Genomic DNA, 54179 nt, shown 5'->3' with positions numbered 1-54179 from the left:
ACCGTGCGGCTTCAGCGCGCAGACGACGCCAAGCGGAATGCCAAGCGCGAGCGACAGAACGGTCGCGATCAGGACCAGTTCAAGCGTGGCCGGAAGCCTGCTCAAGAGCAGGCTGACGACGGGCTGCTGGTAGCGAAAGCTCGTCCCGAGATTGCCGTGCAGGACCCGGCCGACGAACTCGACAAACTGGAGGACGAGCGGCCTATCCAGGCCGAGCGTGGCGCGAAGCGCATCTTTCTCGGCCTGCGTCGCGCCTTCGCGCACCATGGCGGCAACCGGATCGCCGACAAATCGAAACATGATGAAGGCGATGGCCGTCACAGCAACCATCACGAGGATGGCTTGGAGGAGCCTTACCGATAGAATTCTGATCATTTGACAATACCTTGCCGGAAACGCGGTCCGGCGCTTTCGCCTGAAGAGACCGCGCTGCTTTGCTCACCATGTCTTGAGGGTGATCCCAAGCGTCCGCCTGGGATCACATCGCAAGGGCGGCTGTCCGCCTCACTTCATCTGGGCGAACCAGGGGCGCACATATTCGTCAGGGAACTGAGGAATATCGACTTTGTCGCTCATCGCCCAAGCCACCGGTTGCTGGTGCAGCGGCAGGTAGAACGCCTGATCGTGTGTGATCTTGAAGGCATCCTTCAGCATCTGCACGCGCTTTGCTTCATCGAGTTCGGTCGAGGCGGCGCGAGCCAAGGCATCAATCTTGCCATCGGAAAGACCGTTCGGATTGCTGCCGCCGTAGTCGCCGTTGCTGGACGCAAGCAGGGACTGGAGGGCGCTAAAACCATCCATCGGCGGCAGCGATGCCCAACCGATCATGTAGATGTCGAAATCGCCCTTATCCATGCGCGGGAAGTAGGTGGTCTTGCTTTCGACGTTCACCTCGGCCTTAACGCCGATCTTGGCCCACATGGAGGCGATCGCCAGGCAGATCTGCTCGTCGGCGATATAGCGATCGTTGGAGCAGTTGAGCCCAACCTTGAAGCCGTCGGGATAGCCGGCCTGCGTCAATAGCGACTTCGCCTGCTTGACGTCATAGGCCAGCGGCTCGTCGATGGACTTGTCGTAGCCGGTCACTTCGGGGGCCACCAGCATGCCGGACGTGCGGGATTTCCCGCGCATCAGCCGCTTCTGGATCGTGTTCAGATCGACGGCATGCCACAGTGCCTGGCGGACCTGCACGTCCAGCAGCGGATTGGGCTTGCCGGGCATGGCATGGAGCTCCGGCCGGTAGTTGAAGCCGAGGAAGATTTCCCTGAGCGAAGGGTTCTGGACCACCTTCAGCCCCGGCGTATTGCCGATGCGGTCAATGTCCTGCAAAGGGATCGGCGCGATCATGTCCAGCTCGCCGGAAAGCAGCGCGGCAACCCGTGTGGCGTCAGAGGCGATCGGACGGTATTCGACGCCGGTCAGATTGTGCTGAGGCTTGTCCCACCAGCTTTCATTGACCGCGAAAACCGACTTTGCATCCGGCTCGTAGCTGACGAGCTTGAACGGGCCTGTGCCATTGGCGTGGTTGTTTGCGTAGGTCGTCACGCCCGTCGAGGTATTGCCGGGCTTGAGGGCGTCGTGTTCGGCCATCCACGGCTTGCTCATCATATAGACGGCGGCAAGGTCGTTGAGGAGCAGCGGATAGGGTCCGCGCAAAATGATGTCGACGGTATAATCGTCGACCTTTTCGGCGCCGACCACCGCCGGCAGATCCTCGCGGTTGCGCGAGCCCGGATCGATCTCGCGCAGGATCGTGGCGACCACGTCGTCGGCGTTGAATGCCTGGCCTTCGTGGAACTTGACGCCCTGCCGTAGCTTGAAGCGCCAGCGCGTCGGCTCGACCACTTCCCAGGAGGTGGCGAGTGCGGGCTCGAGCTGCAGCTCCTTGTTACGGCGCACCAGCGGATCGAAGACCATGTGCTGCATGCCCTGCGTAAAGCTGTCGACCTGCGCATTCGGATCGTACGAGACAACATCGCCGGCCGACGACCAGCGCAGGGTCTTTGCAAGCGACGGTGTCGTCAGCGGCATGATGATGGCGATCCCTGCCACAAGGGTCTTCAGATAATTATTCACATAATCCTCCCGTTTCACGTATAAATTGCAATGATTTCATACCAATGCAACTCTTCCCGATATTTAGTATACATATAATGTCTACATGATCAAGCGACATGGATTCCATTTCACGACGCAACGTGGCAGCACGCAGGTACCAGGAGCCAGAATGAGGGAACGACCCCGCCGCAACTACAGGCCTCCCTTCACGGCTGAAAGTCGTGCTTAGGATCAAGCGCTTGAAGGCGATGGCTAGCGCACCAGTTCAACGTGCACCCGAACCCGACCAAATAGTGGAAGAACGAGCGCCAGATGATGTTTCCATGCTGGAGCTGCAAGACAACTGACAGCCAACCGCAAATAAGTGGCAACTGAGAGCAACAATTCGACGAGCGTGCAGACAACCGCCGCTCTGCTATTGCGCCTCCGGCAAGCCGGCTCACTCGAGAGGTTCTTCATTATTGGTCAGCTCGGACCGGGTTTAGTGCCGGTGATCTGGGCGGCAGGAACTTGCCGTCACCCGCTCATTGCCCCATCCGGGTAATGTTATGGTTGAACGAGGCGTAGCGTTCTGTTTGGATTTCATTTCTGGGGCCACAAGAGGAGGACGCAATGCTTACCATATTGGCCCATCACGACGTCAAAGACGTCAAACACTGGCTTGCCTCGCCGCGCCGCAAAAAGATTTTCGAACCCATCGGCTGCACGAACATTCGCACGTTTGTCGATCCACAAGCGTCCAAACGAGTTGGCTTGGTCATGGACGTTGCTGACATAGGACGCGTGACGGAGTTTATGAAGACCAAGGCAGCGGCCGACGCGATGGAGTATGACGGCATGTTAACGGAGACGTTGGTGATCCTCACTCAATCATAGCGGTAGCATTGCGGGTCCCCATCATAGTCGTGAATCAAGCCTAAGATGGCATTCGGAAACGGGGGGGGACGGCATTATTCGTTAGGCACACTGTCTCGCACTACAAGGGTTGGCGGAACACGGACACGTTTTCTGCGATCCAGAAGCCGAACGGCGTGACACCTGCAGTGCCACTGCCTCGCCCTTCTGGTGGCGCAGTCGCACCTCTCTTCCATTGTTCGCGCAATAAATCCGTGGCCGAAAAGTCGTTCCGCGCGACTACCGAATTTTGCCGCCAGTTGCGCGCGTTCGTATCGCGAAGCGGTGGTTGTCCGCTTCCTCCTTTTTTCATCACGTCCATGCGGTCGATGAGAGCGGTTCTCTGCGCTCACCGCTGCGCCTTGCCCCCCGCGGTGCCGGAAGTTTCGTCGCCGCGAGCAGCTGCGCCAAGCTCATCAATATGTCGTCGTGGCCTCGATCGATCACCGCAATCTGCCTGCCAGCTGGCGTAACTTTCATAGAGGCGCGGCTCATTTGCCGTTTTAACTCCTGCATCTGGGTTTGCTGTGCGGGATCGGTCAAAGGCAACGAGAGGATGCCCGACTGGAACGCGACGCCGACGTCGAGCAGCAGTTGCTTGCGGGAGAGGTTCATGATCGGGATCGACGCGGCGCGGCCGCCGATGTCACCGATCAGCATCGGCGTGAGGCCGGCGGAGTGACTATCAGCATTGATAATTTTGCATCCGACCAGCGTGTCGCGCGGTAACGCCTGGGCAAGCAAATAGGCGATTGCCGAATTGTTCGAGACATCGCAGATGAAACGCGTGGTGCCATGACCGACCTCGCCATAGACCTTTGCCATCGCGGACTGGGCGAATGTGACGTGGGCCATCGGCGTGACGGTCGGCTTCAACGCATCGAGATGGAGGATCTTGACGCTGGTCATGTGATTGGCGCGGTGGACCTTGCCGACGACGATCGCTGCCGGGTCGGTCGTTCCGCCAGGGTCGATCGAGCAAATGAGGTAAGGGCCGGTTTCGGTCGTCATGCAACATCCCTTTCGAACGGTCGAGCGGTGAAGAGCTGCTCCAGATCAAGATGCCCGAAGGCGAGTTCCGGATCGAGCGCCGCGTCGCGATGCGAGGTGCCGTCGATGGTCGTGCCGAACGCGATATCGAGGACATCCTCTGAATAAAGACTGTCGCCCACGGTGCCCCACTTGCAAAGCATTTCCACGGGATAGCGCGCGCCCAACGTCACCCTCATTTCCTCAAGCTGGGCCTCGGTGAAGCGGTCGGATTGATCTGCCGGAACGACGAGTTTCGACCACTTGGAACCCGCAGCGGTCATGACGGAGTGAAAATAACTGCCGATGATCCCGGCTGAGCTGATGCCGATCAATTGCGCCTTCGGGCGGGCGGCAATCGACGGCAATACGGCCGAAATGACCGGATCTTGCAGGAACGCTGCTTCTTCAAAAATCAGCAGGTCGGCGGAGTATCCTCGAACGCTCGCGCCGGCGTCCTCGTTCGAGCCCGGCAACGAAATGATACGGCTGGAAGCGCCCACTTGTTTATCTGCGATCACCATCTGGAACTGGCTCAGACTACCGAGTTTGAGACCGGCAACCTGCGCCACCCCGACACATTTCATCAGCAATTCAGAGCTTTGCCGTAGGGTGGGTGCGATGATCAGCGAGGTGCTGCCGGGGTTCGTGAGTGCGAAGCAGGTCGCCTTCCTGGCGGTCACCAGAGACTTGCCCGATTGGCGGGCGGCGAGACATCCGACCCTCCTATCGTAGCAATCCAGCAGCGCTGCTTGCCACCAAGCAGGATCTAAACCGGTCGCGATTGCGAAATAGCTTGGCACCAGCATGTAAGCCGAAATCGCTTCGAGATCGAGGCGGGTCCGGCCACCGACGACCAGCTTCGATCGGATCGCTGCGATCTCCGCTTTTGAGTATCCCGGAAAGTTCTTTCTCGTAATCGCCTTACCATCCTGATCAATGCCAAGCGCCTCCGCTGCTCTTTCGCCCGCTGCAGCGCTGCGCTGGGCGCTGTCTAACGGATCTGGCGCGGGTTCTAGCATCGGTGGGGCATCGACCCTCGGCGCGGCGGCAACGCGTCCCTGCGCCTCCTGGGGGGGCTCCCGCGGATGAAAAAGGGGTGATCTCGGTGAACGCTCCCGCTGCTCACGAGGCGGCGCTGCCGGCTGCTTGGTCCTCGGCTTAACGCCGGAAACTTTGGACGCGAGATCGAGCAGCGAGCGCTCGAACGCCTTGAGATCCTGGTCGGCGGCATCAGGCTCGGGTGCCGGCTCGGGCGGAATGATCGGCGCAAAAGCAGGCTGGGACCCGGGCACGTCACCCGCAAGAGACTTGATCGCCGCGACGGCTTTCCCCACCTTGCCCTTGGGCAAGGTCTTCAGCGTCTTGCTTTCCAAGGCGTTGTCGATATCGAGCGCCCGCAGTTTCTTCAGTGTATAGACGCTGAGAGCGAGACCAGCCTTGTAAGCCCGCACCAGCTTCAGCATTTCGGCTTCGGTCGAATTCTCGGCGAGCTTGCGGATGCGTTCGCTCTCGTGCTTGCCGAGATCCTTAGTGAAGAGATCGCGCTCGTGCCAGGCACCGAGCTTGTCCAGGCGCTGCGTCTTCTGTAGCTCAGACAGCAACTTCCATGGGCGATCGTGCACGCGCACCTGCCGCTCGATCAGCTTGCGGCGCGCGGGCGCGCTCACGAAGGCGTTGCGTCGACCTTGATTTTTCCGGGGGGTGTATGGCGGGATCTCGTGTGCCTGCAGCGGCACGATCGGGTCGACCTTCTCACCCCTCAAAGCCCGGCTGACGCTGTCCGCCAGGAAGTCGATGTCGACGCCGCGCAGCGCCTCCAGCGAAAGCTTGGTGAGATCGAGGCCTCGCCGCGCCGCGTGGATCAGCCGAAACATGTCAGGCCCCGTCGAGCCTGCCACCAGCGCCTGCACAGCAGGTGTATCCGACTTGTGCAAATTCTCGAAAATCAGGAAATCCGGCCCATCAGTTATCAGATCGAGCCGATCCTCGCGCTGTTTTGCACTCAGTCGTGACCACGGCTTTTTGCCGATCTCGGAAAGGTCCTTGGCCTCGTACTGCCAGCTAAAGTGCCACGGGTTCTGAATCGAATTCATATTCGACCACCTTCTTGCGGGGCGGCTTGTCGGCCGGGATTAGCGAGCGACTGCGGCGGGGGATATCCGCATTTTTCTTCGTCACCGCTGTGTCGCCAGCGACCTTCTCTGTTTTCTTCGTCTGCCACCGGAGGTCAGCTTCGCGGGTCGGCTGCAAGCCTACCCCCTTGGCGATCGTATCGGACGGCGAATAACCCTCGGCGGTTAGCTGATCACCCTTGGCGTTGGTCGGTCCGCCCGGGGCCGGCGATTTTCGCATTGGAAGTCGGCGGAAGCTCAGTGCCTGGATCATCCGGCGAGTATATCCCGGAACGACATGGCGGGCGAGATGCGCTGCGAGCTTACGAGAGCGGGCTCGGGCCACCCTCGCGCAAAAACCTCGCGTAAGCCCGCGCTAGAATGACGCGCTGCTCCTCGGCGATGCCGGCATCGAGCGCAGCGAGAATGCCGGGGTACTCGGTGAGGAGATCACGCCACGGCACGGTTGCCTCGATGCACACGTCGACTGCTTCCGTAACCTGCTTGAACACCTCCGCGAACGCCCGCGCCAGTGTCATGAACTCCTGTTTCCGGGCAAGCATCGTCGCTGGCGCGATCTCCAGCAGCGCCGCGATTGCCTCATTCGCCTCCTGCGCCGCGCGGGCGCTGCAGGCAACGTCACGACGTAAGCGGAAATACAGGTCATCATGGGTGTTGTCGATCGCGAGCTTGGGGCGCCAGTCCCCTGCTGGTCGGAGCCTGGCAAACGCTTCGCGATCTTTTGGCATCTGATGTTTCCCCGAGTAGTCAGCCCTTGCCGGGTCTGCATGGCATCCGGCGGGCTCATTGGAATTGGACGAGGCGTGGAAGTATGGCTGAAACCAGCGGCGGCTGCCAGCGGCTCAAGGGCGCACTTTGCCGAATGCGTGCAGCCATCGAAACCTGGGGGGCATATCGGAGAGCCATGGGCTCCATCCATCCGGCAACGTCGGTCCGCAGAGCAACGCCGCGTCCGCCAGTCGCATTGCTTCCCGCAACATGCGGAACTGCGGCGCAAAGGAGGGATCGTCGATATTGACAAAGCATGGGAGAGTGCCATCCCCCCATTGCGGGGCGACGGTGGAGATGCTGCTGGCGAGCATGAACGGCCAGGTGCCGCGCGATGTAACCACGACAAAACGGTCCCCAGACCCGTCCGGTTGGCACAGCGGGACGGTTTCGTCAACAAGGGAGGCACGGATGACGTGGATGATCGCGTTCAACTCCACACTGAAGCGCTCCGCCGTCCGCTCGTCAGCGTCCACCAGCCATTCGCAAGCGCTGTTGTTCTCCGTCAGCATGTCGATGATCGGCCGCAAGCGGACGTAAGCCGCCTCGGTCGACGGCAAGTGGTAGACGGACGGGGCGACACCGATCTCGGGATCATGGTCGTCGCCGGCGGGGGGGCTGCGGCGGCCACGCGGCTGGCACGCCGGCATGGAAGGGGTGGCTAGTATCGGGATTGCCGGCAGATTGCGCAGGTTTTGCGGCGAGACGCAGCTGGACAATTTCCTCAAGATTAGGGTGCCAACGCAGGACTTCGGCATCGACAACGTGATGCGGCGCAATCCCGACGCTGCCCAGCATCGGTACGACCTCGGGCGGCAGCAGGCCCAAGCGCAGCAATGTCTCGAGGATTTTGAGTGGTATCGGCCGTTCGAGGTCGCCGATCGCCATGGCGGCCGCTGGATAGGGTTTAAGGACCTCTGCGGCGAGCTTGCTGGAGGTAGCTATCTTCATGGCTATTGTCCGAGAACATTGAGGTGCGCTCGGCAGGATACGCTTCACGGCGCCAGCGAGCCAGGAAGATCGCCGGCTTCCCTATTCGAACTGGCCGCGCGGATCGCTCCTCGCGTGCGGCATCAATCTATAGCTTTCCAAGCCCGCCATATCGAGGAAGTACCGAGACTTCCGCTTGGGCGCGCCGCGCAGCCACTCGGCAAGTTCTGACTGCGCCAGCTGCAGCCATTCCGGGAAATCGTCAATGCTTCTGAATTCGCCGTTGATGAGGCCAGCCAATGTGCGGATGTAAATGCTGCGGCCGACGCCGGGAAACTCGTAGATCTCGCTCCCCTTTTTCCCCGCCATGCGGATCTTCAGGAGCAGATCGCCGACCATCAGTATGTATTTGTCTTCGGGCGAGTCTTTCCCAAACCATTCGACAATTTCGCGCCTACGATCATTGTCGTCCACACCATGGTAAGCGCCGAGCCCCATGTTGCAGATCCTGCAACACGGCACGAGCCTGCACGGACCGAACCGCTGATGAATTTCTCTTTTGGTGACCAGCCGTCCATTGGCGAAGCGGTGAAGAACGTAGACGGGCGGCTGGTGATCGGAGCCGCCGTCGCTCGGCATGCCGCAATAGATGCAGCGAACGCCGGCAACCGGGTCGTACACACGCGCGAAGCGTTCCTCGGCCTGCTGTCGGCTGTATTTCTGGCCGATCGGTTTTGCCGCGGCGCTGCCTGCGATCCGATGTCCGAACAGATCAGATCCCCCGAAGCCTAGTCCCCGTCGCAAGCATCGCACAGCGGAAACTCACCGTCGTCATAGTGCTGGATCGGCGAGCCGCAATGGGCACACGTCGTGTTCAAATGGGATTGCCTGACGCCCACGGTTCCCCAGCTGTCGTCGCCTGCGCGTTGAGCGGCGCGACGCCTGCTGAGTTCAGCTTGCACTTCCTTGTCGGTGAAGCCCTGTCCCATGCCGCCCCCAGTCGAAAAACCGCAGGATGCCGGTCGGTCAGGTGTTTGTCGAACCGGATGTTCGAACAAGGTTAAACGTGTCCTGCTAGCAACTACTCGTTTTTAGCGTGCAGCCTTGGTTCCTTGGCTGAACGTTGTCATTGTCGTCTCCGACAATGGTCGATTCGGGGGGAAGTTTGTGGATCGGAGACACTGGCGAAAAAGCTACCCGTCTTTTCCGCGTTTTAAATGCCCGCGTTGTAGCCAAGGCCTTTTAACGTCGAACAAAGATAGCTTCATTCTCAAGCAGCCAGAGCACATACGTCGGGATATCGGCGAAGCCGGAATCGATATGGCGGCGGGAAGGTTTTCCGGGTTCCTGATGTGTAACTTCAAGTTTTGTGGTGAAGTAGTCGTCGTGGCCGGCGACTATCAAGAACATGTTCACTACCAATATGATGATCGGGTCGATGAAGAAGTGCCAGATGTCACTACTACCTATACGCCGGGTTTTTTCAGCCCCCCACCGTGCATTATTGCGTTACCCAAAAAGCTGACCGATAAGGTCGAAGAGCATTTGTCGGATGCGTTCGGCTTGCTATGGGTGGACGCAGCTGCCTGCGCAAATCGCCTCCGCATCGCGGTCGAGTACCTCCTCGATCAACTCGCGGTCCCGCGCAAGGGGAAGAGGAGGAACGGCAAGAACGGCGATCTGGATCTCTCTGAACGTATAGAGGCGCTCGATATCGTCCGACCTGGCCACAAAAGTGCGCTGAACGCCCTTCGCCACGTCGGCAATACAGGCAGTCATGAGGGGACAGCAGATTTTGAAGATGTGCTCGACTGCTTCGAGTTGCTCGAAGATGCGATGCTCGAACTAATCGAAGAGCGGAAGCAAAAGCTGGAAGAGACCGCGAAGCGCTTGTCTCAAAAGAGAGGCAAACCGCAGGCGTGAAACACCATTACATCCCGCAGTTCTATCTTCGTCCGTGGTTAGGAGCAGATTATAAGCTTCAGGAGTTTAGGCGCGGATACGGGGATCGTATCCAAACTGGTCGATATGGCACTTTGTCGACGGGTTACGCGGAAAATCTCTACACATTGCCCGGCGTGACGGAAGAGACGAAGCAGAATGTCGAGCGTTTCTTCATGAGCTTCGTGGACAACGCGGCCGTCAAGGCACGAGACATGATGCTGGAAGACCGGATACCCAAAGACCCTGAAATCCGTCACTCATGGGCGCGCTTCATTCTCTCACTAGTATTCCGCAATCCGGAAGAGCTGCGGAAATTCAAGGGGGACTTTAGCAAGCGTCTGCTGACCCCGGACACGGGCTTTCAAGCGCGATACGAAGCCTACCGGTCGGCGGACGATCCTGAGACGTTTGAAGAGTGGATCGTCCAGCGAGCTCCGTCGCATGCGGAGCGCGAATCTGTAATGGCAATGACCCGCTTGGTAGAAAACAAGAACGTTCTCAGGCTGCTGAGAACGATGCATTGGGTGGTGATGGATACCAGTCGTGTTACGCGAAAGCTAATGACCTCCGACCGTCCAGTGGTGATGACAAACGGCTTTGTTCAATATGCAGGTCATTACGGCATCCCCATCGGCCCGACCAGACTTTTCATAGCTTTCACGTCTGTCGCCTTCGCCGAAAAGTTCTGCGCCCTGCCCGAGGGGAAAATCGTGCGGGAAGTGAACGACGCAGTAATCGGACAGGCGCGGAAGTACGTTTATGGATTGGACAAAGCGAACCTCGCCGAGGTCCGCCGCCGGATGGGCAAGCGAGAAGCGCCGTCGTTCGTCTCCCCGCAATAAGTGCAGCCATTCAGTGCGTTTGGTCCGGTACTGAGCGAGGCGAGCCTTGTCAGCCACCTGGCAATCGTCAATTTCGTAGCTGTAGGACATGAGAACTCACGTTTATTTGCAGGGGAACTTGTCGGCGAAAGCCAGCCGCACGAGGAAATAAGCCGCCTTGCTGCGCAGCTCGGGCTTCTGGTCGACGAAGTTGGCGACGACCTCCGTCAGGGCGTTGCCGTTGATGTTCGGTACGCATGCCTTTGGGAGAGTTGCGTTGGTCAACCCACCTTCACCGTCGAAATCGACGGCGTCGTAAACAGCGGTGACGTAGCCATAGCATTGGCCAGCCGCGAGCGCCGTCGTGGGATCAATGCTCCAGCCAGACCGCACCGCGCTCAGATACGCGCGGCAGTTCTTCGTCAGCTCTTCCCCAATCCCATAGGCCGTGTTGGCATGTGCCGCCGTTGCCGCCAGCAAAACACCGGCGAGCATTACCCCAATCAGTCGCATGTAGTCCCCAAATCGTATCCCCGCGGCGATGTTTGCACGGGTTGTACGTAGCGTAAAGCGGTCGCCAGAAGGTCGAGCCAATCAGCGTAAACGCATGACGACCAACACTAACAGGCCGACAATAACCCACGCCACCGTCCGCAGCGACGCCAGCAGCTTGAGTGCTCTATCGTCTCCGCGCGAGAATTGCTGAGCGGGCACCGCGGCTTCGGCAGCCTGTTCCTCTTGCCTGACTGCAGGCGTGGCGTCTTCAGAGGGCGCCGGCTTTTGAAGCTCGCGACTTTGGTAAAGGTAGAGTTCTGCCTCCGACACCTTGCCGAGCCGCCACGGCTGGATCTCGCATCCGTCTGGTATCTCTACTTTATGTTCCTTGTCGGCGGTCAGCACCTTGATGCTGTCCGTGGAGATCGACGGTGACCACTCGGCGTAAAACCCTTCGACCCCGCCAACGCGGAACACGGCCTGGTCGATCGCGCTTATCTTCTCGGCGTAGCGCTCGAACCGCTCAGCTAGGACATAGAGATTGAAGACTACCCCGTCAGGCTAGGTGCGGTGGCGGAAGTCGATCTCGTAGCGATTTTTCACCGCACCCCAGGCCGTGCAGTGCTCCTCCACGTCCCCTTCCGGCAAAGGCGTGATCCATAACTCGAAGGTCGATATCTTTCTGTTCGTCCCCAACATGGCGTAGGACGGCTCGGGGAGCTCGTTCGATGCCCTCCGGCGTTCATCACCTGGAACGAGGTCAGCCAGGATCGAGTGCTTCTCGATCGCGGCCTTGTCGTCGCCCCCGCTGGAGCGGTAACCGCCGGCAAGGACCGAACGGGAAAGTCTCAAATTCCGGACTGTGAAGTAGAGATCGTAAGCCCAGGGTATCTGATCCAGACCGTTGCCGTTGCCGTCCGCATCGACCTCCCGCAACCCCCATCGGTATAGCGAACTGCGCTCAGGTTCATTGTTAAGAACGACCCGCCCATCAAAATAGAACCCCAACAAAGCCTCCCCGGTGTCTCAAAGCAGCGGATCGTTGCACGTTACTTATGCGCCGTAAACGGTGGGTGCCACACGGAAGGTCTTCGATCGGAGATAGCAAACGCCATGTCGTATTCGTAGGTCATGTGACTATTTGCAGGGGAACTTGTCGGCGAAGGCCTGGCGGACCAGGGAATAGCCCGTCCTGCTGATGCGAAGTTCCGGATTGCTGTCGAGAAAATTGGCGACGGCCACAACTAGCTCATAGGTGCCGGCGTCATCCGCAATGCATGCCTTCGGGAGATATTCCGTCACCACCGGGTGATCGCCCTCCGCCTGCAGCGCCTCGGCGATCCCCTTTATGTAGCCATAGCATCGCGCGCCCTCCTCGTTCAGCGGGCCGTGGGCCTTGTCGGCCGCAAGGAAGGCGTCGCAATCTTCCGTCAGGTAATAGCCGAATGTCAAAATCGTCTTTGCCTCAACCTGCGCCGGCAACATGAACGGCAGGATGGCAAGGACGACAGCGACCGCGATCATCGGGAAAGTCGGCAGGATCGTTCTCATGACTTCTCCTTGTCATCGGCTGCAGGGGAATGTGTCGATAAGGCGGTTTGACCCCCACCAGTCGCATCTGCGGACGATGGTGGCACGCACCGTGCGTAACGTAAAGCGGGGCGCGTTTTCTGGATTTGGGTTGGGATTTTCGGGGCCGCCGAGCTGCGAGTGGGGTCGGATTTTTGTGAGTATAAATACAACTTATGGAGGAGTGTAGTGTTTTGGATTTGGGTGGGATTTGGAGCGGGGAATACAGAGGAGTAGGGGGTGGCCTAGCCGTGTCCATGTATACCCTCGGCGGGCTGGTGGCGTGATATACTATTGATATTTAACGTTAAAATGTACAACACGACCCTTGACGAACGCCGCACATGCTACTAGATGACGAATGCAGAACAGCGCACCACAGCTGTTCTGCGTTACCACCCAAAGGAGAACCTACGAAATGAGCGAATACCGCGATCTAACCCCTCACGAACTCGAAGTCGTCCGTGCCTTCGCAGCTGAGTACGGCCGCGAATGGAAGGAGTATTTGATGGCAGCTTGGCTGTCCTATTCCTACAAGGGTCGCCACATGGGTGGTCAAGATAGTGGCACGCTGCGCTGCCTGCGCAACGAGCTGGGGCATGGCTGGCTCGACAAGTTCAAGCTGCCAAAACCCTGAGACCGAACAGCAAGCAGTGACACCACGCACTGCTTGCGATCCCACCCAAAGGAACGAATGAATGATAACGACCCTCCTATATCTGGGCGTCAGCTACATGCTGCCGCGAGAAATCCTCACCAAATCGAACCTCTATCGCGGGCTTGAAAACAGGCGCGGACGGCTGTTCGCACGATTAATCCTCGCGCCCTTTTTCCTGGCTTGCATGGTGCTCGCGGTCCCCATCCTCGTCGCTGTCTACATCGCCGGACTAATCAGGATGCTGCGTCATGGATAAGCACCCCTCACCTCTCCACTTCTGCGGCCGCGATTTCATGCTGTCGCGCTCGGAGCTGTCCGAAGACCTCGCCGAAGCGCTCGAAGATTGCGGCCGGTCTGGCGATGCCAGCGAAGCCGTCGCCTTTGTGCTCGCGATCTACGAGGTCACCGGCGAAATCGACGATTGCCGGGCCATGCTGGCGCCGTACGGCGCTTGGGACGATGCGGAGCTATCGAACCACCCGAAGAACCTAGAACGCCTTGTGTGGCTCGCTGGCTGCGATCTGCGCGAACAGGGCGAAATCTATTTCTCGGGCTATTGAGGGCGGAACCATGATCACTGCAAACGATCTCGTTAGCCGCGAAGTGCACCACTGCATTTCGCATCTCCTCTTCACTGTCGCCGGCGGTTCCGGCGGCAACGTTGAAAGCACGACTGAACTCGCCGACCTTGCCGAGCAGGCTTTCGAGCTGTGCTCCCCTCTCGAAGATTGGGAAGAGGCAGCAGATCAGGACGGATGGGCAATCGACGGGCACCTGTTTGTGAACCATCCCCTGCAGACGACAGCGGAAGCTAGCCCGCTCGACGCTTCCGGCTGGCAGGAGCTGTGCCAGGAGTTCGAGATCGAGCCCTACCAGCGCGAAATCTTCGAGCATTGGATCGTCAGCGACTGGCTGGCGGACAAGCTCGAAGCCAAGGGCGAGAAGGTCGACAAGGATTTCGCCGGGCTCACTGTTTGGGCGAGGACGACGACCGGACAGGCGATCTATTGCGATTGGGTCATCGAGCAGATCGCAACGGAAGTTAACAGCTTCTCGCTGATGGGGGTCGAATGACTAAGCTCGAACCTATCCTCGTCAGGCAGGCGGAGGCGGCGAAGCTCCTCGCCGTCTCAGAGCGAACGCTCGAAGCGTGGCGGGCACAGGGCAAGGGTCCGCCCTGGCTGCGCATCGGCGAAGGCAGGGGCAAAGGCGTGCGCTATGCCTATGCACAGCTCAGGCAATGGGCGGAAAAACAAATCAGCTAAATAAAAATCGCGGGACCTCGATCCCGCGATTCTTCTTATCCATGGATAACTGCAGCGAAACGCCAACCTTGGGGAGCTGCGATTTTCGCGATCGTGCTCCCCATACGCTCCCCAGATCGCTAGGATTGGGGAGCAATCGTCTCGTAAGTATTTGAAAAGAATGGTGCCCCCGCCAGGGTTCGAACCCGGGACCCCCTGATTACAAATCGCGTGCTCTGGCTTTTGCACCCCCTCCACTCTCCCATCAGAACACACAGATAACCCATCACTTCGCCTCACGAAACCCTTGCTCAGCAAGGCATTCCGCGTTAGACCATCTGATATAACCATCATTGAGGGGCTAACAGCCATGCATAAACCCATCACTCCCGTTGTGTCCGTAATGTGTCCGGAGAACACCCAGGACACAAACACGGTCGTGAAGTTCCCGAAGTCGTCACAACAGGCCGGGCTACTATCAACATCCGTGACAGGGTCACAGGCGTCGGCTCCCTCGCGTAGGGCAAAGGGCGGGTTGGTGCTCAACCGCGTCAATGTGAAAAAGCTCACCTGCGAGGCCGGCAAAACAGAAACCCTGCACCGAGACAGCGAGCTTTCGGGGTTCATCCTGCGCTGCTACGCCAACGGCAAGCGCGTCTACCTCGTCCAGTATCGAAACGCTGCCGGCCAGACGCGACGGCTCAACATCGGCCCGGCCGAAACACTCGAGGCGGACGAAGCTCGGGCACTGGCGAAGAAGGCACTGGCGAAGGTCGTCGGTGGCGAAGATCCCGCCGAAGCCCGCCAGGAGATCCGGCAAGCGCCGCGCTTCGGCGATCTGGTCACGGGATACCTGGAATACGCCGCGACCACGCAGCGCCCCTCGACGCTGGCGGAGACAACGCGCGGCCTCAACGTCCACGCCCTGTCGCTGCACACGACTGCCATCCGAGACATCAAGCGCGCTGACATCGCCGCCCTTCACGACAAGATCGGCAACGACATTGGCAAGATCGTCGCTAACCGTGTCCTGGCAGCACTGTCGTCGTTCTTCGCGTGGTGCATCGGCCGAGGCGCTGTCGAAGTGAACCCTGTCACGGCGATGCCGCGCAACGTTGAGACGCCGCGCGAGCGGACCCTCAGCGACGACGAAATCCGCAAGCTCTGGAAGGCGAGCGCCTCCAGCGACGACTTCAGCCGCATCGTCAGAATTCTGCTGCTGACTGGAACACGTCGGACTGAGGTCGGCGGCATGGAGTGGAGTGAATTCAGCGAAACCCCCGCCGGCAAGATCTGGACGATCCCTGGAGCTCGATCGAAGAACGGCCTGCCGCTCGAAACGCCTCTGGGCGACCTCGCCTTGTCGCTGCTGCCCGAGCGAAAGGAGCGCAGATACGTTTTCGGCCGCCTCGACACCGGGTTCACCGGCTGGTCGAAGTCGAAGGCCGCGTTCAACAAGCGCGCCGGCTTGAGCGATTGGGGTCTGCACGATCTCCGGCGGACGTTCTCGACGCGGATGAACGACGATGGCATCGCCCTGCCCCATATCGTCGAGGCAATGCTGAACCACGTCAGCGGCCACAAGAGCGGCGTCAGCGGCACTTACAACAGAGCACTCTATCGCGACCAGAAGCGCGAGGCGCTGGCGAAATGGGAGGCGCTGGTCCAGCAGATCGCTAAGGGCGATGAGTGATTACGACGAGAAGCTACGCGCGATCAAAGCCATGTTGGACCATGAACCCGAACCTTGGATTGCTTTCAAGCAGCTGTGGGAGGGGGTCAACTCGATGGGTACACGACCGAAAAGGGAGCGGCGAGGACGGCCAGCGACAGGACAATTCATACGGTCAACCCTGCACTGGGGGTGTGTCAGAGCAATCATGCATAAAAAAGGCGTCGGCATTACCCAAGCCGTGAAAATCTATTCCGAGGCGGCGAACTTGTCACGGGATCACGTTTGGGCGGCAGTTCGCCGCTGCCGAGAAATCACCGGCCGTGAATAAAATCTCAGTAGAGCGGTCCGTTTTTCGTGTCTATTAAAGATGTCCATCATAAACCCCCGGATGGACGCCAATGACCGAGAACAACACCTCTAAAGAACCCCAACCTCATGACCTCGAAAGAGGCTGCCGAGTATCTCAGGCGCTCGATCGTCACCTTGGAGCGGTGGCGGCACGAGAAAAAAGGGCCGCCATACGTTCGCCAATACGGTCGCGTCTACTACCTCCGTGCCGACCTGGACGCCTATATCGAAGCGCGGCGGGTAAGGGGTGCGCAATGAGCACCTGCGATGTCTGCGGCAAGACGTTCGAAGCAAGCCGGTCAGATCAGCGCTTCTGCGGGCCGGCGTGCAAACAACGAAACCACCGGATTATCCGTAACAAAAATACACCTGGAGACGAGGGAGACGTTTCGGAGGGACCGGGGGCACCGGACTGCGGATTATCCGTAACAGGCGCTCCAGCACGGCCACCGCGACAGGAGAAATGGCCATCCTGGCTTGATGCTCCCCCGGATGATGCGCCAGTTTTCGTCTCAGTGCGCGGCGAACGATTGAAGCTCGATTTCATCGCTAGTCACGGCGATCCCGGAAACGCCTGTCGTGAGCTGTTAGCGCTCGATCTGCACGGGCGCATTGGTTTCCTCGCGGCGACCGGCACGATTGGCATCGTGACCAAGATTGATAACGCTGCAAACCTGACGATGTCAGAAGGGACTGGACGGTCAATTCGTTTCGTCAAATGGAAGCCTTTCGACCGATCCATTTTCGAAGGGGATGGGAACAACGACGAGGATGCCGAATAACCATTGAATTTCCCAGCAATTTCAATAATCTGGAATGACTGGTTCGCTTATCGCTGAAGTGAGCCAGGTCGGGGGACTACTATCCGACACCCATGACCGGGTCACAGGCGTCGGGCCGAGGCGGTGTGGGCGCTCAGCGAGGCTGCGGGTCGATGGTCTGGTGCCGCAGGATTTCCTCGTCGGACTGCTCCAACTCGCCGTCGATGACGCGATCGTCGTCGGGATCTTCCATGACTGGCATCGCCGGATTGGATTGAATGCTGATACCCAAAAGCTGACGAGCAGCGGATTGCCTTTCGGCATGATCGCCGGCGAGAATGGTGTCCAAACGCTCGTGCAGCTGGCCAATACTGATGGCGACGTTCAGCTGCGGACCCTCGTTGATCGAACCGCCGAGCTTGCCCCGCAATTCATGGGTTCTGACGAGCGTGTTCGACAACGCCGCGAGCGCGGGGAAAAGCCCTTCGTCCAATGCGCAGTCAGCGGCCACTTCGAGCCGATCAGTCGTGCGTTGGATATCGTGGGCGAGCGCGGCCGGGCCGAAATAGGTCTGCGGATCGACCTCGTCGTTGAGGATCTTCTTCACCAGGCGGTTCTCAGCTTTGCGCTGCTTCTCGGCGTCAGAAAGCTTTCTGAAGGCTCGGACCTTCTGGTCGACGTGGTTCAGGCGATGATTTCGGAACGTCATGTATGCGACGTGGGATGTCTCCGCCGGGAAATTCTTATGAGCCCACTCAGTCACGGCGGAAACCTGCTCGCCGCGGGCCAGCATTTCATCGACGCATTTCAGCACCGTGATCGGGAGCGAACACACGCCGCAGGACGAGCCATTGAAGGTTCCCTTGCCCGGTCGGGCAGCGGCGGGTTCGATGGTGATCGGGCGCTTCTTTGGCATAAGGTGAGGATACCCGCCTTTTCGGAGGCTGGCGAGGTGCATCGCAGGTTGCAATCGGCTTTTGAGGTTTTTTGATCAAGCGGGACACACAATCCTCAGTCGACACCCCATCGTGCAGCTATGAAACTGAAACAGGTGCAGCTATGAAGCCGAAACAGGGCGCAGCTATAAGCGGAAGCACAGCGCACTTCATGTTCGACAAGGAAAATATCCTATATTTTTACGGCTAAATTTTCGACCAGAGCCAGTGCCCCTGAAATGCCGCCGAAGCAGACAGCGCGCACCGGCCTTGAGAGGCTGCAAAGGGGCAAAACAGTAGTGAAAGATACTGTTCTTTTTGCTGTTCCAATTTTCTCAATGATTTCTATGCGTAAAGCAGTAAAACAGTAAAAACAGTATGAGCAGATATATATAAACGCGCGGGCGACCCTTTTCCCCCTCGCATGCGTGTTTCTTCTCCCCCTCTCTTAAGCATGTTTTTTCCGAAAATTTTACTGCTCTACTGTTCTGCAGCCGTTTTTGCGCTCGTAACGATTTGGTTTCATTATATAAAAGCCAGAACAGTAGCCAAAAAAATTTACTGTTCTGAGTACTGCTCCTACTACTGTTCTGCAGCCCTTGCACTTGAATTTCGCAAAAATCCACTCGCATTCCGCTCACTTGAAAACCTTGCCGACGAGTTTGTCGACAGCCTCCATCACAGCGCCAGGCACTGCTGCTTCCAGCATATCGACCATGAATTCGCAATCGTGCCACGGCTCGTCAACCTCGAAATCGATGATCGGCCGCATCGTTTTCGCCGCCTCTGGCAACCATGCAAACAGCCGTCCGCGCCTCGTTGCGTTATGTGTTCTGGGTCAATATATCGCGGATCGTACTGCGCCTCGACCGTCAGACCAGCGAACTCGCAGCTTACTTTTTCCCTGATGATGAGCGCGAACTCCGTCCCTGGCGCGAACAGCCGAGCGTGGTCTCCTGCCCTTATGCGAGCCTTCGCCGTCAGGCCGAGCTGCCATGCCGCCGCCTCCGCCTTCCAACTATCAGTTGCGTACGCCCATGTGCTGGCGATCACGTTCTTGTCCCGGTCGAGTGCCGCGATGCCGAGCTGCATCGCCCTGGCGACGGTCAGCTTGCCCATACGGAACGTCTCCAGCCGCCCCAGGCCGGCGTTGGAGAGGAAGCTGCCGCGCTGGCGGGGTGGGTAGCGTGGGTCGCCCGACGCCACGATCTTGACGACCGGCATGTCAGTCCTCCTCGGGGAATTCGGAGTTCCCGCGCCGCGCCGCTTCCAAGACGGCTTCAGCCTCGGCGATCTTCTTTTCGAGTTCGCGTACGGCGGTCTCGTAACCTTGGTCGCCCATGCTGGCGCGGTTTTTCTTCTCGTCCCTCAGCAGGTCGTAGCGTTTGCCTCTGAAAAAGGTGATGAGGTCCGCCGTCATTGGCCTCGGCCGGAAAAACGATTTCAGTAGTGGGTAAGCGGAAGGCCCCCTGTGATTGGGAATGTTGCGGGTAAAATTGGCGCGCTTGCCAGTGCCAGTCAGCTTCTTGTCCGCGGCGAGCCGGGTCTCGTCGAGCATGCCACGCTTGCGCAGTTCCCTGGCGATCGCGGAGGGAGCCTTGCTGGACACGGTGAATTTGTGGAAGTCCTTGCAGAAGATGTAATCTACGTCGTCGTCGCTCCAGCCCTCGACCTCACGATGGTACGAGCGGTCGACGGTTTTGTGGACGTGGAAAATTGTCACGTCGGTCTTCGCATCTAAATTCGTGATGATGTTATCGACTGCCTGGGCGAAGTCGTCGAGAAGATGCGCGCTTGTGTCGAGGAAAAGCCGGTAGGCAGTGTCGACCGTGCCCTCGACGTCGATCGCCGTCGGTAGGAGGTCGAGTTTCACGGCAATATAGCCGCAGAGTTTCATCAGCCCAAACACTTCGCGCGCCCGCATCTCCGCGCTCGCCGCACCCGGTTCGCCGATTGTCGCCACCATCGCAGCGAGCTGCTCCCTCAGCTTGTCATGGTCGAGCTTCATGATCGCCTCGGCGAAGACCGGACCGGCGTGGCCATAGTTCTTCTTCAGAAGCCGCTTAAGTTCATCGATCACCTCCGCGGGACGCTGCTTGGCATCGTCGTTGTCGAACAGGATGTCAGGGTGGCGCGCTGCCATGCCGGCCGTCCATAGCCCCTTCTGATCGACGCCCTTGGCCAGCTGCTCGATGCTGCTCTCGCAGGCGGTAAACATCGAAGAGCTCCATGACCGGACCGCCTTTTCCTCACTATTGCGATCGAGCCGCCCTTTGCCACTGCCGGTGTGGAACTCGAAGATGAGCTTTCGCACATCCTTCGGATCGAAATATGAGAGTTCGTCTACGGCGCAGACGGTGCCGTTGGAACGCTGCGCGATCGCCTCGATATTATTGCCGGTCGAGTTGGCGTCCGCCAAAAGCCCGCGGTTCACTCCGCCTTCCATCCGCACTTCCGGCAACGCCCAGCAACTGGTGACCATCTTCAACGCCAGGCTCTTGCCGATCGAGGTACTGCCTTGATAATTGAGACCGCAATTATCCAGTTTTAGGTAATTGACCATCGGCCCGAGGAAGCCGCCAATCAGCGCCATTCGCCAGTGCACGGAGCCTTCGCCAAGCGAGACGACATATTTCGGCAGTTCGTTCCATCCCGGCAGGTCACCCCGCCGTACCGTCTTCTCGGGCAGCTTCACCTTTTCGTCGAGCTCGACAAGTGCCGTGCTGCCGATCGCCCGTCCGTCGAGCGTGACATAGACCCGAGTGCCGTCGACCTCGTGGAAACCGGGGCGGTCGACCACGGTGATGATCTTGCTCGGGTCAGCCGCCTTGAGCACGTTCATCAGCCTTTCCTCGCCCTTCGGGCCGAACAACATGCCGGCGTTCATCAGCTTTTTCTTGAGAAGACCTTGGCTATGAGGCGTCGCCAACTCACCGCGCTGCAGCGTGATGGGAACGCAGGTGCCGTCCTCATCGCGGATGGCGACCTGGAGGCCCTTGGTCACGATATTGCCGGGATAGTGCAGCCGCCCGATCACCGTGAATGGACGATGAAGGGGTCGAAAGACTGACTTCTCGCTATTGGCGGGGGTCTCGTAAGTGCCGGCCCAGAATCTTGCCGTCGTGTCTTGCGCGGTCGTAGGACATCGACGGATCGAGCAAGGGGTAGTCTTTCTTGACCTGCTGAAGCTCTACATCGCCGGCCGTCCTTGCTTGCGCCTGGGCTTGCGCCTTCGCCGCCTCGTCCTGCTTTCGCTTGGCCTCGGCTTCGGCAATTTCCTTGGCGATTTCCTTCCATCGTTTCCGCAACGACGTGATGGGTGTCTGCGTCGACGTCTTGAGCGCCTGCAGCAATGCCTCCATGTCACCGGCGAGGCCGTTGCTAAGACCCCAACGGATAACACCGTCAGCACTCTCAGTAGGTTTCAACCCTGCCGCCGCTGCCAGGATATCACTGAGCTTCTGCGCTCTGGCGGCATCGTCCGCGGCCTCCTTTTCCGCTACCTTCTCCGCCTCTTCAGCGCTGTTCGGCTCAGTATAAAAATTTTTGAAAGCGTCATCGAACGTATCGTCGGTCATGGGATTGCCCCTGCTGGATTTGAACAAAGACGCTCCCCGACAGCGTCGAACGACTGCTATTCCCTCTGTTTTCCGCGCGCGAAACCGCGCACGATCTTCGCAACGATCCCCGCCCCCTGGCCCGGCACGATCTTGTCAAGCGCCAAGCCGCAGATGCGGCACGCTTCGCCGAAGTCCGCCGGATCAACTTGCCGGATGGCCCCGAGTAGCATCATTGTCGCTTTGTGGGCGGCGTGCTGCGCCACGGCGGGCTCGGCTTCAACCAGCGCCTTCAGGCCAGCCACGAGGCCGCTGAGAGGCAGGTGTACCTGCTGCCGTCGGAAAGCTGCCCTCACCTCAAGATGCAGGGCATCCGCTCCGGCCTTAATCTCTGGCGGCACGGTTGGCGCGACAGCAGGCGGCGGCATTCCAGCGGCGGCAGCTGCGGCGCAGGCAGCGGCATATTCCCGCTGCGCCTGAGCATAGAAGGCGAAGTGCAGCGGCGAGCGCCCCTCGCCCTGATGCGGGCAGGTCTTACATTGCTGCGCACCCAGGCCTTTGAATGTCGCGCAATCCGGCCAGCCAAATTTCTTCTGCGCGTATTGCTTTTCGATGGTCGCGCGCTTGTGGTCCGTGTCTTCGATTGCGTAGGTAGGGTCGCCTTTACTGAGCGCACGCGCGGTCTCACGTGGATTGATATCGAAGCGCGCAGCAAGAAGCTTCAGCCGCCACAGAGGCTCAGGATCGCCATACCCTCCGGTGGCGAAGGTCTCAGCCAGCATCGGGCATTCATCGATCGCGAGCCGCAGATCGACAGGCGGCGGCGGCGGCCTGTCATCGACACCGACGCTGAAGTTTGCGCTCCGAGCTGCAACTCCCTCATCCAGAAGCGTGGGGGCATTTTGGTTTGGTTGAATTGCCGGGCGATGCGGCTGGTCCATGACGCCGAGCAGCGCCGCGATTTCGAGCAGCACGTCGGCGCGAAGGACACTACTATCAGCGCTAACCGAGACCGGGCAGTCAACCTCGGCGGACCGCCGCACCGGCAGCCCTTGCGGCTGGCAGGGCTTCATCGCCTCGGGGCCGGCATGGTTCCCGGTCATCTTCGCGAGGACGCGTGCCACTGCCTTGAATTCTTGCGGCAGAAGAACCCGGTCGAGGAAGATCAGCAGCCGTCCACCGCGTTTAATCTTGCCGGTCTTTTCGTTCACCAGACCGTAGGAATACGAAGGCCAACACGCACCGAAGCATTTGAGCCGACCTAGCGCGGCAGGACCGTCGACGAGGATGTCGGGATCGTTGATGTCGTAGTCGAGCAGCATCGCGGAGCCGCAGTTTTCGAAGTGTGCGTCGTCCCGAGCGCGGCCGACAATGAGATCTGGGAAACCGCGCTTCGCCCATTGCTCCTGAGCCGCGACCGAGAGGGGTGCGTCACGCAACGTGCCGAGTGTCAGGTACGGTGCGAAGTCCTTTACACCCGCGACTTTGGCCGAGCGGTTCAAGTAGGCGATCAGATCCGCGACGGTGGCACCAGGGTGCTCTTCCGGCTGGATGACGATGGAAACGCCGCGCCAGACGATGAAGGGACAGGGCGCATTGAGATCCAGCGGCGCATGAAGCCTGTTGAGACAGTCGACCAGCCTATTTGAAATGTCGGATTTCGTTGCTATATTCACGACGGACACTTCCATTGGGTGGGAGCTGTTTAAACCTCTTCCGGCGGCGTAAGTCGTCGGCGGGCGTGGTGGCCTGGCAGGGGGTTTTGATAAGGGCGTGATCTTGCGATCACGCCTTTTTCTTTGCCATCAGAGCACTGCGCGCCTTTCCTCATCGAGGTCGTAACGGCGCACGATGGTCGACGGTGCCGTCTTCATCCGGCGCTGCAGGATTTCTTCGATCCATTCAACGCCATCGGCCGGTTTGACCAGAACCGTCATCGACCCCGCCGTGCCGCACACGCGCGGCCCTTGGCCCCGTATGACCAGCGTTGAAATATTGGCGTGCGTCAGTGCCAGCCCGCGCAGTCCCGCCTGCGCCGAGAGGTCAGTGAGCGTCCAATACATCGGTAGATCCGGTTGAACTTCGCGGACAGCTTCAGCGGCGCGCCTTGGGAATTCTTTTGCCATTCTTTTTTCCCTTTTTCTAAATTCTGAATTGACGATCTTACCAATATAAGCAAGGTTTGTATCAGTCTATATGTAAAATATTTAAGTAACATAGCAGACATAAGAAGATTTGATGGGCAATGATGGGGTTAAGATGGGCAATGAATGGAAATAATAGTGCTGATAAAAGACCGACAATACTTCGCAACAGCTTGAAATATCAACGGAATTGCGTCAACGACGAACGACGATACTAAAATCACCAAAAAAACCACCCAAGGGAGAAGCAAAGCCATGACCGAAGAACAACTCGAACCCGGCAGCATGGGCCGACTAGCCGTCCTGATCGCTGAGATGCGTGCGTTGAGAGTGGGAGCAGCTGAGTTGTCCGCCGGCGCCGATCGCCTTGCTGCGGAGATCGCCGAGGTGCGGCGGATGCAGCTGCAGATACTCAATTATATGGCGGAAATGCTCGCCCTTTTCTCCACCCCGCCGACCGCGACGATACCGCCGGTCGACGAAGTCCAGATGCCCTACCGGGCCGCGCCAGAGCCATCAGCAGCGCCCGCCGAGGAGATCGCCGACGAGCCATGGGTCGATGAGCCCCTACCCCCAGAAATCGCTACAGCGCCCTCGACGAAGCCCAAGCGTAGGGCAAAAGCGTGACGATCAGATCGATGCTGCAGAACCTGTTCGGCAACGAGCCGGAACCTGAGCCGCCAGTGCCCGAGCCAGAACCGCCGAAGTCTGAAGGCCAACTTCAAGCCGAGAGGATGATGAGCATCCGGCAGCGGTATTCGTGCTCAGGGATCACTCCGACCTGCGTCCAGCTGATGGCTTTCGGCGAACTTGATGCGACGTGCAACGCCTGCGACACGAAGTTCAGACCGGGCGGCAAATGGGCATAGCGAAACCCTTGAAATACCAACGCGATTGGAGTGGATCATGACCCAAACGAACCTCGCCGAAAGTGAATTCACCCTGCGCGAGCGCGCGGAAATGAGGGAAGCCAACGGCCGCCTTCGGGGTCTATACAGCGCCAGGCAACTCGACATTTGGCTCGCGTTCGTGCCTCTGGTTATGACGATCCACACCGCGGCGCAGCGTGCAGCCGGCGCGGACAATCCGCAGTACTATAGCGACCACCTCCGCGGCCTCCTGAAGGAACTCATGCCAAATTTCATGGAAGGCGACGATGCGCGCGAGGAATTCGAGCACCTTGTGTGGTTGGGTGAAGATGCCGACCGGCAGCTGATCCTCGCGGAAATTCGCGCCAAATTGATCCCTTCGCGGCATCTTACTCTCGCTACGCCGAAAGCGGCGCGCGATGCCGTGCAGCGCGTCCTCGACGTCCATGCAGCCGAGGAACGGGCGCGCAAGCGTGCGGCCAAGGAAGCCGCGCGGCTCGCGAAGGCGCAAACTGAGAAGCTGGGAGACTGACGAACAACGCCGAGTTCTTAATCATGCTGGCGACGTGGGAAGTTGCAGTGCAGTGGCGTGCTTCCGCTAAGGCGGAAGCGAGTGCTCAAGCGATTGATATCACTCGTTTGCTTGGGTGGACCCGAGATAGGACCGATAGCGACCGCCCGCAAATGAACCGCACTGCTGACGCGTGGAACGCCGCACGTAACCCTATTGCCGAGGCAGGCCCAGCGTCTGCTAAAAAATTTTTTGATAAACCTACGCGAGCATCGTTGCCCGCTATCCTGTTGTTCCGGCGCAGCTTTAGTACAGAGAGTTGTTTATGGAGAATTCGGAAGTAAATACGCACGCATATGTATATGTGCGTGACTATTTGTTGCCAGATGTACTTGTGAGGCCCGAAAACTATAGTTATGTTTCAATTTATGCAGAAAACGTTCGAACAGGCGAAAGACAAATCATGACAGTAAAGAAGCCCATGGGCCGGCCGCCCCACAGCGGCGAGCGGCGTGACAACATTGTTAAAATTCTCCTGACCGACGAGGAAATGCAGGCGCTGCTGGAAGCGGCAAAGCCGACTGGCATTCCCGCCGCCATTTGGGTGCGGTTCCAAATCTTGCAGCAGCTGCAGTTGAACGCCACTACCGCCTAACCCTGCCGTCCACCTGTGACCACAATGAATGCGCGCGGACCCCATGCGCAATCGGAAAAACATACCTTGCGAATGGAGGACTTGAATATGCAAGCGGAACCGACCGAAGCCGCTATCCGTGCCCGCGCCAAGCGGCTTGGCTGGCGTGTCGTCAAAAGCCGCCGGGCGCTCAGCGCCGACAATCTCGGCTGCTACCAGCTTATCGACGATCGCAACTTCGTCGTCATTGGGTGTCGCTTCAATGCCGCCCTTGAGGAAATCGCCGACGCTTTGCCACCGTCGAAGAGATCGCGGCTCGGCGCTGATATGACCGAGGAACTCGATTGCAGTTGGTATTTTGGCCCTTACGACGGAAGTAGCCCGTGCCCGGCCTCCAGCTATGCGCTGGCGGTCGCCAATATCGTGCTATTCACCGAAGTTGGTTATGTCGAGCTGCAGACCGTCTACCGACGGGTTCGCTATTTCGCACTTGTCACCGTTATTGGTGCTCGCCCGCATCTGCCTTGGACGTTCACGAGGATGAAGGCAGGCCGGGAAGCCTCGAGCAGCCTTGTCGTCCCTGAGCGCTTCCATCGCGAACTGGAGGCGCTGTCGTGAGGCGTTCATCCTCGTCGCCATCGCTGCACTCGGGCTCATCCAGGGGAAGTATTAATGGACTACGACACGACGTCTCCACCGCTCACCGGCACGATCGAAGAGCCTGATGAGGTCCGTTCCTCGGACGTCATCGAGGCGATGCGCAAGGCCCGAAGCCGCGTGCTCGCCGACCTGCACCGCTTTCGCAGCGTTGATGCTCCGCCGCAGACCGCCAGTCGCAAGAAGCGCAAGGTCCGCGATCCCAACATCGACCACAACACCATGCATCATCGAGCGATGCGGCAGCTCATTGCTGACGCCCGCGCTGAGCTGGTCCGGTGGGAGAAATTAGAGAACCAGCGCTTCGAGCGCGAAAGGGCCAAGCCGTGACCAAGGAACTCAGATGTTTTTGGTGCTCTGGCGCCTGGGGTACTCTCTTTACCAAACCGGCCGATAGCTATGCATTGGCGCTCGCCGATCTCGTATTGTTCAGCGATATGGATGGCTACGTCTCTCTGGAGACTACGCACCGGGGCAGGACCCACAAGGCGGTCGTCGCCATTATCGACGGTCGCCCCAAACTGCTGGATACCTTTCTCAAGATCGACCGCAGGACCGGCAAGTATGTAGACAGCGGTATTCCAGTTCCCGAGCGCTACCACCAAGAACTCAAGGCAGGTGAATGAACCGTTCGCTGCTCATGGCCATTGCCATCGGGCTCGCGATCGGGAGCACTGGCAGCTCGGGCCTGGCGACGATTGCTTCGCCTCCCCCCGACGAAGAGGAGCCGCTCGAATGATCCTCACCCGCCTACTCATATTCACGCGAACAGCGGCGAACAAAGAAAAACCAAAACGCGATCGTCTACGCCTTTTGGTTATTACCCTTTTGGCAAGCGGACTACTATCAGCGGCCCCGCGCATGCGCTCGATCTTTCATATCGCGGCGATCCGGCTGATGCGCGCCGGACCGCCGGCGCCGTTCGCTACCTAGTACTTGATGTCTCGGGACTGCTGGCGTCCGCCCTGCTTTGTCTGGCGCTTATCCTGACGGCACGATGCGTTGCTTTGTTGGTTGGCGGCGCGGCAATCATGCTTTGTGGATCGTGCCCCTTGGCGCGTATCTTGTTTGACGTCACGCCCTTCACGGCGTTGTTGAGCTTGTTGTGTCGCAGACGACATTCCTGCCGAGCTTGCGAGGAACGTAACAGCCACCAAAGCGGTGAGCAGAGGCTTCAATGCATGCATAGTGCAATCTCCTCTAAAACCCTCCACCCGCGCTCAGACGGGCGAGCGGTAGATGTCGAACAGCAGGCGCTCAATGCTTCATGCATTTCTTGCCCATCGCCATTGCTTTGTAGGTTCCCTTCAGATCGACGACGAAGGTTCCCTTGGTTTCTGGAAACACGATCATCTCGTATTTCTTCGCCACGGCGCGCTTGAACTCCGGGTTGTCTGAGAGGATGTAGCCGCCGGAATATCCGCCCTTGAGTTCGCCGTGGGTGCTGGTAGCAACGCCGCCATAGAGATGACCTCCGATGGAGACGAAGACTTCGGACTTGGTCCCGTTCTTAAGGCCAATATCCTCTTTCGAGAACACCCCAAGATAGCCCACCTCCTGATTTGCGGTGAGCCCCATTTGCACCGAACCTGGGCCAAAGTCGCCCACGATTACGCAATCGCCGCGGGTTTGATTTTTATAGACGGTCCAGTGCTCAACGTCCCCATACTTGACCAGCACATCGCTGGCGCTCGGAACGGGATTTTGAGCGTAGGCTGCTATCGCAGATGAAAGTGCGAGTGACGTCGCAGCGATGAGTGTCACGAAGCTTCTCATTAACATCCCCTTGATTTGTGCAGACTGAATTATGGGTTTGACCTGCGCCCGTAAAGATTATGCGAAGCCATTCAGCGTTATATCCAATGCAAGGTGTGGTCGTGAAATCTTGGGCACTGACCGACGCCGACCCGACCATATATGAACGGAATAAATAGGGAAGACGGAATTAATCTTGATCCAACAGTAAAGTATTTCAAGCTTATAAGTATTCTCCATCTCCACGTAGTATTGCCGGCGTGTTAGTGGTGCCCGGGAGTGGCGGGTCGGCAAGGAACATGAGAAAACACCGACACCTCGTTTCGTTCACTCGTCACTCGGACTGAAAAATATCCCCTCAACGCCCCCACCCGCCGCGAGCAGTAGGAACACCAATACAAGGGATGGAAGGCACAGGATGCTTGCTTGCCACAAGTCCCATCCCCACGCGCAAAGAGCGCCGGCGAAGCCACCTATAGCCAAAGCCCCGCGACCGAGCCCCCCAATCGATATCAACACCGCACCTATGGCGAAGGATACTAGCGCAGGAAATCCCAGCCATTGCTGTAGCCCTGCCTGAAGTGCCGACAGCTGGAAAATACTTAGCGATAACGTTAGTACGGACAATATCAATCCCACGATGAACCTCGTGTTTGATGAATGCTTGATGTACTTCTTGCAGTAGGATGACAGGATTGCTGGTCGAAACAAATAATATTCAGAAACTAGATTAATGGCGGCCGAGTGGAGCTTCGGCCGGAAACTACCGGTACTCCAAATTTTGGTCGGCCTTTTGGGGATGAAAGTTATCCGGCGGCAGTAGATGATCGCAGAGTAGTGGAGCCAGGAGCGAAAGATTGGCACGTAAATGCAATCGGCAGCTTCCCGGCTACTGTAAGCTGATTTGTCCAAATAGGGATTGTCTGGATGGGTTTTACAAAAATCGCGCAAGTGCTGGCGTTGCTTGCAGTGGTGAGCGGCGTGATCGGCATCGTCGTAGGGTTTGTGATCGCAACCGGAGTTACCGGCTGGTCATACGAGCAAGCGCTTACGCGTTACGGCGGCGGTGCCACGTCGTCGGGTCAGGTTATTGACCGAGGACTTTATCTGCTGCTTTTCGGTGTAGCTTTAGGGACGCTCGCAGAGATTAGCCTCGCTTTGCACAACCGAGAAAGTCTCTAACGCAGAACGATTGGCCACACCTGTATCTCATCAGTTGAACCGCAGAAAATTTTCAAAGCGCGTCTGCCTCATCGCTTGACTTGTAACGCAACGTGGAACATTTAGAGAACGGACGTTGCGGCCGTCTCCCCAAAATCAGGGCAGGAATAACCTTCAAGTAGAAGGCGAAAATCTATGGAAACGAAGCCGCTTGCGTTACGCGACATCAACGAACCCACCCTCGCCCTCGATTGCCGCAAGTGCGGTCGTCACGGCGAGCTGAATGTCAAAAGGTTGCGCCAGCGCTATGGCTCTGACTTGCTGATCGCGGTCCTGGTCGAGATCGCGTCGAGGGACTGCAAGTTCCGAGAACGCGGCCAGACGGATCGTTGCGGCGCTTTTTGCGGCACGCTGGAGGTGATGAAGGTTTCATCGGACCTCAGCAGCGGCAATACCTACGCCAAGGCGAAGGGCGGCGAGTAGCCATGCCATCCAGACGCAAAAGTGTCCGCGACGATCAATTCACCTACGCTATCGACGTCGTTGACGTTGACGATATTGCCATCGAGCACATAGCCGGCGCCAACAACATGTTCGTTGCAAATCGCGCCTTCGATCAGTTGCTGTTCTACTTCACCGAAAGATCGATCCTGATGCTGCGCGAAGGTGGTCGCGTCATGCGGCGCGAGCACGGCACCGGGGGATGGCATCGCGAATATATCGCTCGAACGCTGGGGTTGCCGGAATGACCCGGCCTGACCGCAAACCCGAGCGCATCGGGCCGGAAGAAAAGCTGGGCGATATCGCAGGATGGGAAATGCTTCTAGCGCTTTGCAAGTGCGAGCATTTCGCCGAAGTCGATATCCGCAAGCTCAAGCGAAAGTTCGGTGCGGAGACGGTGCTGCGGACGCTCGAGCCAAAGCTCAAATGCGCGAAGTGCGGCGGCAGCGGCGCGGCATTTTTCGCTGTGAAGCTGCCGCGGTAGCTGTTGGCCGACTTGTCCGCGACAAGTGGTCCGCAATCGGCCCTGAGCGGACGTTGATCGTTGARGTATCGACTTGCTCCATTGGATTACTCAATAATCCGATGCCATCGATCAAGCGTCGCTCATCTTCCGGGCGCTTCATGGCGTATATGTTTCGGGTATTAATGACTTTATTGCATTGATGGAGTGGTCATGCTTGATTGCCGTGGTCACTGATTTTCAAGTCATTTAGGGGAAATATCGATGACCTTCGTCCGGATGCACTGGTATCGGCTTGGGTTAGTTCCGGGCGGGCTGATGTTGGTGTGGCTGGCGCTTGATTGGGCTGACATAAGTGTCTTGCAGCGGCTCCTGGCGGCAAACTTCATCGTCCTGACGCTACATGAATTCGAAGAATATGCCTGGCCCGGCGGGTTTCCCTGGATTTGCAATCAAGTTTTGATGCCAAAACCCGTAGGGCGAGTTGACCGCTACGTCCTGAACCAGAACAACGCAGCGTTTATCAACATCTCTGGGTGGGTCTTCTACCTAATTCCGGTATTCGTCCCCGATGTGCTATGGCTCGGAATAGGGCAGATGTTATTCGGGCTCGTTGGCCAAGTGGTCGTCCATGGGGTGGTCATCAACCGCAAGCTCAAGACATGGTACAATCCGGGTCTGGCTGCCGTCATGCTCGGCCACGTCCCTATAGGCATCTGGTATCTCGTCGAGATCGTAAGTGTAGGTACGGCGCACTGGTGGGACTGGCTGCTGGCAATCCTCTACCTGGTCGCTTTCATGGGCATCGTGATGCAGTTCATTGGTTTCCGCATTCTCGCGGACATCAACTCGCCCTATCCTTTCACGCCAGAAGAAATGAACCGGAACGACCCGAAAGGCCAACTGCATCGCGCTGGTATCACGCCGAGTACCTGATCCGTCTCAGCCGTTGCGGTTTACTCCGATGTCGGCCTCGCATGCGAAACTCTCGACGAGAATATGTTCGGCCATAGGCCAGAGCGCGAAGTGTTAGCACTCACCTATTGCGCCGGAACCGGCCGCAGCCACTCAATCTTGAAGAAACGACTTCCAAGGACTGCTAAGATGATCGGCGCGAAACCGATCACGACAGCATACACCTGCAGAGCCGTACCGCCGATCGCCCCGGCCTTGAAAAATCCGTAGTCAATGAAAAGCAAGACATGCGTGAGGGCTCCGGCGGCGAACGCCGCGCCGACGACCTTGCCGCTGTACGGTCCGCCAATCGCGCAGGCGTAAATTACCCAGAGGGACAACGGAACAAACAAGATGACGCTGCTCCATAGGCCGGTGTTGTAGGCCCCCTGAACGACGCCCCCGGCTATATGTAGAAGTCCATTGGCTAGGAGCAATCCCCAGAAGCTGAGACCGATAAGGACATTGCGCCTTCCGAGGTACGCTGCCAGCGGTGCCCCAAACCACATAAGCGCGATGTTCACCAGCGGGTAGAATGACAGGGGCACCGGGCAATCAGGATACGGCGGGAAACCCAAGTTCTTGCAAACCATCTCCGGGAGTGAGTAATCTAGGCCCATCACCGGGAGGCTGTATTCCTCAAACTGATGCACCCAATATAGCGGTACGGCGAGCCAACCCAGCCAAACCGGATCACGCCAGCGGGAGACTATGGTGTTGCCACGGAATGTGTCGGTGAATAGCAGGATGGCGACCATCGGGATTGCCCCACCCAACCCTATGAATGGCCAAACGGTGTAGAACCAGTGTGCTTGCATGGTGCCTCCGTAGCGCTGCGCTCGTGGCGCGCCAAACTGTATTCCGCTTGGGACCATCATAGATACCAATCCCAACCTCTTTGACAACTCGAGATCGATGGCGGCCTTTGCTATTGTTGGATTGATCCGCCGGTGATGACCGCTGTTGGCGCAATCCGGACTGGCCTTCGAACCGCAGCCGCAGTTCGTCACGGTCAGCAATCCCACTGGGGTTCTGTCGTGTGGTGTTGGCGCCACGGTTTCGTTTAATTCCAATCTGATCCACACAAGATGATTTTTTGCTCTATGTTCGTTGTTGTCGCGCCTGGGGGACCGCAGATGATAAAGAAGCCATTGCGTAGTGACCAGTATTCTGACCGTCAGCTCGACTGTCAGCAGGCTTTGGAACTTGCCGTTCACTACGTGATTGATCAGGCCGTAGTTCTTGGCTGGGAACGAGAAGAGGCACTGTTGGCCGTTGGCCATCTTGTAGCAAACATCCTTATCGGCGACCGGCATAATGAGCGGACATATCCCGCGCTCCAGGTTACTCAACACTAACGTGAGCGCCCCGATGTGGGCTTTTGGCAACAGGCAATGCTTAACTACTAACCCTGACGCTCACTCTTGCTTGCGCTAAGGAATGCAAGTGAACACGGTAGGTCGTGTACCACCGGTACTCACGTCGAAGGCAACGTCGACGTAAAACACTCGAGTAGCATTCAGGTGCTCCCGCACCATGGTGCTACTCGGGTGTTTTTTAGCGCGCTAACCGAAGAGAGGCTAAATTGCCGGTCAGCCGTTTTCATGACCTGCGCTTCCAGCCGCACCCTAATTTTCCGGGAGCGGCGGAGGTCTTTGACCGGATGCAGGCCGCGCCGAAGTTCGTCTTTTCGCGTGATGTGATCGAGGGGCTTACAGAGCGTTCCGTCGACTTTTCCAATGCAGTCGCTACCGCAATCGGCGCAGGCCGCACCAAGCTTCCTCGCGACACGATGCTGGTCGAATGGGAGGACGGGCCGGAGGAACGCATATTCTGGCTGATTGAGGAAGCTGCTCCAAACAGCTATCGCATATGGTCAGCCTTCCATTATCGCAACCGCGATCTTGTCTTCGGATACCCTTTTCCAGCTTCCTTCACCCCGAGCGGCGAAGCCTCCGTTCAGAGATACGATGGCCCAATCCCGTCAACCGCGCCGCAGTTGGGGTCATTCATCGACACATACCGCCGAACGGCGGGAATAGCGCTCTGCCTCGCCATGACGCTGCATGTGCGCGGTATCATCACCGTAGACCCGCCGGTCAGGCCGAAGCTAGATGCGGCACGGATCAAGAGGGGCAAGCCGCCGATCCCCCGGGATTACGTCACCGTTCACATCGGCTTCGTCACCGATCGGCATGGCGAACAACACTTATACGAAGAAGGTCGAGGCCACGTTAAGCCGCATGTGCGCTCAGGCCATTACAAGAACCAAGCCTTCGGCCCGGGTCGGGTCGACCGCAAGATAATCTGGATCGACCCCTATCTGGTCAACTACGGCGCCGACACGACGATCGATCCACCGACGCAATATCTCGTGGTCCCTTGAACCCAAGCCTCGCTTGCGCGGCTGCTGGCATCCCTCGCACGCCTTTCGGCACCACGGCGTAGCCAAGGCTCAGACGGCATTCACCGCTTGAGCTTCTGTCCTGGCGCCGGCCGAAACGGTAAAGGCCCTCAGCGGCGCTGCCGCGGTAGCCGTCTCGCTTGAAAACCTGATCTGAGCGGCAGGAGCACACTCTAGCCCTCTCGTGTCCCATCCGGGTAATGTCATTGTTTTCAAGCGGGGCGTAGTGTTCTGTTTGGCTTTCATTTCTGGGGCCACAAGAGGAGGACGCAATGCCTACCGTATTGGCTTATCACGACGTCAAAGAAGTCAAACACTGGCTTGCCTCGCCGCGCCGCAAAGAGATTTTCGAACCGATCGGCTGCACAAACATTCGCACGTTTGTCGATCCACAAGCGTCCAAACGGGTTGGCTTGGTCATGGACGTTGCTGATATGGGACGCCTGGAGGAGTTTATGAAGACCAAGCCAGCGGCCGACGCGATGGAGTATGACGGCGTGTTGCCGGAGACGTTGGTGATCCTCACTCAATCATAGCGGTAGCATTTGCGGGTCCTCATCATAGTCGTGAATTCAAGCCGAGAATGGTGATGTGAAACCCTACGGGGGAGGATGACATGACGACATTGTTCGTAAGGCACACTGTTTCAGACTACGAGACTTGGCGGAAGGTCTACGACACGTTTTCTGCAATCCAGAAGGCGAACGGCGTGACAGCCGAGGCAGTGTATCAAGCCATCGATAACCCCAACGACGTCACCGTCACCCACGAATTCGCCTCGCTGGAGGAAGCTCAGGCCTTCACGAAGTTGGAAGAGCTGAGGGAGGCTATGCACCGTGGAGGAGTGGTCGGGACACCGACAGTCTGGTTCACGGACAAAGTGTAACGCCGCAGAAGCGGTGACTGAGGTGCCTGTCACCCTTCTCAGGATCGTTGCTTCTTCTGCCCCGGCGCCGGCCGCAAAGGCAGTGGCTTGCCCTCGGCGACCAGCTTGTGAAGTGCGTCCAGCTCGGCCTGAGTGTTGATCTGCAGGTTCGTTACGCCAGTGATGTCGGCGATCCGCATGCCGCCGGCATCACGGCCGTCAGTAAACGTGATGCTGCCGCGCGGCAGTGGTTTTTCGGGGCGGTATCCGCTCATTGAACTCTCCTTAAATCGGGAACCACCGAACCGATGGTTTTTTGACCAGGTCGAGGATCATGTCGTCGGACATGCGCGCTAGCTCGGTCGGCAACCTCATGGCGTGATCTTCATCCATCGTAATCGCTGCGACCGGACGGGAGGCGTATGCCGGCGACGGGCGTTGCACGATGACGAACACGCCCATGCGCAGCGCTGCGCAGCTATTCTCTAGTGCTGTCGCCTCGCCTTTCAGCGGCGGTCTGAGACGCACCAGTTTGCCGCAGTTTGCGAAATACTGCTCGTCCGTGGCAGTAAAGTCATTTCTGGCCACCACCGAATTTGTCAAAAGTTGCGCGCGTTCATACCTACTCAGGGATGCTTGTCCGCTCATCTGTTCTTCCTCCTGTTGATCATGTCCATGCGGCCGCTGAGAGCGGTTCTCTCCGCTCACCGCTGCGCCTTGCCCCTCGCGGAGCTGGCAGTTTCGTCGCCGCGAGCAGCTGCGCGAGCGCCATGAGGATGTCGTCGTGCCCACGGTCGATGACCGCGATCTGCCTGCCGGCGGGCGTAACCTTCATCGAGGCGCGGCTCATTTGTCGTTTGAGTTCCTGCACCTGGATTTGCTGTTCGGGATCGGTCAAAGGCAGCGCGAGGATGCCAGATTGGAACGCGACGCCGACGTCGAGCAGCAGCTGCTTGCGGGAAAGGTTCATCACCGGAATGGACGAAGCGCGCCCGCCGATGTCACCGATCAGCATCGGCGTGAGGCCGGCGGAGTGACTGTCGGCGTTGATGATTTTGCATCCGACCAGCGTGTCGCGCGGCAACGCCTGGGCGAGCAAATAGGCAATTGCCGAATTGTTCGAGACATCGACGATGAAACGCGTGGTGCCATGACCGACCTCGCTATAGACCTTTGCCATCGCGGACTGCGCGAACGTGACATGCGCCATCGGCGTGACAGTCGGCTTGAGCGTATCGAGATGGATGATCTTGACGCTGGTCATGTGATTGGCGCGGTGGACTTTGCCGACGACGATCGCTGCCGGGTCAGTCGTGCCGCCAGGGTCGATCGAGCAGATCAGGTAAGGGCCGGTTTCGATCGTCATGCAACACGCCTTTCGAAGGGTCGAGCACTGAAAATCTGCTCCAGATCGAGATGACCGAAAGCCAGGTCCGGATCGAGCGCCGCGTCGCGATGCGAGGTGCCGTCGATCGTGGTGCCGAAGGCGATATCGAGGACATCCTCGGAATAGAGACTGTCGCCAACGGTGCCCCACTTGCACAGCATCTCGACGCCGTATCGGGCGCCGAGCGTGACTTTCATTTCTTCAAGTTGGGCCTTGGTGAAACGATCGGACTGATCAGCCGGTACGACGAGTTTCGACCACTTGGACCCCGCCGCGGTCATCACAGAGTGAAAATAACTGCCGATGATCCCGGCCGACGAGATCCCGATCAGCTGCGCCTTCGGGCGTGCAGCGATTGACGGCAGTACGGCGCTGATAACCGGATCTTGCAGAAACGCCGCTTCTTCAAAAATCAGCAGGTCGGCGGAGTACCCTCGAACGCTCGCGCCGGCATCCTCATTCGAGCCAGGCAGCGAGATGATGCGGCTAGAAGCGCCGGCCTGCTTGTCGGCAATCACCATCTGGAACTGGCTCAGACTGCCGAGTTTGAGACCGGCAACCTGCGCCACGCCAGCACATTTCATCAGCAGCTCAGAGCTTTGCCGCAGCGTCGGCGCGATGATCAGCGAGGTGCTGCCAGGGTTCGTGAGTGCGAAGCAGGTCGCCTTCCTGGCGGTCACCAGTGACTTGCCCGACTGGCGGGCAGCGAGACATCCGACCCTCCTGTCGTAGCAATCCAGCAGCGCCGCTTGCCACCAGGCTGGATCAAGGCCAGTCGCGATGGCGAAATAGCTTGGCACCAGCATGTAAGCCGAGATCGCTTCGAGATCGAGGCGGGTCCGGCCATCGACGACTAGCTTCGATCGTATCGCCGCGATCTCTGCTTTCGAATATCCCGGAAAGTTCTTTCTCGTGATCGCCTTGCCATCCTGATCAATGCCAAGCGCCTCCGCTGCCATGTCTGCCGCTGTGGCGCTGCGCTGGCCGCTATCCAGTGGATCTGGCGCGGGTTCTGGCATCGGTGGGGCATTGGCCCTCGGTGCGGCGGCAACGCGCTCCTGCGCCTCTTGGGCGGCCTCCTGCGGGTGGAAAAGGGGTGATCTCGGCGAACGTTCCCGCTGCTCCCGAGGCGGCGCTGAGGGTTGCTCGGTCCTCGGCTTAACGCCGGAAACTTTGGATGCGAGATCGAGAAGTGAGCGCTCGAACGTCTTGAGATCTTGCTCGGCGGGATCTGGCTCGGGCGGGATCACCGGTGTGGATGCCACCTGCGCAGACGCGTCACCAGTAAGTGACTTGATCACGGCGACGGCTTTTCCGACCTTGCCCTTCGGCAGTGTTTTCAGTGCCTCCCGCTCCATCGCCTTGTCGATATCGAGCGCCCGCAGTTTCTTCAGCGAATATTGTGTGTGATCGAGACCGGCCTTGTGAGCCCGCACCAGTTTCAGCATTTCGGCTTCAGTGGAATTCTCGGCGAGCTTACGAATGCGCTCGTTCGCGTGATCAGCAAGATCCTTAGTGAAGAGATCGCGCTCGTGCCAGGCGCCGAGCTTGTCCAGGCGCTGCGTCTTTTGCAGCTCGGACAGCACTTTCCATGGCCGGTCGGCCACCTTGACGTGGTTCTCGATCAGCTTGCGGCGCGCGGGCGCGCTCACGAACGCGTTGCGTCGACCTTGATTTTTCCTCGGCGTGTATGGCGGGATCTCGTGCGCGTGCAGCGGCACGACCGGGTCGACCTTCTCTCCCCTCAAAGCCCGGTTGACGGCGTCCGCCAGCAAGTCGATGTCGACGCCACGCAGCGCCTCCAGCGAAAGCTTGGCGACGTCGAGGCCGCGCCGCGCCGCGTGGATCAACCGAAACATGTCTGACCCCGTCGAGCCTGCCACCAGAGCCTGCACGGCTGCTACATCCGACTTGCGTAAACTCTCGAAAATCAGGAATTCCTGCGCATCGGTTATCAGGTCGAGGCGATCCTCGCGCTGATTTGCAGTCAGTCGCGACCACGGCTTCTTGCCAATTTCGGAAAGGTCCTTGGCCTCGTACGCCCAGGAAAAATGCCACGGGATCTCAATTGAATTCATATTCGACCACCTTCTTGCGCGGCGGATGGTCGGCCGGGTTGAGCGAGCGACTGCGGCGGGCGATATCGGCATTCTTCTTTGTGATCTGCATGTCGCCGGCGACCTTTTCCTTATCTTTCATGAGATCCTTCTGCCGGCGCTCAAGGCTCTTGTCGGTGATCTGTGCATCCTCCGGCACGGTCTTGTTGTACTGCTGGATTTTCAGCCACGCCTTGTGTTTCTCACCGTAATTCGGCGCGTCCTCGAATGACTTGCGCAGATTGTTGTCGCGGACTTTTCGGAGTTCGTTCTGAGCGTAATTGTAGGTTCGCTGCCGCCGCAGGTCGGCTTCGCGCGTCGGTTGCAGTCCAATGCCCTTGGCGATCATTTCGATTGGCGAATAACCCTCGGCAGTGAGCTGGTCGCCCTTGGCGTTGGTCGGGCCGCCGCGGCCGGCGCGCACGAGGTTGGCGATGAATTTCGGCGTCAGCGCCTCCGCCGCCTTGCCGACGTCGCCGTGCAGCAGCGCCTTACCAGCATCCACCGGGGAGACCAGCGTGTCGCCGGGTGCCCCGAGAACCTGCTGGCCGAGCCAGTTGGAAATGCCCTTGGCGTCCATGCTCTCCGGCTTGCCCTGCACGATCAGATCGCCGAAGCCGATGCGCTTGGCGACGTCGACGGGACCGAGACCGGATGGCAGACCGCGCATAATCGAGGCAGCCATCTTGTGGCTGGCGCCCTTGCTCAACCCCATCTCCTCGGAGAACATGCGGGTAAACCATTCTTCGATCTCTGCTTCCCACTCGCGCGGTGGCTCACCCATCGCCAGCGCGAGCGCCTGCATGAACGTGCCGGCGACCATTGCCAGTGGGTGGCCGGAAATGCCAGAGGCGGCGAGCGTGACGACATTGGCGGCGGCGAAGATGCGACGCCATTCCTTCCGCTGCTCCGGCGTCATGTTTTTCGACGCGAACACCGAGCGCATCATTCGCGCTATGCCGACAAGAGAGTTGGCGGTGAAGCGCTTGAACTGCAGTGGGAACTTCGCAAGGCCGCGCTGCTTGAATGCCGGGGCGCCGGTCGCGTGGGTGCTGTCGAACTGGCTCTGGCGGACGGTGTCGCGGGCATACTCCACCGCCTGAGCGTGGGTGTCGCCCTTCTGCCGGGCGATGCGGTAGGCGGCGACCGCGGTGATCGACTGGTTGCGGATATCGACGCCGATGCGCAGCTGGCGGACGATATCGGAGAGCGGTTCTAGAATGCGGTTGAGGCCGCGCTGTTCGCTCGGGTCCAGTCCCTTGATGTCGGTGGCGCTCTCGCGTGACAGCAGACCGACATCGGCCAGGCTATCGAGCATCTTCTGCAGGTCGCGTCCGTCCTTCTCCTTGCCGACGGAATTGCGAACGTCCTCGAAATGATCGCTGCGGCCGAGGCGGGCGCCCTCACCTTCCTTACCGGCGAGACGGCCAGCGGCAGCAGCACCTTTCGACAGTGCCTCGCCAGCGGACTTGGCAGCATCGCCATAGGTCTTGCCAGTGAGTTTCGCAGTGTTGATCGCCTTCTCCGCCCGAACGATTTCCATGTAGGCGCGGATCGGGTTCGAGCGTCCCATGAGGCGCGGCGCGCCCATCAGATACGGCTGGGTGAGATCGACCAGCGCCGAGGCGATATCGCCGAGCCGCGTCAGGTAGGAGACGTTCAACGCCGCCTGGAGATTGTTCTCCAGTGAGCCACGAGTGGTATAGTGGTCATTAGGGTTCGACACCCGCCGTTGCCATTCCGAGATCATTTGCTGGCGCGCCAGCTGCCCCTTCGGATCGGTGTGAGACTGCTCCTCGTCGGAGTAGCGCATGCCGCGCATGCCAGTCTCAAGCTCGGGCAGCGCCTCGAGCTTGGCGATAGCGCCGCTCGATGCGTCGGAATAACGATCGGTGACCGCGCCGATATTGCCCTCGGCACCGCTGACGTTCTTGCGGTGCAGACGACGGGCTGAGGCAGCGTTGCCGGCAGCGACCGAGGCGACGGCGTCGCGCATCGTCTTATCCAGCAGCTCGGTGACGCTGTCGTCGGTGCCAGTGTCGCGGAGGTCGAACAGTGCCTTCTTCAGGATCTCGTCGACATTGGCGGGGATGAGGTCGTCGGTCTTGTTCTCTTCCCGCTCCTGCAGGTGGACGTCGTCGGCATGCTGCGTCATGTGCTCGTGCGCCGCCTCGGCTTCAGATTGGGTGTTATGCAGGCTCATGCCGCGGCGCTGCACCTGGACCTCGAACTGCACGGGCGTCGTCAGCGCATCGAATTCGCCCGCCGTGACTTCCCTGCGAAATACTGGTTTTCCATCAGGACCTTCCTTGAAGGCGCGGATCTGGCGGATGTTCAGGCCGGTGTTAGGGTTGCCATCGCTCACTGTCGACTTGACGAACTGATCGACTGCCGATTTGTCGCCGGTGAAGATGTCATCCAGGGTCTTGCCATTGCGGTCTTTCGCCCACTGCCCGCCGTTCGGCAGCTGCATGCGCTCTTTCCAGTGAACGGCGAAATTTCCCTGCCGCACGAACGGCAGGTACGTCCCTGGGATTTTGCCGCTGTCGATTACCTGCTGCAGGGCCATGCGCACCGATGGCGACAGCATCTCGGCGTCGGTCTTCGTCAGTTGCTTGTTGATGACGCGGTCGGCCAGCTGCTCGGCTTCGACGTTGCCAGTCGGGGGCGGCGCCCGGCCGGCGGCGCGCTCGCGCTCGTTATTGCGGTCGAGCACCTGCCGCACCAGGGCGACGACACGAGCACGGGTCTCATGGGCCCGGCGCTCGGCAAAAGCAGTCTGCAGATCTGACCAGAGTTGCGCGATCTCGGGATCGGACTTCACCAGCGCATCGTAGCGGGCAGCGAGCGCCTTATGCGCCTGGCGACCCTGATAGCCATCCTTCGTGAACGTGCCGCCGAGGTGGGCGTTCTCCGGGGCGTTCGCCGGCTTGGTCGGGTCGACCTTCAGCGACGAGGCATCAGCCATCAGCTGCCCCATCTCAGCGTACGCCTCCGGGTTCCTGCGGCGCAGGCGATCGAGGCGGTCAACAATTTGCTTGAACGGCCGCGTTAGGCGCTCGCGCTTTGCATGCTCGCGGGCGCGGGTCTCGCTGACCTGCCGCATCGGGTTTTGCTCAGTCCGCGCCTCCGGGTCGATATGGTCGGTCCAGTCGAAACGCCACTCGTTGTCGGTGGCGAGATCATGGTCGGCAACGAACTGCCGCAGCCAGCGACGTGTCTTGGCGCCCCCGGACTTGAGGATATGCCGCAGTGACGCCCTGACCGCGCGGCGTAGAATTCGCGTCGCCTTGAACTGCGGCGTGCCCGGCCGTGCGGCTGGCCCGCGTGGGCCGCTACCGCCGCCACGTTTGCTGCCACCGCCACCTGCTGCTGTCGCTCGCTCGAGCGCCGGGTCGGGGAGTTTGCCTACAGTGTCGGCTTCGCGGCTCAACGTCTTGGTGATGATGTCGTCGAGCTGCTTGTTCAGCGCCTCATTGTCTTCGTTCTGGGTCGGCTCAGCGCCCTCCTCCGTAGCTTGCTCGGGACTGAGCGCGTCCTCGGCGATGCGCGAGCGCTCGGCGCGGTCGACGTCTTCCTGCAGCTGCTCTGGCGTCTTCACTCTGGGCTGAGTTGCCTCGGCGGCAAGTCGCTGGCGGCGAGCTTCGCGTTCGGCGGGAGCGTTGGCAGCGGCTCGCTCGACAGCGGCAGTTTGCGCGCGCATGGCGTTGAGGTGCTTCACTGCCTTGTTGACCACCGCTCTCGATGCCTGCTTCAGCGGCTGCTGGCGAATGAACTCGTGCGCGGCTTCGAGATCGCGCTGGATGCGTGGATCGTTCGGATCGTCGTAGCGGCTTTGGATATCAGCGGCGATGTCGTCAAAGGCCGCGCGCTGGGTCTTGGACAGTCCCTCGCCTGGCGTCACCGCTGGTGTGACTGGCGGCGCTGCTGGCGCGGCTTGTATCGCCTCGGCCGGCTGGGGAACGAAGTCGTCTACCGGCTCGCCGACGGTGAACGATCCGTCTGGCGGGGTCAGGCGTTCGAACGTCTGCTGCGTCGCCGATCGCGGCTGCACGCGTTCCGAGACGACATCCTCGTCGGAAGAGGCAGGCAGGGTCACCGGAGGGGCCGTGACCCTGCCCGTGGGTGCCCCGCTCGGAGGGGGCACCTGGCCAGGAGCCGAGGGGCTAAGGGGCAGCTCGGCTCCGGCACTTGGTTGCGTAGGTGGACTTGTTTGCGGAGATGGCGTCGCTGCTAGTCCACCTGCAGGTGCGTTGCGGCGCGCATCGGATGTCGCCTCATCAGCGGCGTTGTGCGCATCGATAGCGGCGCTGACGTCGGCGCCGGCGCTCATTGGGCTCGCCTGTGGTCCCTCGATCGGGTGGAGGCTGATTGCCACTGCAGGCGGTCCGGCAGGCGCGGGCGTTGGGGTCAAGGCGGCTGCAGCGTCAGGGGCAACCGGCCCGATCGTCTCCGGTTGGGTCGATTTCGCCGCTGCGGCTGCGGCCGGCGAGCCCGGTATCACCGGCTCGACGCGATTGTATTCGGGGGTTAAGTGCTCAAAGCCAGGCTCCGCTACCCCGCCATCGGTCGGGGTTTTGGACAACGGTGCGTCGGTGCTCGTAGGACCGGCTCCGGCGGGCGGAGGCGGCGTTGACGCATTCGTGCCACCTGGTGCGGAGGTGCCAGCGTTGTCTGTGGGGATGACGCCCGTTTCGGTGCTCGAAGGTGTCTGTGTGCTCTCACCGGGTTTCAGCGCGTGATACGTCTCATGGCCGCCGCCGAAGAGGCCGCCGCCGAGGAAACCACTCACTGATGCATCAAGGACCGAGAGGGCGCGTTTGGCGAGATCGAGGTTGCCGCCGGCCAGCACCGTTGCGGTTTCCTGTATTAGCTGCTGCGCGCCCTCGGTCGCGCTCTCCGCCGCGCCGTGGCTCGCCGCCGCCTTGGCGATTGTGCTGATCACCAATTTCTTGATCGCAGGTTCAGCGACTTCCTTCGAAACACCGGAGAGCTTCATCACTTCGCCGATGCCGTAGCTGTCGAGGCCGGCGACGATCGCGCCTGTCGGGACAGCGTAGGCGGCGAGGTTCTTCTGTGTCAGCGTGCCGTCGGCGAGGAGTTTTTGGATGGCGGCGTCTTCGAGCATCCCCTGCAGGGTATCGCCAGTGTTCTGGATGAATGACGGAATGTATGAGCCGACATAGCCGCCAACGATGCCGCCAGGGACGCCGCCGCCGGCTGGGTCGATCGCCTCACCGAGCGCAGCGCCACCAGCCGTGCCGAGCGCCCAGCCTGCCGCCGTCGGACCCATCGAGCCGATCAGGGAGCCGGTCTGCTCTCCGAGATATGTGCCAGCCTTGCTCGGAGATTTGACGACATCGACAACGCTCGGTGCCTGCAGCTCGTAGCCGGCGCTGCCCTTTTTTCCGAGCGCGTCGAGGAAGTTCGCAGCTTTGCCCGCAGTGCTGTTCGGGTCGCCGTCGGAGAGCAGATTGAAGGCGTCGATCGTGCCGCCGAGCCCCTGAAGATTGCCTCCGACGCCCGAGGTGACGAGGCCGCGTATGAAGCTCCAGTCGGAGCCGAACGGCTTGTCGCCGGGCGTGGCTGACGGTGGCACAGGGATCGCGCCTTGTTGTGCAGCTGGGGTAGGTTGAAAATCGCTGTCTTCTCCGACTTTGAACGTCGGCTGGAAATCCATCTCCGCCCCGACATTGAACTTCGGCGTTGGCGCTGGCGCGGCTGGCTCAGTCCTTTCCGGCTCAGGCGACGGAGAAGCCGGCTCGGGCTCGAACGACGGCTGATAATCCATCTCCGGCCCGACAGAGAACTGCGGCTCGTAATCGGTTTCTGCGCCAATTCTGAACGACTGATCCATGACGGCCCGCTACTGTGTGATCGGTGCGAATTTTCCGGCTGGCGTCTTCACCCACCAGCTACCGGTCTTGGCGTCGCGCACGGCTCCCTGAATTGGCGGCCGCGCATCGCCTCGATAAATGTTGTTCGGGAGCGGCGGGCCACCGCTGCCGACCTGCTGAGGGGGTTGCTGAGACGAGGTTTGTGGCGGGGCGGGCGGCGCGCCGCCGCTCGGCGCTGCTGGCTGCGTACCCCCGAGCGCCGCCTGATTGTCGGGCGCCACAGGATTGGTCATCGCAGCGGTTGTCGCGTTGGCAGGCGGGGCCTTATACGTATAGCCCTCATAGCCGAGCTGCTCCATCAGCTGGCCGCGCTTGACCACCGGGAACAGGTCGGAAAGCCGCGAGGCCGCCTCGTCGCGCTTGTCCTGCAATGCCCTCAACGTGTCAGGGTCGGCGTCGGCTTCTCTCGCACGCTTAAAATCCGACTGCGCCGCATCGGCGGTTGCGCGGGCCGAGTTGAAGGCATTCTCGTCGATCGGCGGTCCACCAGCGCCGGCGGTCGGGTGCGTCTCGCGATACTGGCGATTGTCCTTGGTGTGCTCCTGGTATCGTGTTTCCTGCCGCCCTTCCTTGTCGAGCTGGTCCGCCAGGCCCTGCTCGCGCTTCTGCTGCGCGGCGACACTGCGCGCCTTGTTGTTCTCGCGGGCGTGAGCGCCGGCCGGGTCAGCGGTCCGAAATACACTGTCCCAATATAACGAGCCGTCCTGCATCGTCTTGAGCAGCTGCGGCAGTTCGTTCGGCTGCACCGTGAACGTCTGCGGTTCAGCACCTGGCACGCTGTGCGTGGCGTTGATCACGCCGGTGCGTGGATCGATATTGATGTCCATGCCGCCGCCGTCGGGGATCAGATCATACGCAGCGTTCAGGAACTTCACGGCGTTCTGGATATGCCGTGGATCGTGATCCTGCTGGAACTGGTTCAGCGCTGCGCCAGACAATGCGCCGAGATGACCGAACTGCTGCGCACCGTATTGCAATAGACTTGCGGCGCTGGCGGCAGCGTCCTTCGGCCGCCCCTGCTGCAGGTAATATTGCGTCATCTGCGCCAGGCGGGTCGCCTGCTTCTGGTCGTCGGGGATCTGGTTATCCGGGTCGATCTTCTGGTCAACCATCCGCACTTCGTCAGGCGTCGCCGCGCCCTCGCCTTGCGCGAAACGCCGTGCACCCGCTCGGATCTTATTCTGATCGTCGGGGGTGTTGATCGCGCCGTTGCCCTTCAAGCCGAACGTGTTTTGCAGGAATAGCACGCCGTTGTGCAGCGCCTCTGCGACGAGGTTGTGAGGCGGATGTTGCGGAGTGTCGGACGGGGATGCTTGCCTGGTGCTCGGATCTTCTGGTGTTGGCAGGACGCCAGACGAACGCGCAGCAGGTGCTGAGCTATCAGCGTAGACCGGGCTGGCTGGGGCGCTATCCCTGACCTGGGCTGCTGTCGAGCCTTCATAGATGCGCGGGCTTGAGGAGCCAGCGTTGAGCATGCGGGCTTGTGTGGGGGTTGCCGGCGGCGCGACGGCATCGGCATCGAGCACCATGGCGCCGTTGCGCGGCGGGGTTGGCTCGTCGTCTGGTACTACGCCGCCGGCGGCGGCGCGGTACTGCACTTTACGGGTCGCGCCGGCATGGTGAGCGCGAGCGTTTTCTTCCTCGGTGTAACGGCCGGAGGCGTCAGGCGCGACCTGGTGATAAACCCGCGAACTTTGGTTGACGACGGGCGTGCGCGCGGCAGCTTGAGGCTGTGTTGGCCGCGGCGCTGAGGTCGGAACATGCTTAGCTGGCTCACTAGCCTGGGCATGATGCGCGGGTCTTGGCGTTGGTGGCGGCACGTTTCTGCGGGGTGTCTGCGAATGCGGAAATGCCGGCGGCACGAAGCCCTGGTAATCGCCACCGCCACCGCCACCCCCTCCTCCACCGCCGCCATCGCTGGCGCCGTTGACACTCCCATCGGCGCCAAACACCGACGGGCGACCATCATTGGAGACGTAGGGCTTTGCCGTCGGCGGATTTTGCGGACCGCTGCTGACGACGTCGGGAACGTTGAATGTCGGGATAGCGCTGCGACGCGGCTCGTATTGCGTGGGGCGCGAGACGGCTGGGGTAGCAAGTGGCTGCTCGACGCTCGGAGGTTGCGCGGCTGGTTGCGGGACAAAGATTGGATTGCCCATCGTGTCGTAGGAAATCCGGTTCCACTGGTACGGTGTTTCCTCGCCGCTATCCTCGCTGTCGTCGACGAGGCCGCCATCGGCAAAGCGACGACGTCGCGAGGGGACAATCCCGCCACGCGCAAATTGCAGATCGTCGTCCTCGTCACGCTGATCCTGGTCATTGTCGTAGTCAGGGTTTTCGTCGCCGTAAGCCGGGCTGAGAACCCAGCCATTGGCTGCCGGAGGCGGCACCTGCGGGGCGGGATCGCCGGGCTGCGGGACTGGTATTTTCGGAAGCCGCGGCTTGGTCATTTTGTTCGCAGCCGGCGCGGTCGAGCCGGTCGTGGTTGGATCAGTCGCGCTGGCATTCTGAGAGGGAACTGCGATATCACCGCCCGAGGATGCGCGTGGTGTCGGCGATCTGCTGCTGGCATCGCCACGCTGGAACTGCGACAGGAACGAGTTCGCGTCGGCAAAGCGGCCGGCTGCTTCCTTGTTGCCAGGCTGGTCGTAGCCCTTGAACCCCCAGGCATTGTTCATGAGGGTCTGAGCTTCCTCCAAGCTCTTGGCGCCATTCAGCTTCTGGATAAGGCCAGGGTTCTCAGCGAGGAAAAATTGCCCCTGCTGCTGCGGCGTACCCATCTGGCCACCGTTCGCCTGCTTCAGCGCGGCAAGGCGCGGGCCGTTCTAAGACATGATGCCGCCGGCGTTGTTCTTGCCGTCGTTCCACTCGCGGTTCGCATTGTGCGGTGAGAAGCCGCTTTCATGCTTGCCGGTGGCAGCGATGGCGGCGAGCGCATAGGGGTTGCTGACGCCCTCGACGCGATGGTTGGGATCGCCGTATCCGTTCTTCACGGTATCCATGAACGAGCTGTAGACCTGATGATCGTCGACGTCCGCATTGCCGCTGGCGTTGCTCGTCGCGCCACTGCCACCACCGGAAAATGGATCGGGGATTGCTGAGTATTGGCCGGGAGTTGCAGGCAGAAGTCGACCGGTGCGGGCCCGATAATAGTCGGTCTCGGCCGCTTTCAGCTTATTGTCCGCTCGGTCGGAGCCGATTTTCGAGCCGCTTTTGAAGCCCTCGGCGAAGTCTTTCATTTCGGCTGCGAAGCTCACGGCGGTGTCCTCCTTGCATTTTCGCGAGGATACTACCTGATCTTTAAGTTAACCAGAAAAAGGTTAATTTCGACGAGCGACAGAAAGGTTGGCCGCCGAGAGCAACTGCAGCTCAAGGGTCTTGGTGCGATTGTCCATCTCCTCCAGCTCGTCGAATGTTTGGTCGAACAACGCCGTGGCGTCAGCGAGTTCCTCCTGCAGTGCCAGATTGAGATCGGCAATCGTCGCGACGTAAGCGTCCTGTGATCTGATCGATGCAAGGCTGCTCTCGAAAATCGAATGCAAGCTGGCCCGAAGCCCGGCAACTTCAGTTTCCAACGCAGCGATGCGTTGGTCCTTGACGAGGATCGCCGTTTCAAGGGCTGTTACCTGATCTTCGATGGTCATCGCGGTCTCCATCACTGCGCCCGATTGAGCATTGGAGACTGGCTCCAGCCGGAAATCGTGCCATGAATGTTGAGCAAGAAGTTCGACAAGTTGACGGACAGCGCCGTGCGATCGCTGCTGATGTCGGTAATGAACCCATGCGGGTCGGTCGCCAGCAGCGCCTGGATCATTCGCAGCACGTCATGGGCGCAGATTATTTGCGAAAAGCTGCCGGTAAAGCGAACCCGGAAAAGTGGCGGTGGTGATGGCGCCGACGGCGTCGGTTGTTGTGACCACCATCGCGGCTTTTTCCAGCAGTCGATCTGAAGGTCGAGCTGCGCCCTCGGATCGTCGCCGAGCGGCACGATGTCACTTTCCCTCATCCTGAGATATGGATCTGGCAATGCTCCGGATGATGTTGTCAGCGGCACGCCCGGCTGCATGCTCGCCGGCGGGAACGGCAGCCACGCGGGCGCATCGCTGTCGGCCGGGACCGGCGATTTTCGCATTGGAAGTCGGCGGTAGCTCAGTGCCTGGGTCATCCAGCAAGTATATCCCGGAACGACATGGCGGGCGAGATGCGCGGCGAGTTTACGAGAGCGGGCTCGGGTTACCCTCGCGTAAAAACCTGGCGTATGCCCGCGCTAGAATGACGCGCTGCTCCTCGGCGATGCCGGCATCGAGTGCAGCGAGAACGCGCGGGTACTCGGTGACGAGGTCGCGCCACGGCACGCTCGCCTCGATGCAAACGTCGACGGCTTCCGTCACCTGCTCGAACACCTCCGCGAACGCCCGCACCAGCATCATGAATTCAGGTTTCTTGGCAAGCATCGTCGCCGGCGCGATCTCCAGCAGCGCCGCGATTGCCTCGTGCGCCTCCTGAGCCCCGCGGGCGCTGCAGGCGACATCGCGGCGCAGTCTGAAATACAAATCATCATGGGTATTGTCGACCGCGAGCCTGGGGCGCCAGTCCCCTGCTGGTCGGAGCCTGGCAAACGCTTCGCGATCTTGCGGCATAATTGGTCCCCCCGAGTTGGCATTGGAAAGTATGGCTCAATCAGTCGCAGGCTTCCACCCGCGGCCCAGCTGCGGGATGAGCCAGCGCAGGCGTGGCGGGTCGCCAAGTCGATGCTCGTCCCAGCCGTCCGGGATCGTATCTTCGGCGAGCACCGCCATTTCCGCCAGCCGGCATGCCTCATCGCGGGAATGGAAAACAGGCACCAGCGGCGGACGGCACGGATCGTCATCGTCTACCAACACCGGGACACGCCAACCGGTAGGGGTCGCCTGCCCTGGGGGCACGTCGATGGGATCGACGGCGGTGGCGATGAAATACGCTCCGCCCCAGTCAGCCGGCGGCTGACGCAGCTGGCTTGGCGTCGGCAGAGCCAGCGCATCGGGCAGCAGCGTTTCCCGGCACAGCATCTCGACCCTGATCGTACAGCGCAGTTCGTGAGAAAACTTGTCGACCGTGGAGTAAGACGTGAGGGTCGTAACGTTCGGCGGCATGTTGCTGGCGAGGAACCAGCCGCAGAGGCGCGCCTCCGGATTAAACGCCCCGGCGATGCGCGATAAGGGCACGAAGTCCTGGCTTGTGTCGGGGTGTGGCTCGGGGATGAGCTTGCCAGCGCGGTAGGCGCGCTTTTCGGACGGGGACATCAGCCGCGGGTCGGGCTCGTGGATGCGATATCGGGCGTTGGTGTCGTCATGGTGATAAATCACCTTACGCAGGTCGGCATCCCAACGGCAGACGTCGGCGTCGACACGGAAATGCGGCACGACCTCGATCTCACCCAGCAGTTTCAGTGCGGACGGCGGCAGCAGTCCTTCCCCGAGCATCAGCTCCACAGTTTTCAGCGGGATGGGCCGCCCATGAGCGACGGAGGGCAAGAGGCTTGCTACGGCCGGATATTTCGCGAGGAAATCGGCGGTGAACTGGGGTGGGAGCGAGCGTGCTTGCTGGGTCTGCATGGGATTGTCCGAAAACGTTAGGGGCAGGTGCCAAGATACTCCCCACCGCGCCAGCGAGCTAGGAAGATCGAGTGGATGATTTTCAGTTTGCCCCCTCTCCTCTTGAGAAATGCTCGGAAATCCGCTTGGCTCTGGAGCGGCTTGGGCAGCGGAAGCGTGCGGGGGGGCACACCATGGCTGGCAATTTCAGCGATCAAAATATCTTCGAAATGTACGAGGCGAACGGCGGCCCTGATTTCTGGATACGGCGCACGACATGGAGCCACACCTGCGCGCGCATCATCCGCATCGGCCCATTTACGAAACCCGGCCCGTACTTCGGCAATCCGTCGGCTCTGATGGACGTCTATAGCCTCGATGGCGAATTGAAAGACGAGCTCGCGCCGGTGCCGGTCGCTGGCACCTATAAGACTTGGCGCAGGATCGAGGCGCCTGCCTGGGTGGAGAGCATGCCGCTCAGATCCCTCGACGATCCCGCGATCGGCGCCACGCTCGCAGCCCTCGACAAAAAACGCGGCAAGGGACCGGGCGGGCGCTTCACCGCGCAGGCGGAGGGCGAGCGGGTGATGCTGACGGTGCCCTTCGCCAGGAGAGACGAGGCAAAGAAGCTCGGCGCGCGCTGGTCGCCGACTGACAAAAGCTGGTGGCTGCTTGCAGACAACGCATCGGCGCTGGCGGAGGCTCGCGCCCTCGGTTTGCTTTCCGATGATGCATAGTACGAACGATTAGCCCTACTTATCCATACTGCACCCCAGTGGCAGTAAACAGCTAGATGTTGGACAGGGAAGACGAGTAAGACGATTTGTAAGAGGCAGTCACGCGCCCGGCGGCAACACATCGATGTCCGCTTCGTCGCAAGCCTTGACGAAGGCGGCGCGGGCCTCGGCAGGAGTGGATTTCCCTTCCAGCGCCGCGATGCAGGCCTGCCGGGCTAGGTAATGCGGGGAGAGCACATCGTCGGACTGGTATTTCGGGGGCCATTGGTTGAGCAGCACGCCGGCGAGAGCCTCGACGGTGCTGAGGACACTGTAATCGCCTTCACCATGCAGTGCTGCTTTCACGGTGACGATGCGCAGATGGGCCATGAGCGGTGTCTCCAGTAGTCTTCAATGGCAGGGGGATTTGTCCGAAAACGCATTCACTCACCAACCTTCACGGCGCCTAGCATCAAGCCCGGCTTGCAAGGAAACCGTTCGATCAGGGCGTTGAGGATGACGAGCGGGTAGAGGCCCGACGGATGTGAGGCTTGGTCCGGGCGCTTGTCGAGATACTTCTCGGCGATGTCCCTGATCTTCTCCGGCGGCAGCTCCTGCCGCACGGGCGCGCAGAACACCTTCGACTGCAGGCGGCGACCAGTCAGTTTGCAGGTGCGAGAACCAACAGGCTCGCAGTCCGGACGGGTGACATCGAGGTAGATGTTGAGCGTTCGGATGCCGCTGGCGGCAGCCTCTATCAGCCTCAGATCCTGTGGATTGGCGTGGCTGTTCTCCAGGAATTCCCCGACCGTCAGGTCGCTGGCATGCGCGGAAGCCGCCAGAGCCAAGCTGGCGATCACTACCCCGATCTTCTGCATTCAATACCCCAAATGCGACGATGCCCATGATGATGTTGGCATGCGTCGGGGGTGTATCGCAAGGGCGATTTTCCTGGATTTGGTACGCACTTTTTTGGGGCTTTGGGCTGGGGTTTTTGGGACTTTGGGCCCACGTGTGGGGTCTGATTATTGCGAGTGCAAACGCAATCTATGGAGGAGTTAACCGTTTTGGATTTGGGTCGGATGAGTGACGGCGAATAAAGGGGAGTAGTTGGTGGGGCAGCGTTGGGCAGGGTGCCGGCGGGGGTGTGTTTGCATCGTATATTGTTGATATTTAATATTAAATTCACAACGACAACACTTGACGAAGCCCGCACATGCTACTACATGCCGAAGACAGAACAGCGCACCACAGCTGTTCTGCGTTACCACCCAAAGGAGAAAATACGAAATGAGCGGATACCGCGATCTAACCCCTCACGAACTCGAAGTCGTCCGCGCCTTCGCAGCTGAGTACGGCCGCGAATGGAAGGAATATTTGATGGCAGCTTGGCTGTCCTATTCCTTCAAAGGTCGACACATGGGCGGCCTCGACACAGGCACGCTGCGCTGCCTGCGCAATGAGCTGGGGCATGGCTGGCTCGACGAGTTTAAGCTGCCGAAGGTCGGAGGTGCGGCATGATCCGCGCCAGTGACCTCGTGAGCCGCGAAGTGCACCACTGCATTTCGCATCTCGTCTTCACTGTCGCCGGCGGCTCCGGCGGCAACGTTGAAAGCACGACGGAACTTGCTGACCTCGCCGAGCAGGCTTTCGAGCTGTGCTCACCCCTCGACGATTTCGAAGAGGCAGCGGCGCAGGAAGGATGGGCAATCGATGGGAACCTGTTCGTGAACCATCAGCTGCAGACGACAGCGGAAGCTAGCCCTCTCGACGCTTCCGGATGGCAGGAGCTATGCGAGGAGTTCGACATCGAGCCCTACCAGCGCGAAATCTTCGAGCATTGGATCATTTCAGATTGGCTCGCCGACCAACTCGAAGCCAAGGGGGAGAAGGTCGACAAGGATTTCGCCGGGCTCACTGTTTGGGCGAGGACAACGACCGGACAGACGATCTATTGCGATTGGGTCATCGAGCAGATCGCAACGGAAGTTAACAGCTTCTCGCTGATGGGGGTCGAATGACTAAGCTCGATCTAATCCTCGTGAGGCAGGTGGAGGCGGCGAAGCTCCTCGCCGTCTCAGAGCGAACGCTCGAAGCATGGCGGGCGCAGGGCAAGGGTCCGCCCTGGCTGCGCATCGGCGAAGGCAGGGGCAAAGGTGTGCGCTATGCCTATGCCGAGCTTAGGCGATGGGCGGAAAAACAAATCAGCTAAATAAAAATCGCGGGGTCGAAAGGTCCCGCGATTTTTCTTATCCGTGGATAACGGAACACAGGAATAACCCCGCCCTTGTGTCCGTAATGTGTCCGGAACTCGGAAGGTCCGGACACAAGCGCCAGCTAAGTGTTTGAAAATTATGGTGCCCCCGGCAGGGTTCGAACCCGCGACCCCCTGATTACAAATCAGGTGCTCTACCAACTGAGCTACAAGGGCATGTTGCGATGCCAAATATCAGATTCTGATTTCGTGTAAAGGAAAAAACCGAGCTTTCCTTCCTGCCGAAGCAGGAGGTTGCGGCACAGTTCTGAGCAGCGCCACGAAAATGGCTTGTCGCGCCAACGCATTATCAATTACCTAGCCGATGACCTCTCGGATCGGAATCGGTCTTAAGACGGGATGGCGCAATTTTTGGCATGCGGCTGCGTTTTTCGTGCGTTCCTTACGCGCGGCGCAGTCTTCAAAGGATGAGCAATGGCGCGCGGACCGAAGTCTCTTTGTTTTCTTGCCTCGCAGGCGCCCGAGGCGCTTGCGGCGCGCGACGAACTCGCCCGTCTCTATGGACAGGTCGGTGCAGAAGACGCCGAGGTTATCGTGGTGCTCGGCGGCGATGGGTTCATGCTCCAGACGCTCCACTCGACGATGAACACAGGCAAGCGCGTCTATGGCATGAACCGCGGCTCCGTCGGATTTTTGATGAACGACTACCGCGTCGACGATTTGGCCGAGCGCATCGACTCGGCGGTCGAAAACGCGCTCCGACCGCTCAGGATGACCACGACGGCGGCTGACGGCTCGACTTCGGACGCGCTTGCCATCAACGAGGTGTCGCTTTTCCGGCAATCCTATCAGGCGGCAAAGCTGAAGGTCACCGTCGACGGCCATGTTCGGCTCGAGGAGCTCATATGCGACGGGCTGATGGTGACGACGCCCGCCGGATCCACCGCGTACAATCTGTCGGCGCACGGGCCTATCTTACCGCTGGAGGCGCCGCTTCTTGCCATGACGCCGGTCAGCGCCTTCCGACCCAGGCGCTGGCGCGGCGCCCTGCTTCCCGACAAGGTAACGGTGGATGTCGTCGTTCTCGAAAGCGACAAGCGCCCCGTCAACGCCGTTGCCGACAACACCGAGGTAAAATCCGTCGTCAGCGTCAGGATCGCGCAGTCCGAGCACACGACGGCGCGGATCCTTTCGGATCCGGACCGCTCGTGGTCGGATCGCATTCTGGCGGAACAATTTTCCGACTAAAACATCGTGCGCGGCGCCGTGGAACCATCCCAGGTGTAGAATCGGCATGGCGAAGGCCCCGAACCGGGGCCTCCTGGCGGTCGTCGAGGATGCAAATCACGATGCATCTGGCGCTGCTCGGCAGTTACATGAAGCTGCCCCGTTGAACTCGTTTGATGCTTTAGACCGTTTCCGCTTTGGTCTGAATCTGAGGTGATTCCCGAATCAGGATGATTGTGATTCAAGATGCTGGCTGGATGGAGGCCAGTATCTATGACCCGACCTTTATCGAACGACCTTCGTGATCGCGTTGTCGCTGCTGTGTTGAG

Annotated in this window: 67 protein-coding genes and 1 tRNA gene (1 of these 68 running past the window's edge); 33 read left to right on the top strand and 35 right to left on the bottom strand. The window is 59.8% G+C overall.

All coding sequences use genetic code 11. The features are described from left to right. Both AB4048_RS21680 and AB4048_RS21675 read right to left on the bottom strand, forming a co-directional pair. Window positions 1-375: the 5' end (the start) of an ABC transporter permease gene (locus tag AB4048_RS21680; protein ID WP_442204059.1), read on the bottom strand. 591 nt of this gene lie to the left of the window's left edge; only the first 375 of its 966 coding nucleotides appear in the window; it begins with the start codon at window positions 373-375; its stop codon lies beyond the left edge, outside the window. Between the two features lie 129 nt (window positions 376-504). Further along, the gene (locus AB4048_RS21675; protein ID WP_442204058.1) at window positions 505-2076 is read right to left on the bottom strand and encodes an ABC transporter substrate-binding protein; all 1572 of its coding nucleotides are present in this window, start codon (window positions 2074-2076) and stop codon (window positions 505-507) included. Window positions 2077-2670: 594 nt separating this feature from the next. Between AB4048_RS21675 and AB4048_RS21670 the strand changes: the two genes are divergently transcribed. Then, on the top strand, window positions 2671-2934 hold the full coding sequence (locus tag AB4048_RS21670) for a hypothetical protein (protein WP_442204057.1): 264 nt from the start codon (window positions 2671-2673) through the stop codon (window positions 2932-2934). A 330-nt stretch (window positions 2935-3264) separates the two neighbouring features. Here the strand turns inward: AB4048_RS21670 and AB4048_RS21665 are convergent, their stop codons facing one another. The 7 genes from AB4048_RS21665 to AB4048_RS21635 all read right to left on the bottom strand — a co-directional run bounded on the left by AB4048_RS21665 (window position 3265) and on the right by AB4048_RS21635 (window position 8312). Continuing rightward, window positions 3265-3963, bottom strand: coding sequence for a hypothetical protein (locus AB4048_RS21665; protein WP_442204056.1), 699 nt, complete (start codon window positions 3961-3963; stop codon window positions 3265-3267). Continuing rightward, window positions 3960-6077, bottom strand: a complete 2118-nt coding sequence (locus AB4048_RS21660; protein WP_442204055.1) for a terminase large subunit domain-containing protein — start codon at window positions 6075-6077, stop codon at window positions 3960-3962. The genes AB4048_RS21665 and AB4048_RS21660 overlap by 4 nt, the downstream gene beginning before the upstream one ends. Then, entirely contained in the window at window positions 6046-6369 is a 324-nt protein-coding gene (locus AB4048_RS21655) for a hypothetical protein (protein ID WP_442204054.1), read from the bottom strand. Before AB4048_RS21655 ends, AB4048_RS21660 begins: the two co-directional genes overlap by 32 nt. Window positions 6370-6418: 49 nt before the next feature. Continuing rightward, window positions 6419-6844: a hypothetical protein gene (locus AB4048_RS21650; RefSeq protein ID WP_442204053.1), complete on the bottom strand. Its 426-nt coding sequence runs from the start codon at window positions 6842-6844 to the stop codon at window positions 6419-6421. Between the two features lie 114 nt (window positions 6845-6958). After that, window positions 6959-7414: a hypothetical protein gene (locus AB4048_RS21645; RefSeq protein WP_442204052.1), complete on the bottom strand. Its 456-nt coding sequence runs from the start codon at window positions 7412-7414 to the stop codon at window positions 6959-6961. Between the two features lie 64 nt (window positions 7415-7478). Next, entirely contained in the window at window positions 7479-7835 is a 357-nt protein-coding gene (locus AB4048_RS21640) for a hypothetical protein (RefSeq protein WP_442204051.1), read from the bottom strand. An 81-nt stretch (window positions 7836-7916) separates the two neighbouring features. Further along, window positions 7917-8312: a hypothetical protein gene (locus AB4048_RS21635; protein ID WP_442204050.1), complete on the bottom strand. Its 396-nt coding sequence runs from the start codon at window positions 8310-8312 to the stop codon at window positions 7917-7919. Window positions 8313-8360: 48 nt separating this feature from the next. Between AB4048_RS21635 and AB4048_RS21630 the strand changes: the two genes are divergently transcribed. The 3 genes from AB4048_RS21630 (at window position 8361) to AB4048_RS21620 (ending at window position 10600) form a co-directional block, all read left to right on the top strand. After that, entirely contained in the window at window positions 8361-8606 is a 246-nt protein-coding gene (locus tag AB4048_RS21630) for a hypothetical protein (protein ID WP_442204049.1), read from the top strand. Between the two features lie 312 nt (window positions 8607-8918). After that, window positions 8919-9737: a DUF4145 domain-containing protein gene (locus tag AB4048_RS21625; RefSeq protein WP_442204048.1), complete on the top strand. Its 819-nt coding sequence runs from the start codon at window positions 8919-8921 to the stop codon at window positions 9735-9737. Beyond that, window positions 9734-10600 (top strand): DUF4238 domain-containing protein, encoded by an 867-nt coding sequence (locus AB4048_RS21620; RefSeq protein WP_442204047.1) that lies wholly within the window; start codon window positions 9734-9736, stop codon window positions 10598-10600. The genes AB4048_RS21625 and AB4048_RS21620 overlap by 4 nt, the downstream gene beginning before the upstream one ends. 102 nt (window positions 10601-10702) lie before the next feature. Here the strand turns inward: AB4048_RS21620 and AB4048_RS21615 are convergent, their stop codons facing one another. The 4 genes from AB4048_RS21615 to AB4048_RS21600 all read right to left on the bottom strand — a co-directional run bounded on the left by AB4048_RS21615 (window position 10703) and on the right by AB4048_RS21600 (window position 12625). Beyond that, window positions 10703-11092 (bottom strand): Rap1a/Tai family immunity protein, encoded by a 390-nt coding sequence (locus AB4048_RS21615; RefSeq protein ID WP_442204046.1) that lies wholly within the window; start codon window positions 11090-11092, stop codon window positions 10703-10705. An 81-nt stretch (window positions 11093-11173) separates the two neighbouring features. Then, a complete protein-coding gene (locus AB4048_RS21610) occupies window positions 11174-11551 on the bottom strand; it encodes a hypothetical protein (RefSeq protein WP_442204045.1) in 378 nt (125 codons plus the stop codon). Between the two features lie 84 nt (window positions 11552-11635). Then, window positions 11636-12082 carry a hypothetical protein gene (locus tag AB4048_RS21605; protein WP_442204044.1) on the bottom strand — a complete coding sequence of 149 codons (447 nt, stop codon included), beginning with the start codon at window positions 12080-12082 and terminating at the stop codon, window positions 11636-11638. Window positions 12083-12211: 129 nt separating this feature from the next. Beyond that, window positions 12212-12625, bottom strand: coding sequence for a Rap1a/Tai family immunity protein (locus AB4048_RS21600; RefSeq protein ID WP_442204043.1), 414 nt, complete (start codon window positions 12623-12625; stop codon window positions 12212-12214). Window positions 12626-13061: 436 nt separating this feature from the next. Here AB4048_RS21600 and AB4048_RS21595 point away from each other — a divergent pair, with 436 nt between their 5' ends. The 8 genes from AB4048_RS21595 (at window position 13062) to AB4048_RS21560 (ending at window position 17350) form a co-directional block, all read left to right on the top strand. Continuing rightward, window positions 13062-13280 carry a hypothetical protein gene (locus AB4048_RS21595; RefSeq protein WP_442204042.1) on the top strand — a complete coding sequence of 73 codons (219 nt, stop codon included), beginning with the start codon at window positions 13062-13064 and terminating at the stop codon, window positions 13278-13280. A gap of 61 nt (window positions 13281-13341) precedes the next feature. Beyond that, entirely contained in the window at window positions 13342-13557 is a 216-nt protein-coding gene (locus AB4048_RS21590) for a hypothetical protein (protein WP_442204041.1), read from the top strand. Further along, on the top strand, window positions 13550-13861 hold the full coding sequence (locus tag AB4048_RS21585) for a hypothetical protein (protein ID WP_442204040.1): 312 nt from the start codon (window positions 13550-13552) through the stop codon (window positions 13859-13861). The genes AB4048_RS21590 and AB4048_RS21585 overlap by 8 nt, the downstream gene beginning before the upstream one ends. Window positions 13862-13871: 10 nt before the next feature. Next, a complete protein-coding gene (locus tag AB4048_RS21580; RefSeq protein ID WP_442204039.1) occupies window positions 13872-14375 on the top strand; it encodes a hypothetical protein in 504 nt (167 codons plus the stop codon). Then, complete coding sequence (locus AB4048_RS21575) at window positions 14372-14566, top strand: helix-turn-helix transcriptional regulator (RefSeq protein WP_442204038.1); 195 nt, start codon at window positions 14372-14374, stop codon at window positions 14564-14566. Before AB4048_RS21580 ends, AB4048_RS21575 begins: the two co-directional genes overlap by 4 nt. Before the next feature lie 517 nt (window positions 14567-15083). Beyond that, on the top strand, window positions 15084-16238 hold the full coding sequence (locus AB4048_RS21570) for a tyrosine-type recombinase/integrase (protein ID WP_442204037.1): 1155 nt from the start codon (window positions 15084-15086) through the stop codon (window positions 16236-16238). Window positions 16239-16655: 417 nt separating this feature from the next. Beyond that, window positions 16656-16826 (top strand): helix-turn-helix domain-containing protein, encoded by a 171-nt coding sequence (locus tag AB4048_RS21565; RefSeq protein WP_442204036.1) that lies wholly within the window; start codon window positions 16656-16658, stop codon window positions 16824-16826. Next, window positions 16823-17350 carry a hypothetical protein gene (locus AB4048_RS21560; RefSeq protein ID WP_442204035.1) on the top strand — a complete coding sequence of 176 codons (528 nt, stop codon included), beginning with the start codon at window positions 16823-16825 and terminating at the stop codon, window positions 17348-17350. The genes AB4048_RS21565 and AB4048_RS21560 overlap by 4 nt, the downstream gene beginning before the upstream one ends. 133 nt (window positions 17351-17483) lie before the next feature. Here the strand turns inward: AB4048_RS21560 and AB4048_RS21555 are convergent, their stop codons facing one another. From AB4048_RS21555 to AB4048_RS21530, 6 genes are all read right to left on the bottom strand, one after another. Next, window positions 17484-18245: a hypothetical protein gene (locus AB4048_RS21555; protein WP_442204034.1), complete on the bottom strand. Its 762-nt coding sequence runs from the start codon at window positions 18243-18245 to the stop codon at window positions 17484-17486. A 697-nt stretch (window positions 18246-18942) separates the two neighbouring features. After that, on the bottom strand, window positions 18943-19488 hold the full coding sequence (locus AB4048_RS21550; protein ID WP_442204033.1) for a hypothetical protein: 546 nt from the start codon (window positions 19486-19488) through the stop codon (window positions 18943-18945). A gap of 1 nt (window position 19489) precedes the next feature. Next, window positions 19490-21268, bottom strand: a complete 1779-nt coding sequence (locus AB4048_RS21545; protein ID WP_442204032.1) for a DUF927 domain-containing protein — start codon at window positions 21266-21268, stop codon at window positions 19490-19492. A 73-nt stretch (window positions 21269-21341) separates the two neighbouring features. Then, window positions 21342-21842 carry a hypothetical protein gene (locus AB4048_RS21540; protein WP_442204031.1) on the bottom strand — a complete coding sequence of 167 codons (501 nt, stop codon included), beginning with the start codon at window positions 21840-21842 and terminating at the stop codon, window positions 21342-21344. A gap of 56 nt (window positions 21843-21898) precedes the next feature. Beyond that, complete coding sequence (locus AB4048_RS21535; RefSeq protein ID WP_442204030.1) at window positions 21899-23497, bottom strand: hypothetical protein; 1599 nt, start codon at window positions 23495-23497, stop codon at window positions 21899-21901. Between the two features lie 129 nt (window positions 23498-23626). Then, window positions 23627-23947, bottom strand: a complete 321-nt coding sequence (locus AB4048_RS21530; RefSeq protein WP_442204029.1) for a hypothetical protein — start codon at window positions 23945-23947, stop codon at window positions 23627-23629. A 273-nt stretch (window positions 23948-24220) separates the two neighbouring features. Between AB4048_RS21530 and AB4048_RS21525 the strand changes: the two genes are divergently transcribed. From AB4048_RS21525 to AB4048_RS21490, 8 genes are all read left to right on the top strand, one after another. Beyond that, window positions 24221-24592 carry a hypothetical protein gene (locus AB4048_RS21525; protein WP_442204028.1) on the top strand — a complete coding sequence of 124 codons (372 nt, stop codon included), beginning with the start codon at window positions 24221-24223 and terminating at the stop codon, window positions 24590-24592. Window positions 24593-24603: 11 nt separating this feature from the next. Then, on the top strand, window positions 24604-24834 hold the full coding sequence (locus AB4048_RS21520; protein WP_442204027.1) for a hypothetical protein: 231 nt from the start codon (window positions 24604-24606) through the stop codon (window positions 24832-24834). A gap of 37 nt (window positions 24835-24871) precedes the next feature. After that, on the top strand, window positions 24872-25366 hold the full coding sequence (locus AB4048_RS21515) for a hypothetical protein (protein ID WP_442204026.1): 495 nt from the start codon (window positions 24872-24874) through the stop codon (window positions 25364-25366). 304 nt (window positions 25367-25670) lie between these two features. Continuing rightward, window positions 25671-26000 (top strand): hypothetical protein, encoded by a 330-nt coding sequence (locus tag AB4048_RS21510; protein ID WP_442204025.1) that lies wholly within the window; start codon window positions 25671-25673, stop codon window positions 25998-26000. 87 nt (window positions 26001-26087) lie between these two features. Continuing rightward, entirely contained in the window at window positions 26088-26597 is a 510-nt protein-coding gene (locus AB4048_RS21505) for a hypothetical protein (protein ID WP_442204024.1), read from the top strand. A 54-nt stretch (window positions 26598-26651) separates the two neighbouring features. Next, the gene (locus AB4048_RS21500) at window positions 26652-26966 is read left to right on the top strand and encodes a hypothetical protein (RefSeq protein WP_442204023.1); all 315 of its coding nucleotides are present in this window, start codon (window positions 26652-26654) and stop codon (window positions 26964-26966) included. Continuing rightward, window positions 26963-27262 carry a hypothetical protein gene (locus tag AB4048_RS21495; RefSeq protein WP_442204022.1) on the top strand — a complete coding sequence of 100 codons (300 nt, stop codon included), beginning with the start codon at window positions 26963-26965 and terminating at the stop codon, window positions 27260-27262. Before AB4048_RS21500 ends, AB4048_RS21495 begins: the two co-directional genes overlap by 4 nt. 109 nt (window positions 27263-27371) lie before the next feature. Further along, complete coding sequence (locus tag AB4048_RS21490; RefSeq protein ID WP_442204021.1) at window positions 27372-27569, top strand: hypothetical protein; 198 nt, start codon at window positions 27372-27374, stop codon at window positions 27567-27569. A gap of 324 nt (window positions 27570-27893) precedes the next feature. Here AB4048_RS21490 and AB4048_RS21485 read toward each other — a convergent pair whose 3' ends face one another. After that, on the bottom strand, window positions 27894-28412 hold the full coding sequence (locus AB4048_RS21485) for a hypothetical protein (RefSeq protein WP_442204020.1): 519 nt from the start codon (window positions 28410-28412) through the stop codon (window positions 27894-27896). Window positions 28413-29318: 906 nt separating this feature from the next. Between AB4048_RS21485 and AB4048_RS21480 the strand changes: the two genes are divergently transcribed. From AB4048_RS21480 to AB4048_RS21460, 5 genes are all read left to right on the top strand, one after another. Continuing rightward, window positions 29319-29573, top strand: a complete 255-nt coding sequence (locus tag AB4048_RS21480; RefSeq protein ID WP_442204019.1) for a hypothetical protein — start codon at window positions 29319-29321, stop codon at window positions 29571-29573. A gap of 174 nt (window positions 29574-29747) precedes the next feature. Beyond that, window positions 29748-30035 (top strand): hypothetical protein, encoded by a 288-nt coding sequence (locus tag AB4048_RS21475; RefSeq protein WP_442204018.1) that lies wholly within the window; start codon window positions 29748-29750, stop codon window positions 30033-30035. Between the two features lie 2 nt (window positions 30036-30037). Next, window positions 30038-30301, top strand: coding sequence for a hypothetical protein (locus AB4048_RS21470; protein ID WP_442204017.1), 264 nt, complete (start codon window positions 30038-30040; stop codon window positions 30299-30301). After that, window positions 30298-30537 carry a hypothetical protein gene (locus tag AB4048_RS21465; protein ID WP_442204016.1) on the top strand — a complete coding sequence of 80 codons (240 nt, stop codon included), beginning with the start codon at window positions 30298-30300 and terminating at the stop codon, window positions 30535-30537. The genes AB4048_RS21470 and AB4048_RS21465 overlap by 4 nt, the downstream gene beginning before the upstream one ends. A gap of 243 nt (window positions 30538-30780) precedes the next feature. Further along, window positions 30781-31452: an HXXEE domain-containing protein gene (locus AB4048_RS21460; protein WP_442204015.1), complete on the top strand. Its 672-nt coding sequence runs from the start codon at window positions 30781-30783 to the stop codon at window positions 31450-31452. Window positions 31453-31556: 104 nt separating this feature from the next. On the opposite strand, the gene AB4048_RS21455 is transcribed toward AB4048_RS21460, so the two are convergent. Further along, complete coding sequence (locus AB4048_RS21455; RefSeq protein WP_442204014.1) at window positions 31557-32786, bottom strand: HXXEE domain-containing protein; 1230 nt, start codon at window positions 32784-32786, stop codon at window positions 31557-31559. A gap of 269 nt (window positions 32787-33055) precedes the next feature. Here AB4048_RS21455 and AB4048_RS21450 point away from each other — a divergent pair, with 269 nt between their 5' ends. From AB4048_RS21450 to AB4048_RS21440, 3 genes are all read left to right on the top strand, one after another. Then, complete coding sequence (locus tag AB4048_RS21450; protein WP_442204013.1) at window positions 33056-33856, top strand: hypothetical protein; 801 nt, start codon at window positions 33056-33058, stop codon at window positions 33854-33856. 290 nt (window positions 33857-34146) lie between these two features. After that, a complete protein-coding gene (locus AB4048_RS21445) occupies window positions 34147-34410 on the top strand; it encodes a hypothetical protein (RefSeq protein WP_442204012.1) in 264 nt (87 codons plus the stop codon). Between the two features lie 80 nt (window positions 34411-34490). Beyond that, window positions 34491-34760: a cyclase gene (locus AB4048_RS21440; protein ID WP_442204011.1), complete on the top strand. Its 270-nt coding sequence runs from the start codon at window positions 34491-34493 to the stop codon at window positions 34758-34760. Between the two features lie 38 nt (window positions 34761-34798). Here AB4048_RS21440 and AB4048_RS21435 read toward each other — a convergent pair whose 3' ends face one another. From AB4048_RS21435 to AB4048_RS21385, 11 genes are all read right to left on the bottom strand, one after another. Further along, a complete protein-coding gene (locus AB4048_RS21435; protein WP_442204010.1) occupies window positions 34799-35014 on the bottom strand; it encodes a hypothetical protein in 216 nt (71 codons plus the stop codon). 10 nt (window positions 35015-35024) lie between these two features. Beyond that, window positions 35025-35387 carry a hypothetical protein gene (locus AB4048_RS21430; RefSeq protein ID WP_442204009.1) on the bottom strand — a complete coding sequence of 121 codons (363 nt, stop codon included), beginning with the start codon at window positions 35385-35387 and terminating at the stop codon, window positions 35025-35027. Window positions 35388-35406: 19 nt separating this feature from the next. After that, entirely contained in the window at window positions 35407-36105 is a 699-nt protein-coding gene (locus tag AB4048_RS21425; protein ID WP_442204008.1) for a hypothetical protein, read from the bottom strand. Continuing rightward, window positions 36102-37901, bottom strand: a complete 1800-nt coding sequence (locus AB4048_RS21420) for a terminase large subunit domain-containing protein (RefSeq protein ID WP_442204007.1) — start codon at window positions 37899-37901, stop codon at window positions 36102-36104. The genes AB4048_RS21425 and AB4048_RS21420 overlap by 4 nt, the downstream gene beginning before the upstream one ends. A gap of 289 nt (window positions 37902-38190) precedes the next feature. After that, on the bottom strand, window positions 38191-44079 hold the full coding sequence (locus AB4048_RS21415; protein ID WP_442204006.1) for a PLxRFG domain-containing protein: 5889 nt from the start codon (window positions 44077-44079) through the stop codon (window positions 38191-38193). A 9-nt stretch (window positions 44080-44088) separates the two neighbouring features. Next, window positions 44089-46899, bottom strand: a complete 2811-nt coding sequence (locus AB4048_RS21410; RefSeq protein ID WP_442204005.1) for a hypothetical protein — start codon at window positions 46897-46899, stop codon at window positions 44089-44091. A 45-nt stretch (window positions 46900-46944) separates the two neighbouring features. After that, on the bottom strand, window positions 46945-47376 hold the full coding sequence (locus tag AB4048_RS21405; RefSeq protein ID WP_442204004.1) for a hypothetical protein: 432 nt from the start codon (window positions 47374-47376) through the stop codon (window positions 46945-46947). Window positions 47377-47439: 63 nt separating this feature from the next. Beyond that, window positions 47440-47763, bottom strand: coding sequence for a hypothetical protein (locus tag AB4048_RS21400; protein ID WP_442204003.1), 324 nt, complete (start codon window positions 47761-47763; stop codon window positions 47440-47442). An 11-nt stretch (window positions 47764-47774) separates the two neighbouring features. Then, on the bottom strand, window positions 47775-48185 hold the full coding sequence (locus tag AB4048_RS21395; RefSeq protein ID WP_442204002.1) for a hypothetical protein: 411 nt from the start codon (window positions 48183-48185) through the stop codon (window positions 47775-47777). Between the two features lie 148 nt (window positions 48186-48333). Further along, the gene (locus tag AB4048_RS21390) at window positions 48334-48759 is read right to left on the bottom strand and encodes a hypothetical protein (RefSeq protein ID WP_442204001.1); all 426 of its coding nucleotides are present in this window, start codon (window positions 48757-48759) and stop codon (window positions 48334-48336) included. A gap of 36 nt (window positions 48760-48795) precedes the next feature. Beyond that, window positions 48796-49713 carry a hypothetical protein gene (locus tag AB4048_RS21385; protein WP_442204000.1) on the bottom strand — a complete coding sequence of 306 codons (918 nt, stop codon included), beginning with the start codon at window positions 49711-49713 and terminating at the stop codon, window positions 48796-48798. Between the two features lie 173 nt (window positions 49714-49886). Here AB4048_RS21385 and AB4048_RS21380 point away from each other — a divergent pair, with 173 nt between their 5' ends. Continuing rightward, entirely contained in the window at window positions 49887-50429 is a 543-nt protein-coding gene (locus AB4048_RS21380; RefSeq protein ID WP_442203999.1) for a DUF5710 domain-containing protein, read from the top strand. Window positions 50430-50528: 99 nt separating this feature from the next. Here AB4048_RS21380 and AB4048_RS21375 read toward each other — a convergent pair whose 3' ends face one another. Then, complete coding sequence (locus AB4048_RS21375; RefSeq protein WP_442203998.1) at window positions 50529-50798, bottom strand: DUF982 domain-containing protein; 270 nt, start codon at window positions 50796-50798, stop codon at window positions 50529-50531. Between the two features lie 53 nt (window positions 50799-50851). Beyond that, window positions 50852-51286 carry a hypothetical protein gene (locus tag AB4048_RS21370; RefSeq protein ID WP_442203997.1) on the bottom strand — a complete coding sequence of 145 codons (435 nt, stop codon included), beginning with the start codon at window positions 51284-51286 and terminating at the stop codon, window positions 50852-50854. A 412-nt stretch (window positions 51287-51698) separates the two neighbouring features. On the opposite strand from AB4048_RS21370, the gene AB4048_RS21365 reads away from it, so the two are divergent. Genes AB4048_RS21365 through AB4048_RS21355 form a run of 3 tightly spaced genes read left to right on the top strand, consistent with a single transcriptional unit; the run spans window position 51699 to window position 52620 of the window. Further along, window positions 51699-51929, top strand: a complete 231-nt coding sequence (locus tag AB4048_RS21365) for a hypothetical protein (RefSeq protein WP_442203996.1) — start codon at window positions 51699-51701, stop codon at window positions 51927-51929. Next, window positions 51926-52429, top strand: coding sequence for a hypothetical protein (locus AB4048_RS21360; protein WP_442203995.1), 504 nt, complete (start codon window positions 51926-51928; stop codon window positions 52427-52429). Before AB4048_RS21365 ends, AB4048_RS21360 begins: the two co-directional genes overlap by 4 nt. Then, complete coding sequence (locus tag AB4048_RS21355; protein ID WP_442203994.1) at window positions 52426-52620, top strand: helix-turn-helix transcriptional regulator; 195 nt, start codon at window positions 52426-52428, stop codon at window positions 52618-52620. The genes AB4048_RS21360 and AB4048_RS21355 overlap by 4 nt, the downstream gene beginning before the upstream one ends. A 143-nt stretch (window positions 52621-52763) precedes the next feature. On the opposite strand, the gene AB4048_RS21350 is transcribed toward AB4048_RS21355, so the two are convergent. Next, window positions 52764-52839 (bottom strand) — tRNA-Thr (locus tag AB4048_RS21350). 258 nt (window positions 52840-53097) lie between these two features. Between AB4048_RS21350 and AB4048_RS21345 the strand changes: the two genes are divergently transcribed. Next, window positions 53098-53871, top strand: coding sequence for an NAD kinase (locus AB4048_RS21345; RefSeq protein WP_442203993.1), 774 nt, complete (start codon window positions 53098-53100; stop codon window positions 53869-53871). Window positions 53872-54179 lie beyond the last annotated feature (308 nt).

The sequence above is a fragment of the Rhizobium sp. RAF56 genome (assembly GCF_052113965.1).
Taxonomy (GTDB): domain Bacteria; phylum Pseudomonadota; class Alphaproteobacteria; order Rhizobiales; family Rhizobiaceae; genus Rhizobium.
The sequence above is the reverse complement of the archived record's forward strand: the minus strand, read 5'-3'. Positions and strand labels throughout refer to the sequence as shown.

Bases quoted from the DNA above. Each gene is read 5' to 3' on its own strand.
- AB4048_RS21480 (WP_442204019.1), top strand. From the start codon at position 29,319: ATGGGTTTTACAAAAATCGCGCAAGTGCTGGCGTTGCTTGCAGTGGTG.
- AB4048_RS21670 (WP_442204057.1), top strand. From the start codon at position 2,671: ATGCTTACCATATTGGCCCATCACGACGTCAAAGACGTCAAACACTGG.
- AB4048_RS21440 (WP_442204011.1), top strand. From the start codon at position 34,491: ATGACGACATTGTTCGTAAGGCACACTGTTTCAGACTACGAGACTTGG.
- AB4048_RS21530 (WP_442204029.1), bottom strand. From the start codon at position 23,947: ATGGCAAAAGAATTCCCAAGGCGCGCCGCTGAAGCTGTCCGCGAAGTT.
- AB4048_RS21460 (WP_442204015.1), top strand. From the start codon at position 30,781: ATGACCTTCGTCCGGATGCACTGGTATCGGCTTGGGTTAGTTCCGGGC.
- AB4048_RS21475 (WP_442204018.1), top strand. From the start codon at position 29,748: ATGGAAACGAAGCCGCTTGCGTTACGCGACATCAACGAACCCACCCTC.
- AB4048_RS21600 (WP_442204043.1), bottom strand. From the start codon at position 12,625: ATGAGAACGATCCTGCCGACTTTCCCGATGATCGCGGTCGCTGTCGTC.
- AB4048_RS21360 (WP_442203995.1), top strand. From the start codon at position 51,926: ATGATCCGCGCCAGTGACCTCGTGAGCCGCGAAGTGCACCACTGCATT.
- AB4048_RS21435 (WP_442204010.1), bottom strand. From the start codon at position 35,014: ATGAGCGGATACCGCCCCGAAAAACCACTGCCGCGCGGCAGCATCACG.
- AB4048_RS21465 (WP_442204016.1), top strand. From the start codon at position 30,298: ATGACCCGGCCTGACCGCAAACCCGAGCGCATCGGGCCGGAAGAAAAG.
- AB4048_RS21395 (WP_442204002.1), bottom strand. From the start codon at position 48,185: ATGCAGCCGGGCGTGCCGCTGACAACATCATCCGGAGCATTGCCAGAT.
- AB4048_RS21505 (WP_442204024.1), top strand. From the start codon at position 26,088: ATGCAAGCGGAACCGACCGAAGCCGCTATCCGTGCCCGCGCCAAGCGG.
- AB4048_RS21390 (WP_442204001.1), bottom strand. From the start codon at position 48,759: ATGCCGCAAGATCGCGAAGCGTTTGCCAGGCTCCGACCAGCAGGGGAC.
- AB4048_RS21525 (WP_442204028.1), top strand. From the start codon at position 24,221: ATGACCGAAGAACAACTCGAACCCGGCAGCATGGGCCGACTAGCCGTC.
- AB4048_RS21455 (WP_442204014.1), bottom strand. From the start codon at position 32,786: ATGCCGGTCGCCGATAAGGATGTTTGCTACAAGATGGCCAACGGCCAA.
- AB4048_RS21590 (WP_442204041.1), top strand. From the start codon at position 13,342: ATGATAACGACCCTCCTATATCTGGGCGTCAGCTACATGCTGCCGCGA.
- AB4048_RS21650 (WP_442204053.1), bottom strand. From the start codon at position 6,844: ATGCCAAAAGATCGCGAAGCGTTTGCCAGGCTCCGACCAGCAGGGGAC.
- AB4048_RS21410 (WP_442204005.1), bottom strand. From the start codon at position 46,899: ATGGGTACGCCGCAGCAGCAGGGGCAATTTTTCCTCGCTGAGAACCCT.
- AB4048_RS21665 (WP_442204056.1), bottom strand. From the start codon at position 3,963: ATGACGACCGAAACCGGCCCTTACCTCATTTGCTCGATCGACCCTGGC.
- AB4048_RS21655 (WP_442204054.1), bottom strand. From the start codon at position 6,369: ATGATCCAGGCACTGAGCTTCCGCCGACTTCCAATGCGAAAATCGCCG.
- AB4048_RS21500 (WP_442204023.1), top strand. From the start codon at position 26,652: ATGGACTACGACACGACGTCTCCACCGCTCACCGGCACGATCGAAGAG.
- AB4048_RS21565 (WP_442204036.1), top strand. From the start codon at position 16,656: ATGACCTCGAAAGAGGCTGCCGAGTATCTCAGGCGCTCGATCGTCACC.
- AB4048_RS21660 (WP_442204055.1), bottom strand. From the start codon at position 6,077: ATGAATTCGATTCAGAACCCGTGGCACTTTAGCTGGCAGTACGAGGCC.
- AB4048_RS21380 (WP_442203999.1), top strand. From the start codon at position 49,887: ATGGCTGGCAATTTCAGCGATCAAAATATCTTCGAAATGTACGAGGCG.
- AB4048_RS21375 (WP_442203998.1), bottom strand. From the start codon at position 50,798: ATGGCCCATCTGCGCATCGTCACCGTGAAAGCAGCACTGCATGGTGAA.
- AB4048_RS21595 (WP_442204042.1), top strand. From the start codon at position 13,062: ATGAGCGAATACCGCGATCTAACCCCTCACGAACTCGAAGTCGTCCGT.
- AB4048_RS21555 (WP_442204034.1), bottom strand. From the start codon at position 18,245: ATGCCAAAGAAGCGCCCGATCACCATCGAACCCGCCGCTGCCCGACCG.
- AB4048_RS21635 (WP_442204050.1), bottom strand. From the start codon at position 8,312: ATGGGGCTCGGCGCTTACCATGGTGTGGACGACAATGATCGTAGGCGC.
- AB4048_RS21485 (WP_442204020.1), bottom strand. From the start codon at position 28,412: ATGAGAAGCTTCGTGACACTCATCGCTGCGACGTCACTCGCACTTTCA.
- AB4048_RS21560 (WP_442204035.1), top strand. From the start codon at position 16,823: ATGAGCACCTGCGATGTCTGCGGCAAGACGTTCGAAGCAAGCCGGTCA.
- AB4048_RS21585 (WP_442204040.1), top strand. From the start codon at position 13,550: ATGGATAAGCACCCCTCACCTCTCCACTTCTGCGGCCGCGATTTCATG.
- AB4048_RS21580 (WP_442204039.1), top strand. From the start codon at position 13,872: ATGATCACTGCAAACGATCTCGTTAGCCGCGAAGTGCACCACTGCATT.
- AB4048_RS21415 (WP_442204006.1), bottom strand. From the start codon at position 44,079: ATGGATCAGTCGTTCAGAATTGGCGCAGAAACCGATTACGAGCCGCAG.
- AB4048_RS21345 (WP_442203993.1), top strand. From the start codon at position 53,098: ATGGCGCGCGGACCGAAGTCTCTTTGTTTTCTTGCCTCGCAGGCGCCC.
- AB4048_RS21400 (WP_442204003.1), bottom strand. From the start codon at position 47,763: ATGACCATCGAAGATCAGGTAACAGCCCTTGAAACGGCGATCCTCGTC.
- AB4048_RS21540 (WP_442204031.1), bottom strand. From the start codon at position 21,842: ATGACCGACGATACGTTCGATGACGCTTTCAAAAATTTTTATACTGAG.
- AB4048_RS21515 (WP_442204026.1), top strand. From the start codon at position 24,872: ATGACCCAAACGAACCTCGCCGAAAGTGAATTCACCCTGCGCGAGCGC.
- AB4048_RS21520 (WP_442204027.1), top strand. From the start codon at position 24,604: ATGCTGCAGAACCTGTTCGGCAACGAGCCGGAACCTGAGCCGCCAGTG.
- AB4048_RS21510 (WP_442204025.1), top strand. From the start codon at position 25,671: ATGGAGAATTCGGAAGTAAATACGCACGCATATGTATATGTGCGTGAC.
- AB4048_RS21640 (WP_442204051.1), bottom strand. From the start codon at position 7,835: ATGAAGATAGCTACCTCCAGCAAGCTCGCCGCAGAGGTCCTTAAACCC.
- AB4048_RS21365 (WP_442203996.1), top strand. From the start codon at position 51,699: ATGAGCGGATACCGCGATCTAACCCCTCACGAACTCGAAGTCGTCCGC.
- AB4048_RS21615 (WP_442204046.1), bottom strand. From the start codon at position 11,092: ATGCGACTGATTGGGGTAATGCTCGCCGGTGTTTTGCTGGCGGCAACG.
- AB4048_RS21445 (WP_442204012.1), top strand. From the start codon at position 34,147: ATGCCTACCGTATTGGCTTATCACGACGTCAAAGAAGTCAAACACTGG.
- AB4048_RS21470 (WP_442204017.1), top strand. From the start codon at position 30,038: ATGCCATCCAGACGCAAAAGTGTCCGCGACGATCAATTCACCTACGCT.
- AB4048_RS21490 (WP_442204021.1), top strand. From the start codon at position 27,372: ATGATCCTCACCCGCCTACTCATATTCACGCGAACAGCGGCGAACAAA.
- AB4048_RS21370 (WP_442203997.1), bottom strand. From the start codon at position 51,286: ATGCAGAAGATCGGGGTAGTGATCGCCAGCTTGGCTCTGGCGGCTTCC.
- AB4048_RS21355 (WP_442203994.1), top strand. From the start codon at position 52,426: ATGACTAAGCTCGATCTAATCCTCGTGAGGCAGGTGGAGGCGGCGAAG.
- AB4048_RS21550 (WP_442204033.1), bottom strand. From the start codon at position 19,488: ATGCCGGTCGTCAAGATCGTGGCGTCGGGCGACCCACGCTACCCACCC.
- AB4048_RS21385 (WP_442204000.1), bottom strand. From the start codon at position 49,713: ATGCAGACCCAGCAAGCACGCTCGCTCCCACCCCAGTTCACCGCCGAT.
- AB4048_RS21630 (WP_442204049.1), top strand. From the start codon at position 8,361: ATGAATTTCTCTTTTGGTGACCAGCCGTCCATTGGCGAAGCGGTGAAG.
- AB4048_RS21575 (WP_442204038.1), top strand. From the start codon at position 14,372: ATGACTAAGCTCGAACCTATCCTCGTCAGGCAGGCGGAGGCGGCGAAG.
- AB4048_RS21425 (WP_442204008.1), bottom strand. From the start codon at position 36,105: ATGACGATCGAAACCGGCCCTTACCTGATCTGCTCGATCGACCCTGGC.
- AB4048_RS21430 (WP_442204009.1), bottom strand. From the start codon at position 35,387: ATGAGCGGACAAGCATCCCTGAGTAGGTATGAACGCGCGCAACTTTTG.